Genomic DNA, 56,796 nt, shown 5'->3' with positions numbered 1-56,796 from the left:
TCGTCCTTCATCTTGGCCTCGATGCCGGCCCAGGCACGGACGATCGTCGCGCTACGCATCACCGGAAACAGCTCGAACACGGTGCGCGCGCTGATCGCAAGGCTCTTCCAGTCCAGCACCGTCTCGTTGCGGTCCTGATAGGGCGTTGCCAGATGCCCGCCGCCGATCAGCACGGTGCCGTTCTTGAATTGCTTGAAGGAGAGCTTTCGGCCACGCAGGATCACGACGGGATCGATGAAGTGCGGCACGCGCGAGGTGATCATCAGCATCGGCGCCACGGTTTCGACCGGCACCGGCTCGCCGAGCGCAGCCGCGATTGTCCCGGCCCAGGCGCCGGCAGCGTTGACCAGCACCGGCGCGACATAGGTGTCGGAGCCCACATCGACATACCAGAGGCCGTCGCTGTAGCGGATGTTGCTGGCCGCCACGCCCTCGCGCACGGTCGCGCCGAGCTGTTCGGCCTTGCGCCTGAACGCGGTCGTCGTTTGCGCCGGATTGGCCGCCCCGTCGCGGCGCGACACCACGCCGCCGGGACAGCTGTCGGCCACCGCGGGCACCAGCCGCCGCAGCTCGGTGGCGTCGATCAGCTCTTCATGGGTGAAGCCGAGCGCGTTGAGTTCGGCGACGCGCGCGCGGCAGACCGCAAGCTCGTCCTCGTTTTCCGCGACCAGCACCTGGCCGTGGCTCTCAAAGCTGCAATCGTCGTCGAGGAGGTCGGCGATCTTCTCCCAGATCCCCATCGAACGGATCGAGAGCGGGATTTCGGGGACGTGCCGCGCAAGCTGGCGCACGCCGCCGGCATTGACGCCCGAGGCATGCCGGCCGGCATAGTCCTTCTCGATCAGCACCGGCTTCAGGCCGGCGAGGCACAGATGCAGCGCAGTCGAGCATCCGTGGATGCCGCCGCCGACGACGATCGCATCCACGTTTTCAGTCATCCGCGCACCACCGCCTTGACGTCGTCCTCGGTCTTGGGAACTGCGGCAAGCTCAGCGAGCGTGATCGGCTTCACCGGCGCGCGCAGCCGGTAATAGCCGATCTCCTGCGGGGTCTTTCCGCGCGCCTGCGCCATCAGCTCGGTGACGGTGAGGCCGCAGAGCCGGCCCTGGCACGGGCCCATGCCGGTGCGGCGATAGGCCTTGAGCTGGTTCGGCCCGGTCGCGCCGATCGCGACGGAGTCGAGAACGTCCTTTGCCGTCACCTCTTCGCAGCGACAGACGATGGTGTCGCCTGAGGGAATGCGGAACTGCGGCGCCGGGCGGAACAGCGTGTCGAGGAAGACGCGGCCGCGCTCGGCCTTGGCAAGATCGGCGCGGAGCGTCGCCATTGCCGGGAGCTTCGCAGCAGCCGCGGGCGCCAACGCCTCCACCGCCGCACGCGCCGCAATGCGGCCACGGACCACGGCGGCATTGGCGCCACCGATGCCGGCGCCGTCGCCGGCGATCGCGATGCCCGCGACCGACGATGAACCGTTCGCATCGAGCACCGGCGACCAGCACAATTGCAGCTCGTCCCAGCGATGCTCGACGCCGGCCGCCATCGCCAGATTGACGTTGGGCACGACGCCCTGATGCAGCAGCAGGAGATCGGCGGGAAGCGTCTCGCGCTTGCCGCCGGCGACATAGCTCACATTCGCAAGCTGGCCATCACCCGACGCGGAGAGCTCGGTGACGCCGGAGACGACCTGCACCTTCGCCTTCACCTCACGCATCATCGACAGGCCCTTGGCGAAATAGGGCGAGGTCAGGAAGGCGAAGGCATGGGGGAGCGCGGCGAAATAATTGCCGCGCTCGGTGGTGTCGAGGATGCGGTCGATGCGGCCGCCAAGCCGCAAAATCTGCGCGGCAAGCAGCCAGAGCAGCGGCCCCTGCCCCGCGATCACCGTGCGACCATCGGGCACCAGCGCCGATGATTTCAGCATGGTCTGCGCAGCGCCGGCGGTCATCACGCCCGGCAGCGTCCAGCCCGGAATCGGAAACGGCCGCTCCAGCGCGCCGGTCGCCAGGATCACACGCTTTGCCTTGACGAAAGCCGAGGCGCCGCCGACGGAAACGGCGATATCGAGGTTGCGATCGAGGCTCCAGACCGTGGCACGCTGGATGACTTCGGCATTGCTCGCACGCAGCGACTGCACGAGGTCGGCGCCGACCCAGTAGTCGGCACCGAGCTGGCTGCGCTCAGTCACCGGCGTCGAAGCGATGGCGCGAAACACCTGGCCGCCAGGGCCGATATTCTCGTCGAGCAGCAGCGTGGACAGACCGGCCTCGGCCGATGTCGCAGCGGCGGCGAGGCCGGCAGGCCCGGCGCCAATCACCACCACATCGTAATCTTCGCGCTTGGGAGCCACAGTCATCTTCCGATCTCCCGCTTGCCCTTCTGGATCTCGACCTGCATGCCCTCGGCGACGGGCACGAGGCAGCCCTGCCGGTTGCCGACCCCGTCGATGGTAACGAGGCAGTCGAAGCACACGCCCATCATGCAGTAAGGAAGACGTGGCGCGCCGCTCACTGCGGTGGAACGCCGTGCATCCTGGTCGGAGGCCAGCAGCGCAGCGGAGACGGTGTCGCCCTGGCGCGCCGCGACGGCAACGCCATCGACGAAGATCTGCACTTGCGGGCGTTTGTCCTGTTCGGATCGTCTAAACATGGGATGCCTCTTGGCTCCTTGATATCTCTAGTAGCCGCTGTTGTTGGCAGCGCCAGCGCCGCCAAAACGGCTCGCGGAGAACGCGCCGACCAGCTCCGGCTCGAGCGCGCCCTGCGCGACCATCCGCGCGATCTCGAAGGCGTGGTTAGAGGCGAGCGTCACGCCGGAATGGCAGCAGGCGACGAAGGCGCCGGGATGGGTCTCCGACTGGTCGTAGATCGGAAAGCCGTCCTGCGGCATGACGCGGATGCCGGCCCAGCTTCTGATAACGTTGAGCCGCGACAGATGCGGGAACATGCGCTGCGCGCGGTCCGTCATCACCGCGCTGATCGAATGCTTCAGCGTGCGATCGTCCAGCTCCTCCTCCTTGCTGTCACCGATCATCACCGTCCCCTCGTCGGTCTGGCGGATCGTGGTCAGCGGATGCGGCAGGAACGGCATGGTGCGTTCGGTCACCACGATCTGGCCGCGGGTCGGGCCCATCGGCGCGTAGAGACCGACCATCGGCGCCAGCGTCTGGTTGGCATTGCCCGCGGCAAGCACGACCTTGGCAGCACGAAGCTCGCCCTTCGGCGTGGTCAGGCGGAATTCGCCGCCGCTCTTGCTGATCGCCGAAACCGGTTGCTCCGGAAGATAATCGATACCGAACGCCCTGAAGCCGGTGTGGAAGGCGCGGAACGTGCGCAGCGAATTGACGTGGCCGTCGAGCGGACAATAGCTGCCGCCGGAAACTTCCGGCCCGATCAGCGGCAGCGCCTTCTTCACCTCGGACGCCGGCAGCATCTCCATCTTGTAGTCGGCGGCGCCGACCTGGTTGTGCATGCGCTTGACCAGTTCGGCGCGCTGGCCGAACTCATCCTCGCCGAGCGTGAGGTGAAAGCCGCCGTTCTGCTGGAGCGAGACATCGAGGCTGGTCTGTTGCTTCAGCTCGGAGGCAAGCCGGCCCCATGCCTGCGACGCCTGCACGGTCCACACCGTATAGGCCGGCATGCCCAGGCCCTTGCTCTGCACCCAGACCAGCGCAAAATTGGCGCGCGAGGCGCGCTTGGTGATGTCGCCTTCGTCGAGCACGGCAACCTTCTTGCCGAGCCGGCCGAGGCCCCAGGCAATGGCGGAGCCGAGCAACCCGCCGCCGACGACGGCGACGTCGTATTCTCCTGACATGAGTTCTCCTATCGTCCCGTATCGCCCTTGCCGGCGAGCACACGGTCGAGCCCGTAGAAGCGGTCGAGCAGAATGAGGGCGGTCATGGTGATCGCGATCACGCAGGCCGAGACCGACGTCACCAGCGGATCGATGTTGTCCTGGATATAAAGGAACATGCGCACCGGCAACGTTTCGGTGCCGGGTGCCGCGAGGAAGACGGTCATGGTCAGATCGTCGAAGGACTGGATGAAGGCGAGCGCCCAGCCGCTGATGACGCCGGGCAGGATCAGCGGCAAGGTCACGCGCCGGAACAGCGTCCAGCCACCGGCGCCGAGCGAAACCGCTGCCATCTCGACCGAGAGGTCCATGCCGGTCGCGGCCGCCAGCGTCAGCCGCAGCGCGAACGGAAACACGATGATGACATGCGCGATGATCAGCGCCGCAAAGCTGCCGCCGAGGCCAGCGGAGGTAAAGAAGCGCAGGAAGGCGATACCGAGCACGACATGCGGGATCATCAGCGGCGACAGGAAGAGGGCTGCGAGCGCGTCACGGCCGCGGAAACGATAGCGCGCGATCGCGAGCGCCGCGGGCACCGCGAACAACAGCGCCACCAAGGACGACAGCGCGCCGAGCCCGAGGCTGACCCAGAAGGCGTGGATGAATTCGGGATAGTTCGCGATGGTCCTGAACCAGCGCAGCGAGAAGCCGTTGGTCGGCAGCGACAGGAAGCCTTCCGGCGTGAAGGCGACGAGGCAGACCACCAGGATCGGCGCCACCATGACGATGACGAAGACGGTGTGGAAGATCAGTGCCAGCGGGCCGTTCCGTCTCATCGGAACACCTCCGCATAGCGCCGCTCGATCAGGGCGTTGCTGCCGACCACGATCAAGACCAGCGCAACCAGCAGCAGCGTGGCGACCGCCGCACCGAGCGGCCAGTTCAGCGTGTTGAGGAACTCGTCATAGGCCAGCGTCGCCGCGACCTTGAGCCGGCGGCCGCCGATGATCGCGGGCGTCGCAAAGGCGCTGGCCGAGAGCGAGAACACGATGATCGCGCCCGACAGCACGCCCGGCATGATCTGCGGCATGATGATGCGGCGAATCGTGGTGATCGGGCCAGCGCCAAGCGACATCGCGGCGTTCTCGATCTGCGGATCGAGCCGCTGAAGCGCGGCCCACACCGACAGCACCATGAACGGCATCATCACATGCGCCAGTGCGATCACCATGCCGGTCTCGGTGAACATGAAGGGAATCGGTGCACGGATCAGCCCGGCCGACATCAGGAGCTTGTTGACGAGCCCGTTGTTGCCGCCGAACAGCAGCGCCCAGCCGAGCGTGCGCGCCACCACCGAGATCAGCAGCGGTCCGAGGATGACGAGCAGGAAGAAGCTCTTCCAGCGTCCGCTCATGCGGTTGAGGATGTAGGCCTCGGGCGCGCCCAACAATGCGGTGAGCAGCGTCGTCAGGATCGCGATGCGAAACGTCCGCCAGAACATTTCGGCGTAATAGGGATCGGTCGCGATCTCGTGCCAGTTCTTCAGGATGAAGACGGGCTCGATGCCTTTGTACTGGCCCCAATCGTGGAACGACAGCATCACCGTCATCGCCAGCGGAATCAGCAGCACGCCGACGAACAGCATCAATGCGGGCGCGGAGAGCACCCATGGCGCGCGTGCGATGCGCGCATCGGCGGCCCCCGGCGGAGCCGTGTCCGCGACCGCGCTCATGCGGCAGCTCCGCGCACGCTCATGTCCTCAGGCCGCCAGGCGAGACGAACGGCCTCGCCTTCGGCCGGCTGCGCCTTGCCGTCATTCTGGCGGATCACGATCGCCGGGCCGCATTCGCTGTCGCACTGGAACAGCCAGTGATTGCCCTGGAAGATGCGCGTGACGATCCTTGCGCCGAGGCCGGCGTCGCCAAAACCGATTCTTTCAGGGCGAATGCTGACGGTGACGGGGCCACTGAGGCCCGCCGGCGCCGGCGCGCTCCAGGAGCCCGCCACCACGCGCGCGGGCGTCGCGGTCCGGTCGATCGTCGCCGCAAAGTCGTTGGTCTTGCCGAGGAATTGCGAGACGAAGGCCGAGGCCGGCCGCTCATAGGTCTCCTGCGGCGTGCCGATCTGCTCGATCTTGCCCTGGCTCATCACCACGATGCGGTCGGACAGCGACATCGCCTCGTTCTGGTCGTGCGTGACCAGGATCGTGGTGGTGCCGATGGTGCGCTGGATCTGGCGCAGCTCGATCTGCATCTCTTCGCGCAGTTTTGCATCGAGGTTCGACAGCGGCTCGTCGAGCAGCAGCACGCTCGGCTTGATCACCAGCGCACGCGCCAGCGCCACGCGCTGCTGCTGGCCGCCGGACATGCGGCGCGGATGACGATCCTCGTAGCCGGCAAGGCCGACCATCGCGAGCGCGGCACGGACGCGCTCGGCCCTTTCAGCGCGCGGCACCTTGCGCATCTCGAGGCCGAAGGCGACGTTCTCCGCCGCGGTCATGTGCGGAAACAGCGCGTAGCTCTGGAACACGATGCCGAGGCCGCGCTTGGCCGGATGGATCGCGGTCAGGTCCTTGCCCTCGAGGCGGATCGCGCCGCGCGTGGGATCGAGGAAGCCCGCGATCATCTGCAGGGTCGTGGTCTTGCCGCAGCCGGACGGGCCGAGGAAGGAGATGAACTCCCCCTTCCCCACCGACAGGCTGAAGTCATCGACCACAGCCTGCACTCCGAACTGCTTGGCGACCCGATCGAGCTCGAGATAGGCCATGACGCTGTCTCCGCCGCGAACGATCAGCGTTCGACCTCGCGATTCCAGCGCTTGGTCCACTCCTCGCGCTTCTCGTTGATCACCGTCCAGTCCGGATTATAGAGCTTCGCCGCGCGCTCGCCGATCGGCGCCATCTTGCCGAGCTCCGGCGGGATCACCAGCGATTTCAGCACCGGGCCATAGCCGTAATCCTTGAGCATCACGAGCTGGATCTTGGGATCGAGCAGCATCTTGACGAAGCTGCCCGCGAGCGGCGAAGCGTTCGGCTTCGTGATCGGGCAGGCGGTCGTCAGCAGCGTCGCTGCGCCTTCCTTCGGATAGACGAAGTCGACGGGGAAGCCGGTGTTGGCGAAGCTCTGCACGCGGCCGGTGCCCCACACCGCGATCACGGCCTGACCGGACTGGAACAGCTCGGTCATCTTGCCCGGCGACGGCTCATAGGCGAGCACGTTCGGATTGATCTGCTCCTTGAAGATCTTGAAGCCGGAATCGACGTTGGACTCGCCGCCGCCGTTCATCTTCGACAGCATCACCAGCGCTTCGAGGCCGTAGGTGTTGTTGATCGGCGGGATGACCAGCTGTTTTGCGTATTTCGTGTCCTTCAGGTCGTTCCACGAGGTCGGCGGCGCCCAGCCTTTCTCCGCAAACACCTTGGTGTTGTACATCAGGCCGGTCGCGACGATGCCGATCGCCACCGCGCGATCGTCCTTGAAGCGGGCGGTGTCGTAGAGATCGGCCGGCAGGCCGTCGAGCCTGCCGCAGAAGCCGAGCTGGATCGCCTGGTACATCGGGCCGTCATCGACGATGGCGACGTCGATCTGCTGGTTGCCCTTCTGCGCCTGGAGCTTGGCCAGCGTGTCGGTGGAGTTGCCGGCGACGTATTCGACCTTGACGCCGTTCTCCTTCTCGAAGGCCGGGATCACCTCGTCGCGAATGGTCTTCTCGAACGAGCCGCCATAGCCGGCGACATAGAGCGTTTTCTGCTGGGCCGAGGCGGCCGAAATGCCGGCGGCGAGCGCCGCGATGCTGACCGCTGTCAGAAGGCGAAGAGTCTTCATGTGGTCCGATCTCCATACCGGAATGAGGTGACGTGCCGACAAATCTCCGGCCGAAGCGCCTTCCGCATTTCCTTCCGCGCAAATCCTCCCCGATCAGGGCTCCGGCCCCTGTTCGGCGGATTTTGGCGCGATCTGGAGGGTTGAACCCCTCCAATCTGCCGAAAAAGCGGGCTGTCTCCAGTCCTGATGAAAAAGATCGCAAACCCGAGCTTCCATCGTCCAATGAATAATGGCACCCTCTGCATGCCTAAATGTTATGAATGGAATCCCGGATGGTACGGATCAATTCGCGGCAGGTGGAGGCCTTCCGGGCGACGATGCTGACCGGCAGCGTCACCGAGGCGGCAGCGCTGATGACCGTGACGCAGCCGGCAGTGAGCCGGCTGCTGCGCGACCTCCAGGCGCTGTTGAAGATGGAGCTGTTCGAGCGGCGGGGCACCGGCCTCGTGCCGACCGCCGCGGCGATGGCGCTCTATACTGAAGTGGAGCGCTCCTTCGTCGGACTCGAACGCATCACCGCAGCGGCGGAAGAAATCCGCGGCCGCCGCACCGGCTCATTGCGAATTGCAGCACTGCCGGCGCTGTCGAACGGCTATCTGCCGCGGCTTACCGGTCACTTTCTGAAGGAGCGGCCGAACCTCAACCTTGCCTTCTTCGGCGTGATCTCGCCGATCGTGGTCGACTGGGTGCTGAACAATCAGTGCGACGTCGGCTTTGCCGAGGTGCCGATCGCGCATTCCGGCCTGCCGAGCCAAAGGCTGCCAGCGCCGGCGCGCGTCGCGGTGCTGCCGACCGGCCATCGCCTTGCCGAGAAGGAAGTCTTGGAGCCGCGCGATTTCGAGGGCGAGACGTTCATCTCGCTGTCGGCGGGATCGTCGAGCCGGCACCTGGTCGACCAGGTGTTCCATCGTCACGATGTCCGCCGCGTGCTCAGGGTCGAGACCACGCTGTCGGAGATCATGTGCGGCATGGTGTCGTCAGGCCTTGGCGTCGCCATCTGCGATCCCTTCACCGCGCAGGAATTTTCCACCCGCGGCGTCGTCGTGCGCCGCTTCCTGCCGCGCATCGACTTCGAATTCTCCGCGGTCTTCCCGGCGCAGCGCAGCCCCTCGCCGGTGGCGCTGGATCTGGTCGAGACCATGCGCAAGTCGCTCGCGGAGTTCGACGATTAGAGCGGCGCTCAGCCGTTGAACGCGGCCTGCGCCTCCGGCAGGTCCCAGATCTTGCCGATCGCGGCGGTGCCCGCCGCCGTAATCGCACCCTCGTCAGCGCCGAGATAGCGGCCGGCATCGACCAGCACGCGACCGTCGATCATGACCTGGTCGATATTGGCACGGTTGGCGAGCGCGATCAGCGCGCGGCGCGGGTCGAATAACGGCTGGAGATGCGGATGGGTCAGATCGACCACGGTGAGGTCGGCGGTCGCGCCCGGCTCGATCCGGCCGAGGTCCGGCCGCTTGATGACGTCGGCGGCCACGGCCGTGTTCGCCTCGATCAGCTCCGGCGAATTGGCGACATCGGCGCGCTGGGACGTGATCTTGGAGATCAGCGAGGCGGCATTGAGCTCGCCGAGCAGATCCATGTTGTAACCGTCGGTGCCGACCACGGTGCGCACGCCGTGCTCCGCAAACCGGCTGAACGCCGCGGTGACGCCGGCGCGCGCGAACACGCGCGGACAGTTCAGCACGGTCATGCCGCGCGCGGCCATCAGCTTGAGGTCGTCGTCGGTGCTGAACATGCAATGCGCCGCCATGAGATCGGGCGCGAGCAGGCCGAGCCAGTCCAGATATTGCGCCGGCGTGCGGCCGCCATAGCGCTTGCCGATGGTCTCGACCTCGGCACGGCTCTGCGCCATATGCGTCGTGACGGGAACGCCGAGCTCGCGCGCCCGCGCCGCGCAGGCCTTGAGCAGATCGGGGCCGCAGGTGTCGGTGGCGTGCGGGCTCATCGCGAGGCTGATGCGGCCATCGCCGCGATTATTCCAGCGTTGATAGAGCGCATCCCAGGTCGCCATGTCGGCGGTGCCGTCATCGCCGGAATATTGCACGACGCCGTCCGGCCCCGCCTTGGCGTCGGAGGTGGAGAAGAGGTATGGCGCGCCGTAGAAGCGGATGCCCATCTCTTCCGCCGCGTCGAACATCTCGGGGATCGAATTGCGGAACGGCTCCATCACCGTGGTGGCGCCGCCCTTCAGGAGCTGGAGGATGCCGAGCCGGGCGACTGCCATGCGCTCCTCCGCCGACAGGATATCGGCGCCGCGTTTGGTCAGCGGCAGCAGCACCGTGTAGACGATGCTTTGGTTGTTCTTGCGGCCGTTGCCGTCCTCGCTGTGGCTGCGCGCCACCGCTTCGGAGAAGCAGTGGTTGTGCAGGTTCAACAGGCCCGGCAGCACGAAGCGGCCGGGGCGATCGTAAGTTCGATCAGCGCTCGGCTTGTCGCGCGTGATTGCGGCGATCCTCTTGCCTTCGACCAGGACCCAATGGTCGCGCAGCACATCCTGCGCGCCGTTTTTCCGTGACAGCACATAGCTGCCGAAAATTGCGATCGTGCTCATGCGGGGCGTACGTTCCAGAAGACGGCCGTGCCGTCGAGAATGCCGGTGATGGCCTTGCGATAGGCGGTCGGCTGCTTGTACAGGCCGATCGGAATATAGGGAATTTCCTCGAACGCGACCGCCTGGATCTCGCGGCAGATGCGCTGCTGCTCGGCAAGCTGGGAGGCCGCCAGCCACTGGCTGCGCAACGCCCCCATCTTCTCGCTCGCATACCAGCCGGCGACCTTGCCCTCGCCGCGGATGTTGGTGTTGCCGGCCGGATTGAGCCAGTCGATGCCCTGCCAGTTGCCGACCGCAGCACTCCAGCCGCCCTGCCCGATCGGGTCCTTCTTGAGCTGGCGCTGCAAGACGACAGCGAAGTCGAGTCCGGCATATTCGACGTTCATGCCGGCCTTGCGCAAGCTGTCGACCGCGATCTCGCCGAGCGGCTTCTGCGCGAGCGAGTTGGTGGGGACGAGCAGCACGATCTTCTCGCCATTATACCCGGCCGCCTTCAGATCCGCCTTCACCTTGGCGTAGTCGCGCGGGCCGCGGAACACGTCGAGACCGACCTCGCTCGCCATGGGCGTCCCCGGCGCAAAGTAGCCAATCGGCGACACCTGGAAGGCCGGATCGGTGCCGGCGACCGCGGTCATGAAGGCGGACTGGTCGATCGCACCCAGCAGCGCGCGGCGGATCGCGGGATTGTCGAACGGCGGCTGGAGATGATTGAGGCGCAGCATGCAGGCATAGCCTCTGGGATCGAGGATGCGCGTGTCGATGTCGCCGGCCGCCTTGATCACCGGCAACAGGTCGTGCGGCGTGGTTTCCTGCCAGTCCTGCTCGCCGGTCTGGAGCGCAGCGACGCCGGTGCCGGCATCGGGCGTCGTGGTCCAGACCACGCGGTCGTAATGCACGATCTTCGGTCCCGCCGTCCAATCCGGCTTGCCGTCGGTGCGCGGCTGGTAGCGCTCGAACTTGGCGTAGGCATTGCGCGCGCCCTGCACGCGCTCGTCGGCGAGATAGCGGAACGGGCCGCTGCCGATGACTTCGGTCAGCGGCTTGAACGGATCCTGGCTCGCCAGCCGCTCCGGCATCATGAAGCACGCATTGATCGCGGCTTTGCCGAGCGCCTGCGGCAGCAGCGGGAACGGACGCTTGAGGCGAAAGCGGATAGTGCGGTCGTCGGCGGCCGAGAGCTCGGCGGTCGCCTCCATCAACTCGCCGCCAAAGCCGTCGCGCGCCGCCCAGCGGCGGATGCTCGCAACGCAGTCGCGGGCGAGCACGCGTTCGCCGTCATGCCAGAACAGGGCATCACGCAAGCTGAGATCCCACTGCAGCCCGTCACCGGAGATGACATGGCCCGACAGCATCTGCGGCGAGACCTGGAGCGAGGAGCTCATGCCGTAGAGCGTGTCGTAGACCATGAAGCCATGGTTTCGCGACACCTGCGCGGTCGAATAGATGGGATCGACGAAGGCAAGGTCGATCACGGGGATGAAGCGCAGCGTGCTCTGGGATTCAGCACGGACGATGCCCGGCAGCGAAAGCGCCGGCATGGCGGCGGCGGCCTTGAGGAGCGAGCGGCGGGAGATGGGCATTACAAGAGGCTCCTGACGGACCTTACGTATTCAACAAGACCGCGCCGATCGCGGCGGCTACCGCCTGCTGCGCCGGCTCGACCACGGGCACGCCGATCGCCTCCGCAATCGCCGCGCGATGCGAGGCCATGCCGGCGCAGCCCATCACCACGACATCGGCGCGGCACTGCGTGACCAGCGCGCGGCCGGCGTCGATCAACCGGCCGCGGATGTCGGCGCCTGCCGTCTCCGCCGCGCTCGCGCCGACCGACCAGCTTCCGGCATAGCGGCTGTCGACGCCCATCACCCGCACCATGCGCTGCTGGCGGCGGATGCTCGACGGCGACAGCGCGATGACGCCGAAACGCTCGCCGAGCATCAGCGCGCGAAAGATGCCGCATTCGGCGATGCCCAACACTGGACGGCCGCCGGCGGCCTCGCGCACCGCATGCAGGCCGGGATCGCTGAAGCAGGCGAGCACAAAGGCATCCGCATCGTCGTGCGCGACGCGATTGACCAGCGGCATGACCACGCTGTCGGCATCGCGCTGCGAGCTGATGCCCGGCGGCCCCTCGGCAAGGCCGACCACCTCGATATCAGGTCCGCCGGCGATCCGCAGCGGCGCAACGGCGGCGTCGATCGCCGCCGTCACCGACGCCGAGGAGTTGGGGTTGATGACGAGGATGCGGCGGCGGGTCATGGCTTGGCTCAACGGTTGCCGGCCTCGTGGCGCAGGAAGTTGGCCGCGATCTTCTCGCCGGTGGTGATCCAGACGTCCGGGCACGACTTTGCGTAGGTCAGGAACTCGCGCAGCAGGCGCAGCCGCATCGGACGGCCGCTGCATTGCGGATGCAGCACCGTCGTCACCATCGCGCCCCAGTCGCGCACTTCGTCCAGCTCGTCCTTCCAGAGCGAGAGCACATGCTCCTTGGGGAAGATCGAGCGCGGGCTGAAGCGCGCGGACAGGCCGTGCATCCAGTCGTCATAGCTCGCGGTCACCGGCAGCTCGATCGTGCCCGGCTTGCCGTCGGCGAGGCGATGGCGGTAGGGCCTGACGTCGTCGCGGAACGAGGACGAGTAGACGATGCCGTGCCGCACCAGCGCGACGCGCAGCTCCTCGGTGAACTCGCCGTAGGGCGCGCGATAGCCGGTCGGCTTGACGCCGAGCCGGCGTTTCAGCGCCTCGAAGCCGCGCTCCAGCTCCTCCTCGATCCAGGGATCGCCGGGATCGGGCAAGAGATGGTGATAGCCATGATGGCCGATCTCATGACCGGCCTTGAGAATGGACTCCGCCATCGCCGGATGCGCGTCGACCGACCAACCCGTGACGAAGAAGGTCGCCTTGAGATCGAGCTGGTCGAGCAGCTCCAGAAGTTTCGGCGTGCCGACGCGGGCCTCGTAGCCGCCATAGCTCATGGTGATGAGCCGCTGCGCGTGCACGGCGTCCTTGCTGGTCCACGCGCTCTCCGCGTCCACGTCGAACGACAGGAACATCGCCGACTTGTACGGCTTGGGCCAGGGGTATTCCGGCGCGAGATCCGCAGTGTTGGCCGGAACGAGCGGAATGCTCTTGAGTGCCTTACTGTCCAGCATTGATGGTCGCCTTCTCTAATCCGTTGTCGTTGAGTTTCCACTTGGCAAGCAGGGTACGATACGTTCCGTCGGCGATCAGCGCATCGACCGCCTCGAGAATGGCCTGCTGAAGTGCCTTTTCCTTGACCGGCAGGGCGATGCCCGTGAACTGCGTAGCGAACGGCTCGCCGACCGGCGCATAAGTGCCCGGCTCGAGGTCCATCAGGTAGGGCAGCGTCTCGTTGCCCTGCACGGCGGCGTCGATACGGCCCTGCCTGAGCTGCGTGCGCGCATCCGCCGAGCCGTCGGTGCCGACGAACTGGATCGGATTGCTGCCGCAGTTCTTCTGGCTCCACTTGTCGATCTCGGCCGGAAACATGGTCCGGCGGCTGGCGCCGACCTTCTTGCCGCACAGCGCAGCCATGTCCTTGAACTCGGACGCACGGGACTGCTGTACGAAGAATTTTGGACCGCTACGCAGATAATCGACGAAGGACGCGATCTCGTGCCGGCTCGCATAGTCGGTGAAGCCGGACAGGATGGCATCCACCCGCCCCGTCGAAATCGACGGCATGAACTCGGCAAAGCTGGTCTCGGTCCATTCGATCTTGACGCCGAGCTTGCGGCCGATCGCCTCGCCGAGATCGACGTCGAATCCGGACAGCGCATTGGTGGCGGGATCGCGGAACTCCATCGGCGGATAGTTCGGCACCAGCGCCACCTTGAGACTGCCGCGCTTGGCGATCTCCGCCGGCAGCTCGATCGCCATCACCGATGCGCTCATGGCACCCAAGAACGCCGCCGCAGCCAAAAGCCTCTTCATCACCACACCCCCTATGTCAGATCACTGCCGAAAGAAATGCCTTGGTGCGCTCCTCGCGCGGCGTACCCAACACGTCGGAGGCGCGGCCCTGCTCGACGATCGCGCCCTGGTCCATGTAGACGACGCGGTCGGCGACCTCGCGCGCGAAGCCGAGCTCATGCGTCACCACCATCATGGTCATGCCGCTCTTCGCCAGCTCCTTCATCACCGCAAGCACCTCGCCGACGAGCTCGGGATCGAGCGCGCTGGTCGGCTCGTCGAACAGCATCAGCATCGGCTTCATGGCGAGCGCCCGCGCAATCGCCACGCGCTGCTGCTGGCCGCCGGAGAGCTGCGCCGGATATGAATCGGCCTTGGCCGCAAGCCCGACGCGACGAAGCAGCTCGAGCGCCTCGGCGCGCACCTCGTCCGATTTGCGCCCCTGAACCTGTGTCGGGCCTTCGGTGATGTTCTCCAGCGCGGTCTTGTGCGGAAACAGATTGAAGCGCTGGAACACCATGCCGGTTTTCAGCCGCTGCCGCCCGATCTCGCGCTCGCTAAGCCTATGAAGCCGTCCGCCCTGCTCGCGCACACCCAGGAGCTCGCCGTCGAGCCAGATGCCGCCACTGTCGATCGCGGCGAGCTGGTTGATGCAGCGAAGCAGCGTTGTCTTGCCCGAGCCGGAAGCGCCGATCAGGCACATCACCTCGCCGGGCCAGACGTCGAGCGAGACGTTCTTGAGAGCCCGAAACTCTCCAAAATTCTTGCTGACGGAGCGGATCGCGACGAGAGGTTTTGTCATCGCGCAAGCCGCAATGTGCCGCGTGCAAAACGGCGTTCGAGCAACATCTGGAGCGGCGTCAGGATCGAGACCACGAGCAGATACCAGAGCCCGGCGACGATCAGCAGCTCGATGACGCGGGAATTGGCGTAGTAGATATTTTCGGCGTTGTGCAGCAATTCCGGATACTGGATGACGCTCGCGAGCGAGGTCGCCTTCACCATGCCGATGAACTCGTTGCCGAGCGGCGGGATCACCACGCGCATCGCCTGCGGCAGCACGATCCGCCGCAACGCGCGCAGCCGTCCCATGCCGATCGCCTGCGCGGCCTCATATTGCCCGATATCGACCGACAGCATGCCGGCGCGCATCACCTCGGAGGTGTAGGCGCCCTGGTTGATGCCGAGCCCGAGCAGCGCGGCGAGAAACGGCGTCATGACGTCGACGGCGCGCGCGCTCCACAGGCCCGGAATGCCGATGGTCGGAAACACCAGCGCGAGGTTGAACCACAGCAGCAGTTGCAGGATCAGCGGCGTGCCGCGGAACAGCCAGGTGTAGCCGGCGGCCACCGTCTTCAGCACCGGATTGGGCGACAGCCGCATGATCGCGACGACGATGCCGAGCACGATGCCGAGCGCCATCGCCAGCACCGCCATCACCATGGTGTTGACGATGCCTTCGAGGATGACCTTTACCGTCAGGAAGCGGCTGACATAGGACCATTCGATCTGACCGTTCGCAAAGGCGCGCGCAATCGCCGCCAGAACGAGGACGATCAGGGCCGCGCTGAACCAGCGAAACCAGTGCGGCTCGCGCGCGACCCGCATCCCCGACAGATCAGGGAAACCCTCCGCGAGTGCCGGCGCCGGCTTCATTGCGGCGCCGCGTTCAGCATGGGCTGGGCGACCGCATTCGCGCCAAGGCCCCATTTGTCGAGAATGGCCTTGTAGGCGCCATCGGCGATCATTGCGGTGAGCTTCTCGGTCACCACCTCGCGCAGGGCCGAATCGTCCTTGCGGATCATGATGCCTTGATAGCCCTTGGCGAAGGCCTCGCCGACAATGCGGTATTTGCCTGGCTCTTGTGTCTGCGCATAAGGCAGCGTCTCGCTGCCCTGCACGGCGGCGTCGATGCGGCCCTGCTTGAGCTGGTTGCGCACGTCGATCGAGTTCTCGCCCGGCACGTACTGGATCGCCGGCTTGCCGGCCGTCTCGCAATTCTGCTTGCTCCACTTCTCGATCTCGACCGGGAAGCTTGTGCTGCGCGTGGTGCCGACCTTCTTGCCGCAGAGATCGGTCGCCGCCTTCGCCTCGCTCTCCGCCGTCACGAAGAACTGTGGGCCGGTCGCGAGATAATCGACGAAATCGGCGGTCTCGCGCCGCGAGGCGCGGTCCGAGATGCCGGAGATGATGAAATCCGCGCGCTTGGTCTGCAAGGACGGGATCAACTCGGCGAACGGCGTCTCGCTCCAGACGATCTTGAGGCCGCCGAGCCGCTTGGCGAGCTCGTTCGCGAGATCGATATCGAGCCCGACCAGCTCGTTGGTCGCGGGATCGCGATATTCCATCGGCGCGTAGGTCGAGTTGACCGTGAGCTTCAACGCGCCCGCCTGCTTGATCTCCGCCGGCAGTTCGGCGGCTTGCGCGGAGGCGACTGCGGCCAGTGCGGCAAGGCCGAGAGAAAGCGAGAGGCGTGTCATGTCAGCTCCAATCTTTTCCTTTGCCGATCTTTCCCTTTTGACGACGCTTGCCAGCGCCGTGCCACCTGTTCAGTCCGCGTCGAGAACGGCCGGCTCGATGACGCCGGCGCGTTCGGTGATCACCCTGTATTGCTCGGGCCGCCGGTGGGCGGCGAAATTGAACATCTTGTCCTTGCCCTGGCGGCAGAGGTCGAGATCGATGTCGGCAACGATCACCTCGTCCGCCAGCGTCTGCGCCTGCGCGACGATGCAGCCGTTGGGATCGACGATGCAGGAGCCGCCGATCAGCCCGGAGCCGTCCTCCTCGCCCGCCTTCGCCACCGAGATCGCCCAGGTCGCGTTCATGTAGGCATTGGCCTGCGTCACCAGTGTCGAGTGGAAGGTGCGCAAGGCGCCGTCTTCGGTGGTGCCTCCATTCGGATCGTAGGCCGCCGAATTGTAGCCGATGCAGACGAGCTCGACGCCCTGCAGGCCGAGCACGCGCCAGGATTCCGGCCAGCGGCGATCGTTGCAGATCATCATGCCCATGATGGCGTGGGCCCAGGCCGATCCGGCGCGGAAGGCGGGAAAGCCGAGATCGCCATATTCGAAATAGCGCTTCTCCAGCTGCTGGTAGCGCGCGCCCGGACGCGGCTCGACCGAGCCCGGCAGATGCACCTTGCGATAGCGGCCGAGAATCTCGCCGTCACGATCGACCAGGATGGCGCAATTGTAGCGGCGGCCGTCGGGCGTCAGCTCGGCATAGCCGACATAGAAGCCGACGCGGAGCGCACGCGCACGGGCGAACAGCTTCGCCACGGCCGGGTTCGGCATGCCGCGCTCGAAATAATGGTCGAGCGCTTCGCCTTCGAGCAGCCAGCGCGGAAAGAAAGTGGTGAAGGCAAGCTCCGGAAACACCACGAGGCTGGCACCGCGGCCGGCGGCCTCCTCCAGCAGTGCAAGCATGCGCGAGAGCGTATGCTCACGCGAGTCTGCTTTCTGCGTCGGGCCCATCTGGGCGGCGGCGGCGCGAAGGACACGAACCAAGATTGCCTCCAATCTGTGCGCAGTGCTGCCTCAATGGGCGAATGAACCCTTTGATGCGACGTGCAAATCCGCGTCCATTACGCGGAAGCGGGGCTGCAAAATCAATTCGTTCTGTTATGATCTTTTGGCCCAGAGTATAACCGGCAGTGATATGAACCTGCGTCAGCTCGAGATCCTGCGCGCCGTCATCCGCCACCGCACCACGGTCGCGGCGGCGGACGAGCTGGCACTGTCGCAGCCCGCGGTCAGCAATGCGCTCAAGACGATGGAGGCACAGGCGGGGTTTGCGCTGTTCGAGCGCGTCAACAACCGGCTGTTTCCGACTGCCGAAGCGATGGCGCTCTACAAGGAGAGCGAGGCGATCTTCGCGCTGCACGCAAAACTCGAGAACCGCGTACGCGACCTGCGCGAGAACCGGTCCGGACATCTTGCGATCGTGGCAACCCCGCCGCTTGCCTACAGCATCATCCCGTCCGCGCTATCCAGCTTCCTGCGCCGCCGCCCAGAGACGCGCGTCTTCTTCGACGTGCGGCGCTACGAGGGCATCATCGAGGGCGTGCTCAGCCGTGTCGCCGAGCTCGGCTTCGCGCTCGGGCTGACGCATCATCCCGGCATCGCGCATGAGGTGGTGCACACCGGCGAGATGGTGTGCGTGCTGCCGCCGCAGCATCCGCTCGCCGACAGGCCCGCGATCTCGGCGGCGGATCTGTCCGGCCTGCCCTTCATCGGGCTCGAGCGCGGCACGCGGCTCGGCGAGGCCGTGCGCGACAGCTTTGCCCGTGCCGGTGCGCCGTTCCAGCCGACGGTCGAGGTGCGCTACTGCAACACCGCCTGCGTGCTCTCCGCCGCCGGCGTCGGTGCCGCGGTGGTCGATCCGTTCTCGCCGCGGCAGAACGGCGGCAATGGCCTCGTCGTCCGGCCTTTCACGCCGACGACCCACGCGGTCGCCTACATGCTGTGGTCGGAAGCCGAGCCGCTGTCACGCCTCGCCAAGGCCTTTCTCAACGAGGTGCGAAAGGAGAGCGCGCTGCTGGAAAGCACAGCGCCACACCAGCAACATGGGGCAGATAGCGACTGAGCTTCGCAACCTTTTACCTTGGGGGGCAGATGGCACGCATCACCATCATCGAGACGGGAAAAGTTCCGCAAAAATATCGCGAACGCCACGGCTCGTTTCCCGACATGTTCGAGCGCATGGTCCGCGCCGAGGATCCGACAGCCACGGTCGACGTGGTCAGCATCCCGAACGGTGACACGCTTCCCGATCCTGGCAAGCTCGAAGCCGTGCTGATCACCGGCGCGGCCGCCGGCGTCTATGACGGGCTCGACTGGATCGCGCCGCTCGAGGACTTTGTCCGTAAAGCCTACGCCAGCAAGACGCCGATGGTCGGCGTCTGCTTCGGCCATCAACTGATTGCGCAGGCGCTCGGCGGCACCGTGCGCAAGTCCGAGAAGGGCTGGGGCATCGGCCGGCATGTCTATCAGGTGCTGCCGGAGAACGGCGTCGTCGAAGGCGAAGCGGTCGCCATCGCCGCCTCACACCAGGACCAGGTGATCGAGCCACCGAACGAAGCGCTGACGATCCTCTCATCCGAGTTCACCCCGCATGCCGGCCTGCTCTACGCCAACGGCGCGACCTTGACCGTGCAGCCGCATCCCGAGTTCGACGTGGAGTTCGCCGAAGTGTGCTGCGCACTGCGCGACGGCAAGGCGCCGGAGGATGTGGTTGCCACTGCGAGGGCATCGCTGGCAGAGCCGCTGGACAACGCAAAGCTCGGCGGGGCGATTGCGCGGTTTCTGGCGCGCAAATCTCTCCCCTCATCCTGAGGAGCGCGCTCTCGCGCGCGTCTCGAAGGATGAAGGCCCGGATGCGGCAGCAGGGCCTGCATGGTTCGAGACGCCGCTTCGCGGCTCCTCACCATGAGGATTGAGAGTTGCTTGCGCGGCTCAGAACGGGTCAGTCCCCAGCCCCGCCACATCCGCCGGCCGCGGCCCCGGCGCGGGCCAATGAAACCGGCGGTCCTTCTCGGCAATCATGATGTCGTTGATCGACGCCTCGCGCCGCTTCATCAGGCCGTGCTCGTCGAACTCCCACTGCTCGTTGCCGTAGGAGCGATACCACTGGCCGCTCGCATCGTGCCACTCGTACTGGAAGCGCACGGCGATGCGGTTGCCGTCGAAGGCCCAGAGGTCCTTGATCAGGCGGTAGTCGTGCTCCTTCTCCCATTTGCGAGTGAGGAAGGCGACGATGGCCTCGCGGCCCTGGAAGACTTCCGAGCGATTGCGCCAGCGGCTGTCCTCGGTATAGGCGAGCGAAACGCGCACCGGGTCGCGTGAATTCCAGGCGTCCTCCGCCATGCGGGCCTTTTGCGCGGCGGTCTCTTTCGTGAAGGGCGGAAGCGGCGGGCGCGACATGATGGCCTCATCGGTTGGTCGGGGCCGCAAATCTATCGCCGCAGCCGGCGGAGTCGAGTGGCCATCACCAATCGGGCGATCACGAAATCAGATCGGCCTTCATCAACGTGCGGATCGATTTCGGGATCGGCTGGGCACGGCCGCCGCTGATGAAGGCGACGCGCACCTCGGCCTTGACCAGCACATCCTCGCCGCGCCGGACCTCCTGTGCGAGCATGATGGAGGCCCCCTTCACCGCGACCGGCCAGGTCACGACGTCGAGCACGTCGTCCATCCGCGCGGGCTTGAGGAAATCGAGGTGCATCGAGCGCACCACGAAGGCGAAGCCGGCATCCTCCGTCGCGGGCTGCTCGAACAGCGCCTGCTGCTCGGCACCCATCAGCCGCAGGTGATTGGTGCGCCCGCGCTCCATGAAGCGCAGATAATTGGCGTGATAGACGATGCCGGAGAAATCCGTGTCCTCGTAGTAGACGCGGACCTGCATGTGATGGCGGCCGTCGCGGATCTCGCCGTCGAGATGGGCAGTCACGTCGCGTGCCTCTTCGCTATTTGCTACCGGCCCGTTTTGCGCAAAAACGGCCGGCCGTGCAAGCGCAGGCTACGCCACTGCCGGCCCCGTCCTCCCCAGCGTCACCTCGACGATCTCCGGCGGCACGCCGACACGGAGCGGCATGATGCTGCAACCGAGGCCGCCGGAGATGATGACGTCGCATTTCAGCCTGACATGACCATAGGCGAGCCGGAGGCCGTGCTGCCGGGGAACTGCCGGCGACCAGCCGAGCAGCCGGACCTGGCCGCCATGGGTGTGGCCGGACAGTTGCAGCGCGACGCGCGCGGGCACGCGCGGGGCGATGTTGGGCTCGTGCGCGAGCAGGATGATCGGCGCGTCGTCCGTGACCTTGGCGAGCGTCGCGGCGAGATCGTCGGCGCCGACGCGCCCGGTGCGCCGGAAGCGCCGCGCCGGCAGAAAGGCGAGCTGATCGCCGAGGCCGGCGAGCCAGAACGGGCGGCCGTCCTTGGTGAGACGCACGGCGTCGTTCTCGTAGACGGGGATGCCGGCCGCCTCCAGCGCACGATGCGCCACCGTCGGGCCATACCCGGCCTGCTGCACGGCCCTGTCCACCCAATAATCGTGATTGCCCATGACGGCATGGACGCCGAGCGGCGCTTTCAGGCCCGCGAGCACCCTGGCCCATTCGTTCGCGGGAATGATGCGCGTGACCTGGTGAAGTCCGGCGACATAGTCGCCGAGCAGCACGATGAGGTCGGCGTTCAACCCATTGGTGCGGTCGACGATGGCCTCGATCCGCTCCAGCGACATCCAGGGATCGCAGGCATGGACGTCGGCGATCACGGCGATCTTGAGCGGCAGATCCGCCGGCCATTGCCGCGGGGTCGGACGATAGCGGGTGACGCCGAGCCGCAGCACCGGCTCGATACCGACGCCGTAGGCGGCGGTCGAGACACCGAGGGCGGACAGGCCGCCGAAGGAACGGATGAGATGACGGCGCGTGATCATGGAAGTCCGCTTCTGCTACGGCATCTTGATGCGGGCCGATTGAAGCGGAATTGGGGTTGGCTCGTGCAGACCGCCTGCATCTCGGTGCAGACGGTCTGCACAGGCTACCATCGGCTCTCGCCGACCAGCGCATCCAGCCGCGCCTTCAATTCGTCGGGCGCACGGTAGTACCAGACGCCGCCGAGCAGATCGCGAAAACGTGCGTCGGCGCGCGCCTCGCGCTCGATGCGGTCGATCGTCCCGACGCTGATCACGTCTTCGAGGGGACCGGCGGCCAGCAGCGACAGCAGCACCGGGTTGGACTCGATCTTGAGGATCTCCAGGATCAGGTCGATCATCCTGTCGGGATCGTCCTCGCGCAGGTCGCGCTCGAAATCCATGATCGCGAACAGATTGTCGTCCTGGTCGCGCTCGGATCTGGAATATTGCTCGACCCAGGCGCGCGCGAGCTCGGCGACCGACATGTTGGCGCAATCGAGCGGTTCGCGCGGCGTGCGCTGCGCCAGATGGTCGGCATGCCACGCCTCGCGATCGGCGAGGCCTGCAATACGCGACATCGAGGGATCGTCGGGACCGACATGCACGCCGCCCAGCAGCCAGCGCAGCCGGTCATTGTGCGCGGCTTCCTGCTCGACACGCGCCATCACCTCCGTGCCATGCGCATAGAATAGCGCCAGCAGGAACTTGTCGTTGAGCTGCATCACCGTCGGCTTGTCGGTCTCGGTCTTGAGAACATCGAGCACGAGATCGAGCGCGGCTTGCGGCCTGCGATGCGGCAGATGATCGAAATAGACCTTGATGGCCCAGATGCTGCCGACCTGGTCGCGACGGCTGACGCGCTGAAGCGCGCACCACATCGACGCCAGCTCGCCGAGCGGCATCGAATCCAGCAGCGCCTCGGTCTCGTCGGGCGTGCGCAGCTGCGGCGCGATGGTCTTGAGCAGCCTCGTGTCGTCCGTCGGCGCCATTCCTTCCCACTCCAGTCCGTGTGCGGCGATCATGTTCGCCGCGCGTTCGGATTAGTGCCGGGATGGAACCGGTGGGTTCATCGACTGCGGCGATCAGTCGTCGCTTTCGTCGGTGCCGAACAGGCCGAACTGTGCCGCATCGCGATTGGGTTCGGCGAGGCCAAGATGGCGGAAGGCGTGCGAGGTGAGCAGCCGGCCGCGCGGGGTGCGCTGGAGATAGCCGCACTGGATCAGATAGGGCTCGATGATGTCCTCGATCGCATCGCGCGGCTCGGAGAGCGCTGCGGCCATCGTCTCGACACCGACGGGACCGCCGCCATAGTTCATCGCGATGGTCGTGAGATAGCGGCGGTCCATGGCATCCAGGCCCGCGGCGTCGACCTCGAGCGCACTGAGTGCGTGATCGGCGATCTTGCGATCGATCGTGTCGGCATTCGCCGCCGAAGCAAAATCGCGCACGCGCCGGAGCAGGCGCCCGGCGATACGCGGCGTGCCGCGGGCGCGGCGCGCGATCTCGTTGGCGCCATCCGCGCTCATGCCGACGTTCAGCACGCGCGCGCCGCGGCTGACAATGCTCTCCAATTCCTCGATGGTGTAGAAATTGAGCCGGACCGGAATGCCGAAGCGATCGCGCAAGGGATTGGTGAGCAGGCCCGCACGCGTCGTGGCGCCGACGAGGGTGAATTTCGACAGCTCGATCTTCACCGAGCGCGCCGCCGGGCCCTCGCCGATGATGAGGTCGAGCTGAAAATCCTCCATCGCGGGATAGAGCACTTCCTCCACCGCCGGGCTCAGGCGATGGATCTCGTCGATGAAGAGCACGTCGCGCTCTTCGAGATTGGTCAGGAGCGCTGCGAGATCGCCGGCCTTGGCAATCACGGGACCCGATGTGGCGCGAAAGCCGACGCCGAGCTCCTTGGCCACGATCTGCGCCAGCGTGGTCTTGCCGAGGCCCGGGGGACCTACGAACAGCACGTGATCCAGCGCCTCGCCGCGCTTGCGCGCGGCCTCGATGAAGATCGAGAGATTCTTGCGGGCCTGCTGCTGGCCCACGAAGTCGGACAACGATTGCGGGCGCAGCGCGGTGTCGCCGACGTCATCGCTGCGGCGCTCGGGCGAAACCATGCGGTTGGCCTTGGGATCGCTCACTTCGCGAGTTCCTTCAGGCCGAGGCGAATGAGCTGCGCCGTCTCGGCGCCCTCACCCGCGCTGCGCGAGGCCGACGCAATGGCGGCCGCCGCCTGCGGCTGGCCGTAACCGAGATTGACCAGCGCGGAGATCGCATCCGCGACTGGCCGCGGCGCGCGCTGGTCGTCGACGGCGCCGGCAAGGTGCACCACGGCGGGATCGACATTGGCGAAGGCCGGCGCCTTGTCCTTCAATTCGGTGACGATGCGCTCGGCAACCTTGGGGCCGACGCCGGGCGTGCGTGCCACCGCGGCCTTGTCGCGCAGGGCAATCGCATTGGCGAGGTCGGACGGCGCCAGCGTGCCGAGTACCGCGAGCGCGACCTTGGCGCCGACGCCCTGCACGGTCTGGAGCAGGCGAAACCATTCGCGCTCCTGGTCGGTGCGGAAGCCGAACAGTTTGATCTGGTCCTCGCGGACATAGGTCTCGATCGACAGCACGGCGGCTTCGCCCGGCGAGGGCAGATGCTGCAGCGTGCGCGTCGAGCAATGCACCTGGTAGCCGACGCCGCCGACGTCGAGGATGACATAGTCCTCGCCGTAGGAATCGATCAGGCCCTTGAGCTTGCCAATCATATCCCCACCACCTTCAGCCTGAGCGCGGTGCTCTGGCGGTGGTGGGCGTGGGTGATGGCGATAGCGAGCGCGTCGGCGGCGTCCGCTGACGGCGGCTCGGCTTTCGGCAGCAATATCTTCAGCATCATCGCGATCTGTTGCTTGTCGGCATGGCCGGCACCGACCACGGTCTTCTTCACCTGGTTCGGCGCGTATTCGGCGACGCTGATGCCGAACATTGCGGGCGCCAGCATGGCGACGCCGCGGGCCTGGCCGAGCTTCAGGGTGGCAACGCCGTCCTTGTTGACAAAGGTCTGCTCGACCGCGGCTTCCATCGGCTTGTGATCGGACAGAACGGCCGCGAGCCCTTCATGGATCGCGAGCAGGCGGCTGGACAGCGGCAGGTCGTCCGGCGGTTCCACCGAGCCGCAGGCGACATAGATCAGGCGGTTGCCCTCGGCCTCGATCACGCCCCAGCCGGTACGGCGCAGGCCGGGGTCGATGCCGATGATGCGAACGGGGCCACGAATCGGGAGCGCAGTCATGGGCCAGTGATAGCGGCTGGCTGCCTGGAGCGAAACAGAAACAGAACGAAAGTAACAGGGGAAGTGGGTTCGCGGTGATGGTCGGACGGCGCCCGCCCTACACTCCGGCGTCATACCCCGCGAAAGCGGGGTATCCAGTACGCTCCGGCTTCTCCGTATCCATCCGGCGTCTCTGGAATACTGGGTCGCCCGGTCAAGCCGGGCGACGACAGCGGAGTTTGGAATTAACGGCCCTACCCGCCCATCTTCGCCATCAGCGCGTCCGACACCTCGAAATTGGCGTAGACGTGCTGGACGTCGTCGTGCTCGTTGAGCAGGTCCATCAGCTTGAGCAGCTTCTCGCCGGTCTCGTCGTCCACGGCGACCGTGTTCTGCGGCTTCCAGATCAGCGCGGCCTTGCGCGGCTCGCCGAACTTGGCTTCCAGCGCCTTGGCGACGTCGCGATAGCCTTCGGTCGAGGCGTAGATCTCGTGGCCGCCTTCGCCCGAGATCACGTCGTCGGCGCCGGCCTCGATCGCAGCATCCAGCACCGCGTCGTCGGAGGCGACGCTGCGGTCGTATTCGATGATGCCGGTGCGGTCGAACATGAAGGAGACCGAGCCGGTTTCGCCGAGGTTGCCGCCGGACTTGGTGAAGAAGGAGCGGATGTCGGAAGCGGCGCGGTTGCGGTTGTCGGTCAGCGCCTCGACGATGACGGCGACGCCGCCGGGGCCATAGCCCTCGTAGCGGATCTCGTCATAGTTCTCGCCGTCGCTGCCGAGCGCCTTCTTGATCGCGCGCTCGATATTGTCCTTCGGCATGTTCTCCTGGCGCGCGGCGATCACGGCGGCGCGCAGGCGCGGGTTCATGGCGGGGTCGGGCGTCCCCAGCTTGGCGGCGACGGTGATTTCCCGCGCCAGCTTGCCGAACAGCTTCGACTTCTGGGCATCCTGCCGCCCCTTGCGGTGCATGATGTTCTTGAATTGGGAATGTCCGGCCATGCGTGGTCTCGTAAAGGAATCGTCAGCCAAGGTGAGTGGGAAGCGCGGCCTTATAGGCCGCCAACCCACCGAAATGAAGAGGCTCTACGACTTTAAGGTAACACAGTAATGCCTCGGGCCTAGATGTCAGGCATCGTTAACCCTGACTTCATTCCGGACTGCGAAAATAACGTCCGACCGTCCCCCGACAAGAGAGACCTGATGGCGTTCGGACTATTTCGGAAGCGTCTGCCGGACATGGCTGCGCCTGCGGCCGCCCCGCAGGCTGCGCAGCCGCCGGCCCATTCCGAGCCCGGCCCGGCCACTGAGGGCGATTCGGCCAGGGAAATCCTGGAACTGCTGGAACTCGAGCTGGGCGCGATGATTCGCCAGCTCGAGCGCGCCGCCAATTCGGTGGCCGGCGGCGCCGAAGCGACCGCCGTGACCCTTGCGGCCATTCGCGACCGCACCGACGCCCTGACCGGCCGCACCAACGCCGCGCAGTCGACCGCATCCACCTTCGCCCATGCCGCCGACAAGTTCACCCAGTCCGCCCAAGGCATCGGGGCGCAGGTTCGCGAGGCCGGCAAGCTCGCCGACGAGGCCAGTGCCGCAGCGCAGGAAGCCCGCGCCAATGTCGACCGCTTGCGGGAATCCTCCGCCGCCATCGGCAACGTCGTCAATCTGATCGCGCAGATCGCGCGGCAGACGACCCTGCTCGCGCTCAACTCGACCATCGAGGCCGCGCGCGCCGGCGCTGCGGGCAAGGGTTTCGCGGTCGTCGCCACCGAGGTCAAGGCACTCGCGGTGCAGACCCAGGGAGCGACGGAAGAGATCACCAAGAAGATCGACGCGCTCCAGCGCGACGCCGCCGGCTCCGCCGATGCCGTGCACCGCATTTCGCAGGCGATCGAGGCGATCCGCCCCGTCTTCGAAACCGTCAATGGCGCGGTCGCCGAGCAGAACGCCACCACGAGCGAAGTCTCAGGCAATGCCGCGAGCGCGTCGGAGTTCATCGTCTCGGTCGGCCAGAGCGCCGCCGAGATCGATGCCGCAACCAAGGCGGCCGAGACCCATGGCGAGAACGTCGCCAGCGCCGGCAAGGCAGTCACCACCTTCGCACAGAAGCTGAAATCGCGCTGCGCGGTGCTGCTGCGCCAGAGCGAGCACGACGACCGCCGCAAGACCGAGCGCCTGCCCTGCCATCTCAAGTTCGAGAGCGCGCGCGGAGTGATGCCGGTCTACGAGATCGCGATGGACGGCGTGCTGATCGGCGGTGCGGACGCAGGCCGTCTTGCACCGCAAGCGATGATCGAAGGCAGCCTCGAACAGGTCGGCGCCTGCCGCCTGCGCGTCGTCGAGCAATCCAAGGCCGGAGCCCGCGCGCACTTCGTCAATCCCAATGCCGAGCTCCGCGAGAAGATCGAAGACCGGCTGTGGGCGATCCACGAGGAGAACACGGAGTTCGTCACCCGCGCCATGGAAGCCGGCAGCGCGCTGACCGCGATCTTCGAGCAGGCGGTTGCACGCGGCGAGGTCAGGAACGAAGACCTGTTCGACACCGACTATGTGGAGATTGCGGGCACCAGTCCGCAGCAATACCGCACCAGATATCTGGACTGGGCCGACCGCGCGCTGCCGCCGTTCCAGGAAGCGTTTCTCGCCAAGGAACCGCGCATGGCGTTCTGCGCCATGGTCGACCGCAACGGCTTCCTGCCGGTGCACAACAAGATCTATTCGCATCCGCAGCGGCCGGGCGACGTCGCCTGGAACACGGCCAACAGCCGCAACCGGCGCATTTTCAACGATCCGGCGGGGTTGGCGGCCGCGCGCAACCTGCGCTCGTACCTGGTCCAGAGCTATGCGCGCGACATGGGCAACGGGACCACGGTGATGATGCGCGAGATCGACGTCCCGATCCGCGTGCAGGGCCGGCACTGGGGCGGATTCCGCACCGCTTACAAGCTGTAGTGCACGCTCTCGTGCACTCCTAGGCAAGACGCCGGGCGCGAATCATCCTCTAAGGTCGAAGCTGGACTGGGAATGCCGCGGGAGCCGGCGCACGGCTCTGACTGGAGGACTCTCAAGACATGTCCGTCGCACAACTTGCCGTACTGGACACCGGATCCAACCGGACGCTCGCCGAACGACTGATCGACCAGCTCGCCGACCGCATCGGCGGTCTCGGCGTGGAGCTCGCCGACATTGCCGGCAACGTCCAGGAAGTCGCAAACCGCGTCGCGAACCAGTCGGAACGGTTCCATCACCTCCAGGAGACGGCCCAGACGATGGTCTCGGCCAACCACGACATCGCCAATGCGTCGCAGGCGGTGCAAACGACGACGTCCGCTGCGGTCGGCGAGATCGCGCAGTCGCGCAACGCCGTCGATACCGCCGTCAGCCACATCTCCGAGCTTGTCGCCGCCGTGGGGCGGATCGAGGCGCGCTTGAGCGCGGTCGGCTCGGCGCTGGCGCAGGTGGCAAAGGTATCCGGCTCGATCGAAGCAATCGCGAAACAGACCAATCTGCTCGCTCTCAACGCCACCATCGAGGCAGCGCGGGCCGGCAATGCCGGCCGCGGCTTCGCGGTGGTCGCAAGCGAGGTGAAGAACCTCGCCGAAGCCACCCGCCAGGCCACGCACCAGATCTCCGACACCGTGCGCGATCTCGACGGCCAGATCGAAGGCCTGATCGGCGAGAGCAGCGACGCCTCGCAGCGCGCGAAGACCGCCGGCGAAGGCGCCCAGCAGATCTCCAGTATCATCTCGCGCGTCCAGCAGGGTTTCGCCTCCGTGGAGGCGGAGATCGACAGCGTCGCGCGTGCGGCGACCTCCAATCTCGGCCATTGCGACACCGTCATCAGCGAGCTCAACGAGCTCGCCAAGGGCGTCGACCTCTCCTCGCGCGATCTCAAGAGCGCCGATCAGCGGGTGACGAAGCTGCTCGACACCTCCGAAGGCCTGATCGCGATGATCGCCGACAGCGGCGTGGAGACGTCGGACGCGCCGCTGATCCGCGCGGTCGTCGAGACCGCCAAGCGGATCTCGGCCGAGTTCGAGGCCGCGATCGATCGCGGCGAGATCACGCTCGACCAGCTCATGGACGAGAAGTACCGGGAAATTCCCGGCACCGATCCAAAGCAGTATCTCACCAGCTACGTCGACTTCACCGACCGCGTGCTGCCCGCCATCCAGGACCCGATCCAGAAATCCGACCCCCGCATCGTGTTCTGCGTCGCCTGGGCCAGGGGCGGCTACCTGCCGACCCACAATCCAAACTACCGCCTGCCGCAGGGCAAGGACCCGGTCTGGAATAACGCCAATTGCCGCAACCGCCGCCTGTTCAACGACCGCGCGGTGAAGAAGGTCGCGGCGAACACCAAGCCGTTCCTGCTCCAGACCTATCGCCGCGACATGGGCGGCGGGCAGTTCGTGCTGATGAAGGACCTGTCCTCGCCGATCATGATCCGCGGCAAGCACTGGGGCGCGTTCCGGATGGGCTTCCGTCACGGCTGACGGGTGTCGCGACGGCCCTTGAATCAAAAACCTGAAAAACAACCCCATGCACAGTAGCCGGGGCGCGTGGAATCAATGGCTTACGCGCCTGGCGAAGAGACTCATCCAGCGCCCCGCGCAGGCGCGTTCCCTCCCCCCTGCGGTGGAGGGGACCGAGAGAGCTGTGCCATCGGCCGAACGCGATCCGACTTCAGCTATCGCACTTTAGGCGCCGATGAACCATTGCTCCGTCGGGCAAGACAGGAGCATGATGTCATCGTCGCGCACGTCGGCGATCCGGCCGTTGGCCGTTGCAACTGATCCCGTGCGCCGTGCTCGCCGTCGCCCGACTTTCCCAATCGCACGAATTTCGTCATCGCATGAATTTGCACATCCGCACGATCGTCTGCGGCGACCATCGAGGCGCGCGGCGAAAATGCGTCAAAACATGACGATTATCATATCAATTAGCCCAAAACCGTAGCAGCGATCGTCGCACAAATTCGTGAACGTCATGGCCTGACGCTTCGGTCGCGCAAATATGCATTGCCAGGAATTTCGACTCTTCATCGTTTCGCGTCGTTATGATTATGGTCGCGCGGAAATTTCGTCGGCTTGATCGCCGCAAGCGATCGTCGAGCAAGGGGATGCACATGGCAACTGTTCTCACCATCAACGGCGAAACGAAATCCTTCGACGCGCCACCGGACATGCCGCTGCTGTGGGTGCTGCGCGACATCCTCGGGATGACCGGCACCAAGTTCGGCTGCGGCATCGCGCAATGCGGCGCCTGCACGGTGCATGTCGACGGCAAGGCGGTGCGCTCCTGCGTGCTGCCGGTCAGCGCGGTCGAGAACCGCACCATCACCACCATCGAGCACGTCGGCAGCACACCTGCGGGTGCGAAGGTGCAAAAGGCCTGGTTAGAGGCCGAAGTGGTCCAGTGCGGTTACTGCCAGTCCGGCCAGATCATGTCGGCTGCGGCATTGCTGGCGGCAACGCCAAACCCCGACGATTCCGACATCGACGCCGCCATGGCCGGCAACATCTGCCGCTGCGGCACCTATGTGCGCATCCGCGAGGCCATCAAGCAGGCCGCCACTGGCCGTCAGTCGTGAGGTCCGCCATGAATGCACACAACAGCGTCTCCCGCCGCACGCTCCTGACCGGGGGTCTCGCCACCGGTTTCCTGCTCGCCTTCCACCTGCCGCTGCGCGCCGCCGTCAACGAGCCGGTGCAGCCGAAGGATACGACCGACGGCAAGTTCGCGCCCAACGCCTTCATCCGGATCGACCCTGAAGGTGCGACCACGCTGGTGATGCCGCAGGTCGAGATGGGACAGGGAATCTACACTGCGATCGCGATGATCCTGGCGGAAGAGCTCGACGCGGATTGGTCGAAAGTCCAACTGCTGCACGCACCGGCCAACGAAAAGCTTTACGGCAATCCGATTTTCATCATTCAGGCGACCGGTGGCTCCACATCGGTCCGAGCATTCTGGAAGCCGCTGCGTGAAGCCGGCGCCAGCGCGCGTGCCATGCTGGTGCAGGCTGCCGCTGCGCAATGGAACGTCGATCCCGCCAGTTGCACGACGTCGAAGGGTGAGGTGACCCACAAGGCGAGCGGCCGGACGCTCTCCTATGGCGCGCTTGCGGCTGCCGCGAGCGGCCAGACGCCGCCCAAGGACGTCCCGCTCAAGGACCCCAAGGATTTCGTCTATATCGGCCAGCCGTTCAAGCGGCTCGATACGCCCGAGAAGGTCAACGGCAAGGCGGTCTACGGCATCGACGCCATCGTGCCGAACATGAAGTTCGCAACGCTGGCGCAGTGCCCGGTTTTCGGTGGCAAGGTCGGCAAGGTCGATGATCGTGCCGCGAAGAAGATTCTGGGCGTGCGAAAGATCGTCGTGCTCGACGATCTCGTCGCCGTCGTCGGCGATCACATGTGGGCGGCGAAAAAAGGCCTGGACGCGCTCGACATCGCGTGGAACGAGGGACCGAACGCAAAGATCAATTCGAAAGCGATTTGGGACGATTTGCGCGCCGCCAGCGCAAAGGACGGCGTGGTCGCCAAATCCACCGGCGACATCGCCAAGGGCCTCGCGAGCGGCGAAAAACTCGAAGCTTCGTTCGAGCTGCCGTTTCTCGCCCACGCAACGATGGAGCCGTTGAACGCCACGGTGCATTGCACGCCCGATTCCTGCGAAATCTGGACCGGAACGCAGATCATGGCGCGCGTGCAGTCGGAGGCGGCAAAGGCGGCCGGGCTCCCGGTCGAGAAGGTGACCGTCAACAATCACCTGCTGGGCGGCGGCTTCGGCCGCAAGCTCGAGCCTGACATGGTGGTCGCGGCCGTTCGCATCGCCAAAGAGGTCGACGGGCCGGTCAAGGTCGTGTGGACCCGCGAGGAAGACATTCAGCACGACATCTATCGACCGGTCTATCGCGATACGATCGCAGCGACCTTGTCGGCCGGCAAGATCGTCGGCTGGAAATACAAGATTGCCGGCGCTGCGATCATCGCGCGCTGGCTGCCGCCGGCCTTCCAGAAGGGCATCGATATCGACGCGATCGACAGCGCCACCGACGTGCCCTACGACATCCCGAATGTCCACGTCGAGTATGTGCGGGCCGAACCGCCGGCGATACCAACGGGGTTCTGGCGCGGGGTCGGGCCCAACAACAACGTGTTTGCGGTCGAATGCTTCATCGACGAACTGGCGCGCAAGGCGGGCAAAGACCCGGTCGAGTTTCGCCGTGGAATGCTGGCCAATCAACCACGCTTCCTGTCCGTCCTCAATCTTGCGGCAGAGAAAGCCAATTGGGGTCAACCCTTGCCGGCGCGCGTCGGGCGCGGCGTGTGCTTGCAGCCGTCTTTCGGGAGTTTCATCGCAACCGTTGTGGAAGCTGAGGTCGACGAGCAAGGCGAGATCAATCTACGCCGCGCGACCTCGGTGGTGGATACCGGCATCGCCGTCAATCCCGATACGATCGTGGCTCAGGTCGAGGGCGGGCTGATCTTCGGCCTTACCGCCGCGCTCTACGGCGAGATCACCATCGACAAGGGGCGAGTCCAGCAATCCAACTTCAATGACTATCGGATGTTGCGGATCAATCAGACGCCCAAGATCGAGGTTCACGTCGTTAGGAGCGGCGAGGCCCCCGGCGGAATTGGCGAGACCGGCACGACGGCGGGACCGCCGGCGCTGCGCAACGCGATTTACGCCGCAACCGGCGTGGCACTGCGGCGCCTGCCGATCGACCGGAAACTGCTGGCTGCGGGGAAAAAGGCATGAGCGGCAAGATGCGTATCCTCGCGAGCCTCATTGTGATCGCCATCGTCGCGGTGGCGCTCGGCGTCTTCATCATCCGCGGGCCCGGCCCGCTCGACTTCGCCGGCGGCAAGAAAGTGGCGCTGGCGGATTACCGCGCCGGCAAGCCGACCGGCGTGCCGGCCAAGCTGGAGAAAGCGAGCCCGGTCGAGCGCGGCGAGTATCTGGCGAAGGCGGCCGACTGCATGGTCTGCCACACCAAGCCGGGCGAGAAGGACTATTCCGGCGGGCTCGCCTTCAAGCTGCCGTTCGGCACGCTCTATTCCACCAACATCACGCCGGACAAGGACACCGGCATCGGCAATTACAGCGACCAGGATTTTCTGAACGCGGTCCAGCACGGCAAGCGCAATGACGGCGCGCGGCTCTATCCGGCGATGCCGTACACCTCCTACACCTTCATGACCGACGAGGACGTGCTGGCGGTGAAGGCGTATCTGTTCAGCCTGCCGGCGGTGCGCGCGAAGGCGCCTGACAATACGCTGTCCTTCCCGTTCAACCAGCGCTGGGCGATGATCTTCTGGTCGGCCGTGTTCAATCCGGACACGCGCTTTGCACCCGATACGTCGAAGAGCCCGGAATGGAATCGCGGTGCGTATCTTGCGGAGGCGCTGGCGCATTGCGGCGAGTGCCACACGCCGCGCAATCTCGGCTTCGCACTGGATAACCGCAAGAAGTTCGGCGGCGCCATCACCGCCGGCTGGCGTGCCTTCAACATCTCCTCCGACAAGGCCACGGGCCTTGGCAATTGGCGCGACGAGGATCTGATCTCGTATCTGTCGCTCGGCCATGCACCGGGCCACGGCTCGGCCTCGGGTCCGATGGGCGAAGCCGTCGACCACAGCTTTAGCCAGTTCGCCCCCGAAGACATCAGCAGCATCGTTGCTTACTTGCGCAGCGTGCCGCCGGTGCCCTCGCCCGACCTCCCCGCCACCACCGCCCCAGTCGCGCCCGCCTCGCACCGCGACGGCGTCACGGCCGACGCCCGCGGCAAGAAGGTGTTCGCCAGCGCCTGCGCCAGCTGCCACGGCTGGAGCGGCGAGAGCCCGGTCTCGCCGATGGCAACGCTCACCGGCACCTGGGCCGTCAACGACCCCGCCGCCACCAACGTCGCGCAGATCGTGATCTCAGGCACCAAGCGGCATACGCCTGACGGTGCGCTGTCGATGCCGGCATTCGGCAACGCATATACGGACGACGAGATCGCGGCAGTGGCCAACTACGTCACGGCGCGGTTCGGCACCAAGGGCTCGAAGCTGACGGCGAAGGATGTCGCGGAGCTGAGGCAGCAGACGGCGGAGTAGCGCGCAGCCATCTGCGGCGAGATTGATGCGCAATCGCGCGCATCAATCTCCGCCGTCGTCCCGGACAAGCGAAGCGCAGATCCGGGACCCATAACCACAGGGAGGAGTTTGGCGAAGACTCGTGGTTGCCAGCGTCGCGCCAAACCACTCCCTGTGGTTATGGGTCCCGGCCCCCGTGCGTAATTGCGCACTAGGCCGGGACGACACTGAGTTTGCGGAGCTAGCTCAACCAGAACCTCGGCGTCGTCGGCTCAAGCCGGCCGCCGACACGCACCGGCGCGATGCGCAGTGCGAGGCCCGTTGCATCGTCGGTCTCGATCGCAATGCCGCTGAGCGTCGCCACCCCCGCAGCCGGCTCGAACCGGCCGGAGGGAATCCCCGACGTGAACCGGCGCAGCGGTTCTTCCTTCTGCATGCCGATGATGGAATCGTAGTCGCCGGTCATGCCGGCATCCGTCATGTAGGCGGTGCCGCCCGTGAGGATCTGGTGATCGGCGGTCGGCACGTGCGTATGCGTGCCGACGACGAGGCTGGCACGGCCGTCGCAGAAGAAGCCGATGCCCTGCTTCTCGCTGGTCGCCTCGCAATGGAAATCGACGACGATGGCATCGGCGGCAACACCGAGCGGACAGGCGCCGAGCTCGCGCTCCAGCGCCGCAAAGGGATCGTCGAACGGGGTCATGAAGACGCGGCCCAAGGCGTTGACGACCAGCGCATGCTTGCCGTTCTTGGTCTCGACCAGCGCGGCGCCGCGGCCGGGCGTGCCGCGCGGATAGTTCGCGGGCCGCACCAGGCGGTCGGCGCGCTCGATGAACACCAGCGCCTCGCGCTGGTCCCAGGAGTGATTGCCGAGCGTCACCGCGTCGGCGCCGGCATCGAGAAACTCCTGATAGATCGCTTCTGTGATGCCAAAGCCGCCGGCGGAATTTTCGCCGTTGACGACGACGAAATCGAGCGACCAGTCCTTGACCATGCCGGGCAGATATTCGGCGATGGCGTTGCGGCCGCTACGGCCGACGACATCACCCACGAAGAGAATGCGCAACTTCAGAACTCCGGAAATCGAACACGTCCGATTCCGTTAGCACATAATCCAGCGCGACGTCGTGGGATAGTGCCGGAACCGCCTCGATCTCCTGTGCTGCAAAGGCAAGCCCGATGCCGACGATTTGCTTGGTCTTGCGCAAGTGCGCGAAGGTGAAATCGTAATGTCCCGCACCATAACCGATGCGGTGGCCGAGGCGGTCGAAGGCCGCGAGCGGCGTCAGCATGATGTCGGGAATGACTTCGGCGGCCGCCGGCGACGGCTCGGGAATGCCGAGCGGACCGAGCATCAGACGGTCGTTCGGATGAAAGATGCGGAAGACCAACGACTGGCCGCGCGCGGTGACACAAGGCAGCGCGAGCCTTGCGCCCTCCTCGGCGAGCTTCCTCAAGAGCGGCATCGGATCGATCTCGCTGCGGATCGGCGAATAGCCGGAGACGATGCTGCCCGGCAGCAGCTTGAACGGCAGCCCGCGCTTGGCGAGCTTGGTGGCCGCGGCGGTGCGCTTCTTCTCGCTCAGCGCGTCGCGTATGGCGAGGGCTTTGGCACGGAGTTCGGCTTTGGAGTTGGACATGCGCGCTTTTCCCCGAAGGCAGAGCCTTGCTCCGCTGTCATCGTCCGCGAATGCGGACGATCCAGTATTCCAGAGACGCCAGTTGCAAGAACCGAGACGCCGCGGCGTACTGGATGCCCCGGTCCCGGCTCCGCTACGCTATGCCGGGCCTACGCAGATGCGCGGCCGGCGAAGCTTTAGCGAAGACGGCAAGCCGGGGCATGACACCGAGACTTTGATTGAACCGCAAGCGTGTCGGGGACGCAATTTCGACAAGCACAAACCAAGCAAACAAAAGTGCGAAGCCGCGGACGCCGTTGAAGCACTCGATCCCGGAGTTCCCTACGAAAGTAGGTGGGCACCATATGTCCGGGCCCACGGGCCCGGCCAGGGACAGTTCCCTAAAGGATCGATAAGGCCCCGGGGATATATGGCTCCGGACGCGCGTCGCAGCCTCGCCTGCGCAATGTAACAACGATACTGACGAATCACCAGAGCGATCCCACGTGGCCGCCGGGATACGGCGATAATGCTCGGCCTGCATGGTTCGAGACGCCCGCTTGGGGCGGGCTCCTCACCATAAGGGTCCAAGATATCCCGCAAACAAGACCTCATCCTGAGGAGCCCGCAAAAAGCGGGCGTCTCGAACCATGGCCACAAAGGAAGACGCCAACGGTCAGCCGATCGCGATCCCGTTGCCGACGGTCCGGTTCAGGACCTGGGTCGATTTCTCGATGCGTTCGGCGGCGGCGTTCAACGCGTTCACCACCGCGTTCTGCGTCATCCTGGCGCGCTCGACGGCGGCATTGCGGAAATCCCGCAGCTCGGTCAATTCCTGCTCCATGGCGCGGACGCGGTTGCCGGCGTCGACGAGTTCGTCGCAGACGGTCAGCGCCGCCATCACCGTGAGCCTGGCATCACCGATCTCGCCGAATTTTCCACGCAGTGACTGAATCCGCGTCTCCAGGCTTTCGGCGAGCTTGAGCAGCCGCACCTCCTGGCCCTCCTCGCAGGCCATGCGGTATTGCCGGCCGTTGATGGTGACGTTGATGTGGCTCATCCATCCTCTCCGGTATCGAGCACCGAGCGTATCGTGACGATTGCGGAATCCAGCCGGTCGGAGATCTCGCGATTGGTGCGCTCGAGCTTGCGCGCCTTCACCAGCGCACCATCGAGCTCATCCGCAAGCCGCGAGCGGTCCGCGCCGAGTGCCTGGATTCGCGCAGCGAGTTCGTTCTCGTCGCGATCGGCATCGCGCCGCCGCTCGACCGCGCTTTCGAGCGCGTCGAGCGCCGCCATGAGCCTGCGGGTCGCGATCTCGATCTCGACGGCGGAGGACTCGGTCATGGCGGAACTGTTGGAAACGCGATCGTTCATGCGGTCAGCGGCGGACCTTGGTGGCCTTTGCATCGGGGCTTGCCGCCCGGCAAAAGACTCGGTTCGGCAAGCGGTTAGAAGCAGAAATTTACGTGGCAAGCTAGCAAATCGCAACGTCGCCGCGAAACTATGCACCGATAGATCGGCCCTCGGCATGCCGGCCGGCTGGTTCCGGATCTGCATGATCCGCGGCTGCGGCTTTTCCGGATCATGCCGTAAGCAACTTTTGCGGCCAAACCGGCGTTTGATTGCCTTGGACTCCCGGAACCGAGATGCTATCCAGCCCCCAACCTCCCGTGACCGCCAGGCTCGATCCAGCGCGGCGCACAGGGCCATCAAGCACCTCATTCCAGACGGATTTTCATCATGATGCAGCTCGATGCCACCCGTATGGCCCAGACGCAGGTCGACCACACCCGCATGGCCAACGCGATCCGCGGCCTTTCGATGGACGCTGTCGAGAAGGCGAAATCGGGTCATCCGGGCCTGCCGATGGGCGCCGCCGACATTGCCACGGTGCTGTTCACGCAATTCCTGAAATTCGACGCCGCCGCGCCCGCCTGGCCGGACCGCGACCGCTTCGTGCTCTCGGCCGGCCACGGCTCGATGCTGCTCTATTCGCTGCTGTATCTCACCGGCAATGCCGAGATGACGCTGGACCAGCTCAAGCAGTTCCGCCAGCTCGGCGGGCTGACGCCTGGCCACCCTGAGAACTTCCACACCAAGGGCATCGAGACCACCACCGGCCCGCTCGGCCAGGGCATCTCGACCGCGGTCGGCATGGCGCTCGCCGAGAAGATGCTCGCCGCCGAGTTCGGCAAGAAGATCGTCGACCACCACACCTTCGTGCTCGCCTCCGACGGCGACCTGATGGAAGGCGTGTCGCAGGAAGCGATCGCGATGGCCGGACACTGGAAGCTCAACAAGCTGATCGTGCTCTACGACGACAACGGCATCTCGATCGACGGCCCGACCTCGCTCGCCGATTCCGTCGACCAGGTGAAGCGCTTCAAGTCCGCCGGCTGGGCCGCCGAGAAGATCGACGGCCAAGATCAGGCAGCGATCGCCGACGCCATCACCCGCGCGAAGAAGTCGAACAAGCCGACGCTGATCGCCTGCCGCACCACCATCGGCTTCGGCGCGCCGCACAAGGCCGGCACGTCGAAGGTGCATGGCGAGGCGCTCGGCGCCGAGGAGCTCAAGGCCGCCAAGGAAAATCTCGGCATCTCGCTCGAGCCGTTCTCGGTGCCCGACGACGTGCTGAAGGCCTGGCGCGCGGCCGGCAGCCGCGGCGCCGTGGCTCGCCAGGAATGGGAAGGACGGCTCGGTGAGCTCGGCAGCCGCAAGCGCGCCGAGTTCGAGCGCCGCCTGCGCCATGAGCGTCCCGCCTCGCTCGCAAAGGCGGTTCGCGCGTACAAGAAGGAGCTGCTGGAAAAGCCGCTGGTTGCGGCCACCCGCAAATCCTCGGAAGCCGTGATCGAAGTCATCGCCGGCGCGATGCCGATGGAGTTCCTCGCAGGCTCGGCCGACCTCACCGGCTCCAACAACAACAAGGCGAAGTCGGCGATCGCCTTCTCCGCCAAGACGCCGAAGGGCCGCTTCATCCATTACGGCATCCGCGAGCACGGCATGGCCGCCGCGATGAACGGCATCTTCCTGCATGGCGGCTTCGCGCCGAACGGCGCAACCTTCCTGGTGTTCACCGACTATGCGCGCCCGGCGATGCGCCTTGCCGCGCTGATGGGCGCCGGTGTCGTCTATGTGATGACGCACGACTCCATCGGCCTTGGCGAGGACGGCCCGACCCATCAGCCGGTCGAGCATCTCGCCGCGCTTCGCGCCATTCCCAACATGCGCGTGTTCCGTCCCTGCGACTCCATCGAGGTCGCCGAGTGCTGGGAGCTCGCGCTCAACCGCATCGACGGCCCCACCGTGCTGGCGCTGACGCGGCAGAACCTGCCGCAGCTCCGCACCACCGTGCCGAACGACAATCCTTGCGCGGCCGGCGCCTACGAGCTGGTTCCGGCGCAGGGCGAAGCCAAGGCGACGCTGTTCGCTTCCGGCTCCGAGGTCGAGATCGCGGTCGCCGCCCAGAAGCAGCTCGCCGAGCGCGGCATCCCGTCACGGGTGGTGTCGGTGCCTTCGCTCGAGCTTTTGTTAGCGCAACCAGAAGCCAAGCGCGCCGAGATCATCGGCAACGCGCCGGTGAAGGTCGCGATCGAGGCCGCCGTGCGCTGGGGCTGGGATGCCGTGATCGGCCAGGATGGCGAATTTGTCGGCATGCATTCCTTCGGCGCGAGCGCGCCGGCGAAGGACCTTTACAAGCATTTCGGCATTACCGCCGAGGCTGCGGTTAACGCCGTGCTGAAGCGCGTTTCCTGAGAGTTGAGCTTGCCAAAAAAAAGGACTACGTAACGTCCCATATGATCAAGCACCGCCCGGCCGAACCGGGCGTCCGCCCTAAAAAACCCTCGCTGACGCGTTAGCCGCGCGTCCGGCGGGATGACAACGGTCATTGAAGGAGACGAAAGATGGCAGTCCGCGTTGGAATCAACGGTTTTGGTCGTATCGGCCGCAACGTCCTGCGGGCGATCGCAGAGTCCGGCCGCAAGGATATCGAGGTGGTCGGCATCAACGACCTCGGCCCGGTCGAGACCAATGCCCATCTGCTCCGCTTCGACAGCGTTCACGGCCGCTTCCCCGGCACCGTCACCGTCGACGGCGATTCGATCAACCTCGGAGGCGGCAAGATCAAGGTGACCGCCGAGCGCGATCCCTCGAAGCTGCCCTGGAAGGATCTCGGCGTCGACATCGCGCTGGAATGCACCGGCATCTTCACCTCGAAGGACAAGGCCTCCGCGCATCTGACCGCCGGCGCCAAGCGCGTGCTGGTCTCCGCGCCCGCCGACGGCGCCGACGCCACCATCGTCTACGGCGTCAACCACGACACGCTGACCAAGGATCACCTGGTCGTCTCCAACGGTTCCTGCACGACGAACTGCCTCGCGCCCGTCGCCAAGGTCCTGAACGATCTCGTCGGCATCGAGACCGGCTTCATGACCACGATCCACGCCTATACCGGCGACCAGCCGACGCTCGACACCATGCACAAGGATCTTTATCGCGGCCGCGCGGCGGCGATGTCGATGATCCCGACCTCGACCGGTGCCGCCAAGGCGATCGGTCTGGTGCTGCCGGAACTGAAGGGCAAGCTCGACGGCGTTGCGATCCGCGTGCCGACCCCGAACGTCTCGGTCGTCGACCTCAAGATCATCGCCAAGCGCGCCACCGACGTGAAGGAAATCAACGCGGCGATGAAGCGCGCCTCCGAGCAGCAGCTCAAGGGCATCCTCGGCTATACCAATGCGCCGAACGTCTCGATCGACTTCAACCACGATCCGCACTCCTCGACCTTCCACGAGGACCAGACCAAGGTGCAGAACGGCACGCTGGTGCGCGTGATGTCCTGGTACGACAACGAGTGGGGCTTCTCGAACCGCATGGCCGACACCGCGGTCGCGATCGCGAAGGTGATCTAAGGGGAGCGTTATGCTTCCTGCCTGGATCGGAATTCCTGGCGTCATTCTGCTGTTCGCATTGATCGCGTATGGCATGCGCCAGGGAAGCAAAGTGACGACCAGGCAGGAAGGCAATCCACCCGAGCGCGATGCGCAGTAGCGTCGCCAGCGAACGAGTGATCAGGACATGGCCAAATTCCGCACCCTCGACGACGTCGACGTGAAGGGCAAACGCGTGCTGCTGCGCGTCGACCTCAACGTGCCCATGGAGAACGGGCGCGTCACCGACGCAACCCGGCTCGAGCGCGTCGCGCCGACCATCACCGAGCTCGCCGACAAGGGCGGCAAGGTGATCCTGCTCGCGCATTTCGGCCGGCCGAAGGGACGCGATGCCAAGGAGTCGCTCAAGCCCGTCACTGAGGCGCTGTCGAAGGTCCTGAACAAGCCCGTCGCGTTTGCCGACGACTGCATCGGCGAGCCGGCGGCAACGGCCGTGGCGGCACTCGAGGATGGCGACATCCTGTGCCTGGAAAACACCCGCTTCCACAAGGAAGAGGAAAAGAACGATCCCGCCTTCGTCGCGGAATTGGCCAAGCTCGGCGACATCTGGGTCAATGACGCCTTCTCGGCCGCGCACCGCGCCCACGCCTCGACCGAAGGCCTCGGCCACAAGCTTCCCGCCTATGCCGGCCGCACCATGCAGGCCGAGCTCGATGCGCTGGAGAAGGCGCTGGGCTCGCCGACCAAGCCCGTCATCGCGATCATCGGCGGCGCCAAGGTCTCGACCAAGATCGACCTGCTCGAAAACCTCGTCAGCAAGGTCGACGCGCTCGTGATCGGCGGCGGCATGGCCAACACCTTCCTGCACGCCCAGGGCGTCGGAATCGGCAAGTCGCTGGCCGAGAAGGATCTCGCGCCGACCGCGCTGCGGATCATTGAGAAGGCGGAAGCCGCCAACTGCGCCATCATCCTGCCGGTCGACGCCACGGTGGCCTATCATTTCGCGGCCAACGCGCCGTCCCACGCCTACGGCCTCGATGCGATCCCGGCCGACGGCATGATCCTCGACGTCGGCCCGCAATCGGTCGCCCGCGTCCACGCCGCGATCGACGACGCGGCGACGCTGGTCTGGAACGGGCCGCTCGGCGCCTTCGAGATGCAGCCGTTCGACCGCGGCACGGTCGCGGCCGCCAAGCACGCCGCCGAGCGTACCAGGGCGAAAAAGCTGATCTCGATCGCGGGCGGCGGCGACACCGTCGCGGCCCTCAACCAGGCCCATGTGGCCGGTGACTTCACCTATGTCTCGACCGCCGGTGGCGCATTTCTTGAATGGATGGAAGGCAAGCCACTGCCCGGCGTCGAGGTCCTGCGCATCAAGTAGTCAGTCGACAAGTAGCTAGCGGGGCCCGAAGGCCCAAACCGGAGAAAAAGACACATGGCTCGGATCACGTTACGTCAATTGCTCGACCATGCGGCTGAGAACGATTACGGCGTACCGGCCTTCAACATCAACAACATGGAGCAGGCGCTGGCGATCATGGACGCCGCCAACCAGGTCGATGCGCCCGTCATCATCCAGGCCTCGCGCGGTGCGCGCTCCTACGCCAACGACGTCATGCTCAAGCACATGATGGACGCGGTGACCGAGATCTATCCGCACATCCCGGTCTGCGTGCATCTCGACCATGGCAACGAGCCCGCGACCTGCATGACCGCGATCCAGGCCGGCTTCACCTCGGTGATGATGGACGGCTCGCTCAAGGCCGACGGCAAGACCCCCGGCGACTGGGGCTACAATGTCGGCGTCACCAAGACCGTGACCGACATGGCCCATCTCGGCGGCATCTCCGTCGAGGGCGAGCTCGGCGTGCTCGGCTCGCTCGAGACCGGCATGGGCGACAAGGAAGACGGCCACGGCGCCGAAGGCAAGCTGAGCCACGACCAGCTCCTGACCAATCCGGACGAGGCCGTGAAGTTCGTCCAGGAGACCAGGGTCGACGCGCTCGCGATCGCGATGGGGACTTCTCACGGTGCTTACAAATTTACCCGCAAGCCGGACGGCGACATCCTCGCCATGAACGTGATCGAGGAGATCCACCGCAAGCTGCCGAACACGCATCTCGTCATGCACGGTTCGTCCTCGGTGCCGCAGGACCTCCAGGACATCATCAACACCTATGGCGGCAAGATGAAGCCGACCTGGGGCGTGCCGGTCGCCGAGATCCAGCGTGGCATCAAGAACGGCGTGCGCAAGATCAACATCGACACCGACAACCGCATGGCGATGACCGGCCAGATCCGGAAGGTGCTCAAGGACAATCCGGAAGAGTTCGACCCGCGCAAGTACCTGAAGCCCGCGATGGAAGCGATGACCAAGCTGTGCAAGCAGCGGCTCCAGGAGTTCAACACCGCAGGGCAGGCCTCCAAGATCAAGAAGGTCCTGACCACCGCCGAGATGGCCAAGCGCTACGCCAAGGGCGAGCTCAATCCCCGCGTTGCGTAACGATCGCGCGGTGGCGTAAGGCTAGCTGCGCCCTATCCTCTCCCTCGCCCCGCTTGCGGGGAGAGGGTTGGGGTGAGGGGGAGTCTCCCCGGGGGCGCTGGCAGTTGGACTCGCGGAGAGTCCCCCTCACCCGGAATACGCGCTTTCAGCGCGCATTCCGGCCTCTCCCCGCAAGCGGGGAGAGGCGAAGAACCCTGACCTCCCGCCCCTTTACCCTGCGACGAACGTTAACTCGGCATTTGCCCGAGAACGGTCTATTTTCATGGGCAAGGGCAGAATCGTTTTGGGAGGACCTCTCGATGAATCTGACTGAGCTCAACAGGATCGCGACCGCGATGGTTGCGCCCGGCAAGGGCATTCTTGCCGCCGACGAATCCTCCGGCACCATCAAGAAGCGCTTCGACGCGATCGGCGTGGAATCGACGGAATCAAACCGCCGCGACTACCGCGAGATGCTGTTCCGATCCAGGGAAGCCATGAGCCAGTACATCTCCGGCGTGATCCTCTATGACGAGACGATCTGGCAGGATGCGAAGGACGGCACGCCGCTGGTGAAGCTGATCGAACAGAGCGGCGCCATCCCCGGCATCAAGGTCGACGAAGGCACGCAAGCCCTGCCGATGTGCCCGGGCGAGCTCGTCACCGTCGGGCTCGACAAGCTCGCCGAACGCCTGAAGAAATATTACGAGCGCGGCGCGCGCTTTGCCAAATGGCGCGCGGTGATCGACATCGGCAGCGGCACTGACGGCCGGGGCATCCCCTCGATGACCGCGATCGGCGTCAACGCCCACGCGCTGGCGCGCTATGCCGCGCTGTGCCAGGCCGCGCAGATCGTGCCGATCGTCGAGCCGGAGGTGCTGATGGACGGCGACCACGACATCGACCGCTGCTATGAAGTAACCCAGCGCGTGCTCAACAAGACCTTCCAGGAATTGCGCGTGCAGCGCGTCGCGCTCGAAGGCATGGTGCTGAAACCGAACATGGCGATCTCAGGCAAGAAGTGCGCGAAGCAGGCCTCCGTCGAGGACGTCGCGGAGAAGACGATACGGCTGCTCAAGGCCTGCGTGCCGGCCGCGGTGCCCGGCATCGCCTTCCTCTCCGGCGGCCAGTCGGACGAAGAGGCAACCGCGCATCTCAACGCCATGCACAAGCTCGGTCCGCTGCCCTGGGGCCTGACCTTCTCCTACGGCCGCGCGCTGCAGGCCGCGCCGCAGAAGGCCTGGTCGGGCAAGGCCGAGAACGTCGCGGCCGGACAGCGCGCCTTCAGCCATCGCGCGCAGATGAACGGCCTCGCCTCCAAAGGCGAATGGCAAAGTAGCCTGGAAAAGAAGGCAGCCTAGATCTTGTCGAACAAATCGCCTCCGCCGCGCCCGGCGCCGCGCCTTTATCTCGCGACGCCCGTTGTCGATGACCCGGCTTCGCTCATTGCCGAACTGCCGGGCCTGCTCGCCTCGTCCGACGTCGCGGCCGTGCTGGTGCGGTTGAAGGAGACCGACCAGCGCACCATGATCTCGCACATCAAGGCGCTCGCGCCGCCGGTCCAGAAGGCCGGCGCCGCGCTACTGATCGACGGCCATGCCGAACTGGTCGCGCGCGGTGGCGCCGACGGCGCGCACCTGCCCGGCATCGCCGCGCTGAAAGAGGCCCTGCCATCGCTCAAGCCCGATCGCATCGCCGGCGTCGGCGGGCTGACGACGCGGCACCATTCCATGGATGCGGGCGAGGTGGGCGCGGACTATTTGCTGTTCGGCGAGCCCGACGCGAAGGGCCAGCGGCCGTCGTCCCAGGCGATTGCCGAGCGGCTGGACTGGTGGGCCGAGCTGTTCGAGCCGCCCTGCGTCGGCTTTGCGACCTCGCTGGAAGAGGCCTACGACTTCGCCGCCAGCGGCGCCGATTTCGTGCTGGTCGGCGAGTTCATCTGGGCCGATCCGCGCGGGGCCAAGGCCGCGCTGATCGAGGCCGACGCTGCGATCAAGAAGGCCCATGCGACCGCGCCCGCAAGCCAAAATCCTGCGGGCGAGCACGGCTAGCGCCCGACATGAAGCTCCCGCGCATCACCATCCTGGCCACGCTGCTGCTCACAGTGCCCGCGGCCGCGCAGCTCCAGATCACGCCGCCGGCCGCAACGCCGAGCCCGCCCGCCGAGAAGCAGAAAGCCAAGCCGCCCGCGCCCGCCAAGAAGAAGGAGGCCGCCCCGGCGCCGAAGCCGTCTGCCTCGCCCAAGCCGGCGCTGCCCGCGACCGTGATCCCGGCGCCTCCGACCGACAATTCCAATGTCGACCTGGTGTACGGCGCCTATCAGCGCGGCCAGTACAAGACGGCCTTCGAGCTCGCCACCGCCCGCGCGCAGGCAGGCGATCCCAAGGCGATGACCATGCTCGGCGAGCTCTACTCCAACGCCATGGGCATCCGCCGCGATTACACCAAGGCGCTGGAATGGTACAAGCGTGCGTCCGACGCTGGCGACCGCGAGGCGATGTTTGCGCTCGCCATGCTGCGCATTTCCGGCCGCGGCGGCCCGGTCGACAAGGGCGAGGCGGTGAAGCTGATGGCCTCCGCCGCCAAGCTCGGCGAGCCCAAGGCGGCCTATAACCTCGCCTTGCTCTATCTCGACGGCCAGACCCTGCCGCAGGACGTCAAGCGTTCCGCCGAGCTGCTGCGCCAGGCGGCCGATGCCGGCCTGCCCGAGGCGCAATACGCGCTGGCGACCTTCTACAAGGAAGGCACCGGCGTGCCGAAGGACCCCGAAAGGGCGGTGCGGCTGCTCCAGGCGGCCTCGCTGACCGACAATGTCGATGCCGAGGTCGAATATGCCATCGCGCTGTTCAACGGCACCGGCACGCCGAAGAACCAACCGGCGGCTGTCGCGTTGCTCCGCAAGGCGTCCCGCCAGGGCAGCGCGATCGCGCAGAACCGCCTGGCCTGGGTGCTGATCAACGGCATGGGCACGTCCGTGGACAAGGTCGAGGGGTTCAAATGGCACCTGGTGGCGAAGACCGCCGGCAAGGGCGATCCGGAGCTCGACAAGCAATTGTCCGATCTGCCGGCCGAGAATCGGGCCAAGGCGGAGGCCGCCGCCAGGAAATGGCTCGGGACCAAATGACTTGACGCAATGACTTGACGTTAGCCCCCTCACAGGGCACCCAATCCCCAAACAGGCGCGTTTTAGCGCCATTTCCCCCGATCAAGACCGGAAGCTCATGCTGTATTCCGCAACTATCAACGTCATGGTCAAGGCCGCGCGCCGCGCCGGCCGCAGCCTCAAGCGCGATCTCGGCGAGATCGAGCATCTCCAGGTCTCGCTGAAGGGGCCGGCCAATTTCGTCTCGCTTGCCGACAAGCGCGCCGAGGAGATCCTCTACCAGGACCTCGCCAAGGCCCGGCCCGGCTACGGCTTCATCGGCGAAGAGGGCGGCACCCGCGAGGGCACCGACAAGAGCCACACATGGATCGTCGATCCCCTCGACGGCACCACCAACTTCCTGCACGGCATCCCGCAATTCGCCATTTCGATCGGCCTCGTACGCGAGGGCACGGTGATCGCCGGCGTGATCTACAATCCTGCGAATGACGAGCTCTACATCGCCGAGCGCGGCAAGGGCGCCTTCCTCAACGACCAGCGCCTGCGCGTGGCCGGCCGCCGCCAGCTCAACGAATGCGTGGTGGCCTGCGGCCTGCCCCATATCGGCCGCGGCGACCACGAGGAATTCCGCCGCGAGATGACCGCGATCCAGGACCGCGTCGCGGGCCTGCGCCGCTTCGGCGCCGCCTCCCTCGACCTCGCCTTCGTCGCCGCCGGCCGCCTCGACGGCTACTGGGAGCGCGATCTCCAGTCCTGGGACATCGCCGCCGGCATGATCATGGTGCGCGAGGCAGGCGGAACGGTGACCGACATCCCGACGCCGGGCGATCCGCTGGTGACCGGGCACGTCGTGTGCGGCAATGAGTTCGTGCACGGCGAATTGGTGAAGGTGTTGCGGAAGTAGGCGTAGCGCGAAGGCCCCTCCACGTCGTCATTCCGGGGCGCGCCTCTTGGCGCGAGCCCGGAATCCATTCATCCGCAGCGATTGTCTCGCGATGGATTCCGGGTTCGCGCTGACGCGCGCCCCGGAATGACGACGGAGGCTACGTCGGTCGCACCGGCGCCGGCGGCCCGTAGCCCTCGCCTTCCTCCGCCACCGTCTCCCGATCTCCCGCCAGCACGCGCTGCACCGAGACGAAGAACACCGGCACCATCAGCAGCGCCAGGATCACCACCGCGATCATGCCGCCCATCACGATGCTGCCGAGCGCCTGCTGGCTGGCGCCGCCGGCGCCGTGGGCGATGGCCATCGGCAGCACGCCGCAGATGAAGGCAAGGCCGGTCATCAGGATCGGGCGGAAGCGCAGGCGGCAGGCTTCGATCGTGGCGTCCACCAGCGGCTTGCCTTCCTTGCGCAGGTCCTTGGCGAACTCGATGATCAGGATCGCGTCCTTCGCGGCGAGGCCGATGATGGTGATCAGGCCGACGGTGAAATAGACGTCGTTGGGCAGCCCCCGCAGCATCGCCGCGATCACGGCGCCGACGATCCCGAGCGGCACGGTGAGCAGCACCGCGAGCGGAATCGTCCAGCTCTCGTAGAGCGCGGCGAGGCACAGGAACACCACGAACACCGAGAGCGCGAGCAGGAACGGCGCCTGCGAGCCCGACAGCTTTTCCTGGAGCGACTGGCCGGTCCATTCATAGCCGAAGCCGCGCGGCAATTTGCCGGCGAGGCGCTCCATCTCGGCGATGGCGTCGCCCGAGGTGAAGCCGGGCTTGGCTTCGCCGGAGATACGCACCGCCGGATAATAGTTGAAGCCGGCGATCTGCGTCGGGCCGCGCGCCCACTCCACCGTGGTGAAGGACGAGAACGGCACGAGCTGGCCGCGGCTGTTCTTGACGTTGTAGTTGAGGATGTCCTCGGTGCGCATGCGGTCGCGGGCGTCGGCCTGCACCACGACGCGCTGCATGCGGCCGCGGTTGGGGAAGTCGTTGATGTAGTTCGAGCCGAGATTGGTCGAGATCGTGTTGTTGATGTCCTCGAAGGTGACGCCGAAGGCGCCGGCCTTCTCGCGGTCGATCACGAGATTGACTACGCCGGCCTCGGGCAGGCCTTCGACATAGACCTTCTGCAGCACCGCGCTCGCGTTGGCCTCCGCGATCAGCTGGTCGGCGGCGCGCATCAGGGCCGGATAGCCCTTCTGGCCGCGGTCCTGGAGACGGAACGAGAAGCCCGAGGAGTTGCCGAGATTGTCGATCGGCGGCGGCTGCAGCGCCGAGATCTTCGCGTCGCGGATCGACGACGACAGATCCCGGTTGATGTCGGCGACGATCGCGGCGGCCGAATCCTTCGGCCCGCGCTCGGACCAGTCCTTCAAGGTGATGAAGGCCTGCGCGGTGTTCATGCCTTGACCGGAGAAGCTGAAGCCGGTGAGGAAGGTGACGTTGTCGACGCCCGGCCGCTGCGCCAGATATTTCTCGACCTTCTCGATCACGGCTTCGGTGCGAGGGTAGGACGAGTCCGACGGCGTCTGCACGTCGGTGGTGACGAAGCCCTGGTCGTCGACGGGCAGGAAGCCGCCGGGCAGGTTGACGAAGGCCCAGGACAGGCCGACGAGCAGTGCGACATAGACCAGCATGAGGCGGCCGGTGCGCTTCAGCGAGAAGCCGACGGTGCGGGAATAGCCTTCCCTGCCACCTTCGAGCATGCGGTTGAACCAGCCGAACACGCCCTTCTTCGCATGGCCGTGGCCGGCCGCGACGGGCTTGAGCAGGGTCGCGCACAGCGCCGGCGTCAGCGACAGCGCGAGGAAGGCGGAGAAGCCGATCGCGGCTACCATGGTCACCGAGAACTGGCGGTAGATGATGCCGACCGAGCCCGGGAAGAACGCCATCGGCACGAACACCGCCATCAGCACCAGCGTGATGCCGATGATGGCGCCTGATATCTGCGACATCGCCTTGCGCGTCGCCTCCTTCGGCGGCAGCCCCTCCTCGCTCATGATGCGCTCGACGTTCTCGACCACGACGATGGCGTCGTCGACGAGGATGCCGACCGCGAGCACCATGCCGAACATCGAGAGCATGTTGATGGAATAGCCGGCGAGCAGCAGCGTGGTGCAGGCGCCCAGAAGCGCCACCGGCACCACGATGGTCGGAATGATGGTGTAGCGGATGTTCTGGAGGAACAGGAACATCACCACGAACACCAGCACCACCGCTTCGACCAGCGTCGACAGCACCTTCTTGATCGAGGCCTCGACCACGGGCGTGATGTTGTAGGGGATCTCGTAGGAGATGTTGGCCGGGAAGAAGCGCGACAGCTCCTTCATCTTCGCTTCGACCGCGCTCGCGGTCGCCAGCGCATTGCCGGTCGGCGACATCAGCACGGACAGGCCCGCGGTCGGCTTGCCGTCGAGGCGGGTGTTGAACTGGTAGCTGAGGCCGCCGACCTCGATGCGCGCGACGTCGCGCAGGCGCACGGTCGAACCGTCGGCATTGGCGCGCAGGATGATGGCGCCGAATTCGTCAGGCGAGGAGAGCTGGCCCTTGACCAGCACCAGCGAGGAGGTGCGCTGGGTCGACGTCGACGGCTCGGCCCCGATGCTGCCCGAGGCGACCTGCGCATTCTGCGCTGATATCGCCTTGTTGACGTCGTCGGCGGTCAGTCCATAGCCGACGAGCTTGGCCGGATCGACCCAGACGCGCAAGCTGCGCTCGGTCGAATAGAGCGTGGCGCGGCCGACGCCGGGGATGCGGCGAATCTCGCCGAGCACGTTGCGGATCATGAAGTCGCCGAGGCCGACCTCGTCGAGGCTGCCGTCGGTCGAGTTCAGCGTGATGATCTGGAGCACCGCGCTCGAGGCTTCCTCGATCAGAATGCCCTGCTGGATCACCGCGCGCGGCAGGCGCGCCTCGACGCGCTTGATGCGGTTCTGCACCTCGACGGACGCCGCGCTGGTGTCGGTGCCCGGCACGAAATTGGCGATGATCTCGACCTGGCCGAGCGAGTCGCTGGTCGATTCGAAATTGAGGATGCCGGAGGCGCCGTTGAGCTCCTCCTCGATCAGGCGCGTGACGCTGTTGTAGAGGTTTTCCGGCGAGGCGCCGGGATAGCTGGTCGAGATCGAGATCGAGGGCGGCGCGATGATCGGATATTGCGCGATCGGCAGCAGCGGCACCGAGATCGCGCCGATCAGGCAGATGAAAAGCGCGACCACCCAGGCGAAGATCGGCCTGTCGATGAAGAAACTCGCCATTTGGCGCTTACCCTCGTTGTTTCATTAATCCTCATGGTGAGGAGCGCGGAACGCGCGTCTCGAACCATGAAGGCCCGGCTCTCGCCCGCGGCCATCCTTCGAGACGCCCGCTTCGGCGGGCTCCTCAGGATGAGGACGACACTTGCGGCGCGAGCGTTACCGCGTGAGCTTCTGGGCGTGCCGATTGTCCGCGGTCGCGTCCGCCTCCGACCAGGATTGCGGCTTGACCTTGTCGCCGGCCGCGAACTTCTGGAAGCCTTCGACCACGACCTTGTCGCCGGCCTTGAGGCCGTCGGTGACGAACCAGATGCCGTCCTGCACCGAGCCGGTGCGCACCGGCTGCACCGCAACGTGATTGTCGTCCTTGACGACGAACACCTCGCTGCCGCCGCCGCCGTTACGCTGGATCGCCTGCTGCGGCACCGCGATCGCGTCGGAATCGAGGCCCTGGTCGATGCGGACGCGGACATACATGCCCGGGAGAAGCTCGCGCTTGGGATTGCGGAACTCGCCGCGCAAGGTCACCTGGCCGGTATGGGCATCGACCTTGGCATCGGAGAACAGCAGCTTGCCGTCGAGCGAATAGAGCGTGTTGTCGTCCAGCACGAGCCGCACCTTGGCGGCATCGGCCGCGATGCGCTCGAGGTCGCCGCTCTCGAAGGCGCGGCGGAGCTGGTTGAGCTCGTTCACCGACTGGGTGAAATCGGCATAGATGTGATCGAGCTGCTGGATGGTGGCGAGATTGGTCTCGTTCTGCACCGCGAGCGCGCCTTCGCTGACGAGCGCAGCACCGACCACGCCGTCGATCGGCGCGCGCACGGTGGCATAGTCGAGATTGAGCTTGGCGCGCGCGAGGTCGGCCTTGCGGCCTTCGACCTCGGCATGGGCCTGGCGTTCGGTCGCGATCGCCTTCTCGTTCTCGGCTTCCGGCGCAGCGCGATCCTTGGTGAGGGTGGCGACGCGGTGCGCCTGCTGTCTCGCCTGCATCAACGCAGCCTCGGCCTTGGCCAGCGCCGCCTCGTTGGCCATCACCTCGACCTCGAACGGACGCGCGTCGATGCGATAGAGCGCATCGCCGGCCTTCACCTCGCTGCCCTGGCGGAACAGGCGTTCGACCACGATGCCGGAGACACGCGGCCGCACGTCGGAAACGCGCGTCGGCGCGATGCGGCCAGGCAGTTCGCGCACCACGGCACGCGGCTGCGGTTTGACGACGACGATGCTGACGTCAGGGTCGGCCGGCGGCGCGGCGGACACCGCGGAGCTGGATTCGTCGCAGGCCCCCAGCAGCGGCGCAAAGGCCGCGAGCATCATTGCAACGCATGCCGATCGCGCACGAAGTCCTGACATGAAGTGGGGTGCCCCGATGTTGTTGAAACTGATCACGCTCCGCGCGGGCCCATTCTGGGCCATTCCACGCGGCTGACGCCCTCAAAATAGAGTGGGCGTGCTGCGATGCAACGCATAGTGCAGGCGGCCCAATGTCACACGACCTATCGTGCTGAGTTCAGGGCGCTTTCCGGGTCTCACCGGATTGTGAGTCGAGTTCCATCACGGCGTGCTGCGACAGAAGAGCACAATCAGGGTGCGCGCTCTCTACGCCGGACTCATTCAGGCATTCTCTCTTGCAATCACGCCGAGGCAAAAGTCGATGAAGCTGCGCACTTTCGCGGGCTGATGCTGGCGTGATGGAAACAGCGCATAGAGCGGGAACATCTCGCCGGACCATTCGGGAAACAGGTCGATCAACGCTCCGCTTTCCACGAGGTGACTGCTGCCCAGCTGGAGAATCTGGGCGATGCCCGCGCCGGCTTCGCAAGCCGAAAGCATGGCGCCGACATCCGAGACCAGAACGCGGGCGGATACCTTCACTGGAAGTATCTCTTTTCCCTTGTGGAACTCCCAATCGAAAGGTCGCTGGTTTGCCGCGTCATAGAACCCGATACAATCGTGGTCCGGCACCTCGGACGGATGTCGTGGCCGGCCGTGCTGGGCGAGGTAAGCGGGCGCCGCAACCGTGAGAACACGGGTTTCGACGAGCTTGCGCGCGACCAATGAACCTTTCGGGGGTCTCCGAACCTCAGCGCCAAATCGAAGCCGCCAGCCCCAAGATCTCCGACCGCGTCACGCATCAGAAGCTCCAGTGACACTTCGGGATGCTGCTCCAGAAATTCCCTGATGTGGGATGACAAGACGATGCGCGAGAAGAACGGATCGACGTTGACCCGAAGCCGCCCGCGCACGATGCCGGCAGAGCCCGATGCCTCGATCGCCGCTTCTTCGATGCCGGCAAGGTGCGGTCCGACGCGCTCGTAAAAGCGCCGCCCCTCGTCTGTCAACGAGAGTGAGCGCGTCGTGCGTTCAAGCAGCCTGACCCCGACGCGCGCTTCCAGGCGCGATATTGCGCGGCTTACCGCAGAGGCGGTGAGGCCCAGCGCATCGGCCGCGCGCGCGATGGTGCCGGCCTCGATCACAGCCGAGAGGACAGTAACACCCGACAGCAGCCGTCCATCGAAGGGCATCGCAATTCCTGATTTGTATGAACGTCTATTCTGACATAACGGAAATTGGATCAGCAATCACGATCTGTCATCAGTGTCGCCATCGAAGACGCGGAGGCGAACATGACGAAACGGCTTTACTTTCCGAGCACTGAATCTTGCGCACGCTGGATGCTGCTAGGCGCGTCCATGGCGTCTCTGCTTTCGATCGCAACTTCTGCCGGAGCGCAAACGAACGCACTTCACACCGGCACAAAAAAGGAAGCGATCATGACGATGAAGCAAGACCTTGCGATGCGCGCGAAGGAGATTCATTGGCCGGAGGGCTTCAATCCCGCGACTGCCGATCTGTTTTCGCACAACGAGCTTCTCATCAATGCGTCATGCGAGAAGATCTGGGGTCACATCGTGGACGCCAGGAAGTGGCCGCAATGGTATCCGAACTCTGGCGGCGTCGAACTTCCCGAGGGCACGAAAGTACTGGGCGACGGTACGACGTGGCGCTGGAGCACGTTTGGCCTGTCGATCGAGAGCAAGGTACAAGAATACGTGCCGCATACGCGCCTCGGCTGGTACGGTTACGCGCCGGGGACGCGGCCGAGCTTCTATCATACCTGGTATCTGGCCCCTCAAGGCACGAGCTGCCTGGTCATAACGGATGAAGTTGGCGTGGGCAAAGATGCCGCCCACCTGCGAGAGACCGATGAGAGCCTGCTGCATCGTGGCCACGATCTATGGCTGGCGACATTGAAATGGGTCTCTGAGAGCAATTGACCGGTCACCGGGGACCGTACGCGGCATTCATGCGTGCGCGCCCTACCCCGCCGCCTTCATCCGGTAGTGGCTGACGCCCCATTCCGTTCCGTCGGCGTAGCCGAACAAGCCCGATGTCGCGAGGAAGAACCAGCGCCAGCGCCGCATCCACAAGGAGGTCTCGTCGCCATGGACCTTGCGCAGGGCCGCCTCGATCGCATCGCGATGGGCATCGAAATTGACGAGCCAGTCATTGGCGGTGCGCTGATAGTGCGTGCCGCTCCAGCACCATTCCTTCTCGACCGTGAAGATGTCGTCGAACTGCCTGACGAGGTGATGGCTCGCCATCAGCCCGCCGGTGAAGACGTGCTGCGCGATCCAGTCCTCGCGATTGGCCCGGTCGAACAGGTGGGAGCCGGAGCGATGGGTGACGATGTGCATGAACAGCCGCCCCTCGGGCGCGAGCCATGACCGCACGCGCGTCATCAGCTTGCGCCAGTTCATCACGTGCTCGAACATCTCGACCGAGACGATGCGGTCGAACTGGCCCTCGGGCGCGAACACGTTCATGTCGGCGGTGACCACGCGCAGGTTCAAGAGCCCGCGCAGCCGCGCCTCCCCCTCGACATAGGCCCGCTGCGCCTGCGAGTGCGACACCGCCGTTACCTTGGCATGCGGAAACTGCCGCGCCATCCAGAGCGACAGCGAGCCCCAGCCGCAGCCGAGCTCGAGGATGGTCTGCCCGTCGGCGAGACCAGCATGCGCAACGGTCTGGCGCAGCGCCTCCTCCTCCGCCTCCTGCAAGGTAGTCGCGTCGGTCGTGTAGAAGCAGGACGAGTATTTGCGGTTGGGGCCGAGCGCCTGCGCGAGGAAGCACGCGGGCGCCTCGTCATTCCCGGCATTGGCGGCATCGATGTCCTCGGCGATCGGCCGCAGCATCATGCGCCCGGCGAAGGCGGCCTCGTCGTCCGCGCCCAGGGCGGAGATGCGGTTCGCCGTCCGCGAGCACAGGCGCTGGATCGCGGCGCGAATCACGACATCAGGCAGCGGCACGCGTTCGGCCGTCCCGATGATCGCGGAAACGACGCTCATGCGGCCACTCCCCTGGTCATGTCTGGTTCGGGACGCGAAAGAAGGAGCGGGCAGGTTCGGGCGTCGCCGCCTGGCCGGATGCAGGCGAACGCCATCAGGACCGCGAGCAAGGGCGCGATGACGTCCAGTCCCCCGAGATCCGTCACCATGCAAAAAATCCGACCTAAACCTGCGGAATGCCGAAGTTTTGCAAAATAAGTCCTTATCAAAGCGCGGCTTCGGCTTTGGGTTCCGGAAGCTCTCCCCGAAATCGGCGCATCCGGCGCTTTTTTTGGGCCGGCGCTGTGCCATAGTGCGCACCGCAATCACGTTCGTAACGGATGACACCGGCCATGCCGTCTGGCGCCTCGCCCCGCTCCCCCATGGACATCGAATATACCAAGCTATCCTCGCCCAGCGTGTTCCTGGTGCGGATGCTGGTCTTCCTGGTGCTGTGCACGCTGGTCGGCGTGGTGCTCTACAAGCAGATCATCCAGGCTTTCTTCGCCAATCCGGGCCTCAACGCCCTGATCGGGGCGGTGCTGTTCATCGGCATCGTGCTGGCCTTCCGCCAGGTCATCCGGCTCTATCCCGAGGTCTCCTGGGTCAACAATTTCCGCATCGCCGATCCCGGCCTCGCCCCTGCCCGGCACCCAAAGCTGCTGGCACCGATGGCGATGATCCTGGGCGGCGAGCGCACCGGGCGGATGTCGATCACCCAGACCACGATGCGGCACCTGCTCGATTCGATCGCGACCCGCCTGGACGAGGCCCGGGACATCTCCCGCTACATGACCGGCCTGCTCGTCTTCCTCGGCCTGCTCGGCACCTTCTGGGGCCTGATCGAGACGGTCGGCTCGGTCGGCAAGGTGATCGACGGGCTCAAGGTCGGCGGCGATTCCGGCGCCCTGTTCGACACGCTGAAGGAGGGCCTCGCCGCCCCGCTCGGCGGCATGGGCATCTCGTTCTCCAGCTCGCTGTTCGGCCTCGCGGGCTCGCTGATCCTCGGCTTCCTCGACCTGCAATCGAGCCAGGCCCAGAACCGCTTCTACACCGACCTCGAAGACTGGCTCGCGACCACCGTGCGCGAATACGGCCGGGGCGATGTGACCGTGGCCGCCGGCGGCGGCGTCGCCAGCGGCGAGCTTCAGGCCGCCGTCGAGCGGCTGCGCTCCGTGCTCGAGGAGGGCAGCTCCAGCCGCGGCACCACGGCGGCGATGGCGAGCCTTGCCGAGGCCATCCAGGCGCTGGTCTCGCACATGCGCACCGAGCAGCAGATGATCCGCGAATGGGCCGACGGCCAGGGCGAGCAGAACCGCGAGATCCGGCGCCTCCTTGAGCGGCTCGCGCGCCAGCCCGAGAAGGGTTAGCGACATGGCTCTAGCGCGCGGCCGCCGCAGCGACGGCGCCTTCAACTACTGGCCCGGCTTCGTCGACGCGCTGTCGACGCTGGTGCTGTCGATCGTGTTCCTGCTGTCGGTGTTCCTGGTCGTGCAGTTCTTCCTGTCGCAGGAAGTGACCGGCAAGGACAAGGCGCTGGAGCAGCTCAACGCCAAGATCGCGCAGCTCAACGAGCTCTTGTCGCTGGAGAAGCTCGGCAAGCTCACGCTCGACGACCAGGTCTCGCAATTGAAGGCCGGCCTCGCCTCGGCGGAGTCCGAGCGCGACCGCATCAAGGGCCTCTATGACGGCTTAGCTGCCGCCGGCAACGACGCGCAGGGCAAGTCCACCGAGCTTGGCAAGGCGCTGGATTCGGAGAAGGCGGTGTCGGCGCGGGCGCTGGCGCAGATCGAGGTGCTGAACCAGCAGATCAGCGCGCTGCGGCGGCAGCTCGCGGCACTGGAAGAAGCGCTCGACGCCAGCGAGAAGCGCGACAAGGAATCGCAGAACCGGATCGCCGATCTGGGGTCTCGCTTGAATGTCGCGCTGGCGCAGCGCGTGCAGGAATTGTCGCGCTACCGCTCGGAATTCTTCGGGCGCTTGCGCGCCATCCTCGGCAACCGCCCCGACATCCGCGTCGTCGGCGACCGCTTCGTGTTCCAATCCGAAGTCTTCTTTGACACCGGCCAAGCAACCTTGCTGCCAGAGGGGCGCGCCGAGCTCGACACCGTGGCGAACGCGCTGATCGAGCTCGACAAGAAGATCCCGACCGAGATCGCCTGGGTGCTGCGCGTCGACGGCCATACCGACGTGCGCCCGGTGAGCGGCGCGAACTTCAAGTCGAACTGGGACCTGTCCGCGGCGCGCGCGATCTCGGTGGTGCAGTACCTGATCTCGCTCGGCGTGCCGGCCCAGCGCCTCGTTGCCGCCG

Annotated in this window: 52 protein-coding genes, 1 other RNA gene and 1 pseudogene (2 of these 54 cut by a window edge); 20 read left to right on the top strand and 34 right to left on the bottom strand. The window is 65.8% G+C overall.

Annotated elements, in window-relative coordinates:
- The 8 genes in view from XI08_RS42940 to XI08_RS42905 are tightly spaced (at most 27 nt apart) and all read right to left on the bottom strand, a layout consistent with a single transcriptional unit that may run on beyond the window.
- Positions 1-938 carry the 5' portion of an NAD(P)/FAD-dependent oxidoreductase gene (locus XI08_RS42940; protein ID WP_271579047.1) on the bottom strand. The gene continues 184 nt to the left of window position 1, outside the view, so only the first 938 of its 1,122 coding nucleotides appear in the window; it begins with the start codon at positions 936-938; the stop codon falls past the left edge of the window.
- Complete coding sequence (locus XI08_RS42935; RefSeq protein WP_271579046.1) at positions 935-2,353, bottom strand: FAD/NAD(P)-dependent oxidoreductase; 1,419 nt, start codon at positions 2,351-2,353, stop codon at positions 935-937. Before XI08_RS42935 ends, XI08_RS42940 begins: the two co-directional genes overlap by 4 nt.
- Positions 2,350-2,646 carry a (2Fe-2S)-binding protein gene (locus XI08_RS42930; RefSeq protein WP_271579045.1) on the bottom strand — a complete coding sequence of 99 codons (297 nt, stop codon included), beginning with the start codon at positions 2,644-2,646 and terminating at the stop codon, positions 2,350-2,352. The genes XI08_RS42935 and XI08_RS42930 overlap by 4 nt, the downstream gene beginning before the upstream one ends.
- A 27-nt stretch (positions 2,647-2,673) precedes the next feature.
- Positions 2,674-3,810 carry an NAD(P)/FAD-dependent oxidoreductase gene (locus XI08_RS42925; protein WP_271579044.1) on the bottom strand — a complete coding sequence of 379 codons (1,137 nt, stop codon included), beginning with the start codon at positions 3,808-3,810 and terminating at the stop codon, positions 2,674-2,676.
- 8 nt (positions 3,811-3,818) lie between these two features.
- The gene (locus XI08_RS42920) at positions 3,819-4,625 is read right to left on the bottom strand and encodes an ABC transporter permease (protein ID WP_011089929.1); all 807 of its coding nucleotides are present in this window, start codon (positions 4,623-4,625) and stop codon (positions 3,819-3,821) included.
- Positions 4,622-5,521 carry an ABC transporter permease gene (locus XI08_RS42915; protein WP_011089930.1) on the bottom strand — a complete coding sequence of 300 codons (900 nt, stop codon included), beginning with the start codon at positions 5,519-5,521 and terminating at the stop codon, positions 4,622-4,624. Before XI08_RS42915 ends, XI08_RS42920 begins: the two co-directional genes overlap by 4 nt.
- On the bottom strand, positions 5,518-6,555 hold the full coding sequence (locus XI08_RS42910; RefSeq protein WP_271579043.1) for an ABC transporter ATP-binding protein: 1,038 nt from the start codon (positions 6,553-6,555) through the stop codon (positions 5,518-5,520). The genes XI08_RS42915 and XI08_RS42910 overlap by 4 nt, the downstream gene beginning before the upstream one ends.
- Positions 6,556-6,578: 23 nt before the next feature.
- A complete protein-coding gene (locus tag XI08_RS42905; RefSeq protein WP_271579042.1) occupies positions 6,579-7,613 on the bottom strand; it encodes an ABC transporter substrate-binding protein in 1,035 nt (344 codons plus the stop codon).
- A 272-nt stretch (positions 7,614-7,885) separates the two neighbouring features.
- Between XI08_RS42905 and XI08_RS42900 the strand changes: the two genes are divergently transcribed.
- Positions 7,886-8,785, top strand: coding sequence for a LysR substrate-binding domain-containing protein (locus XI08_RS42900; RefSeq protein WP_271579041.1), 900 nt, complete (start codon positions 7,886-7,888; stop codon positions 8,783-8,785).
- An 8-nt stretch (positions 8,786-8,793) separates the two neighbouring features.
- Here the strand turns inward: XI08_RS42900 and XI08_RS42895 are convergent, their stop codons facing one another.
- The 9 genes from XI08_RS42895 to XI08_RS42855 form a co-directional block, all read right to left on the bottom strand.
- Positions 8,794-10,167 carry an amidohydrolase family protein gene (locus XI08_RS42895; RefSeq protein WP_271579040.1) on the bottom strand — a complete coding sequence of 458 codons (1,374 nt, stop codon included), beginning with the start codon at positions 10,165-10,167 and terminating at the stop codon, positions 8,794-8,796.
- Positions 10,164-11,747 carry an ABC transporter substrate-binding protein gene (locus tag XI08_RS42890; RefSeq protein ID WP_271579039.1) on the bottom strand — a complete coding sequence of 528 codons (1,584 nt, stop codon included), beginning with the start codon at positions 11,745-11,747 and terminating at the stop codon, positions 10,164-10,166. Before XI08_RS42890 ends, XI08_RS42895 begins: the two co-directional genes overlap by 4 nt.
- A 22-nt stretch (positions 11,748-11,769) precedes the next feature.
- On the bottom strand, positions 11,770-12,426 hold the full coding sequence (locus tag XI08_RS42885; RefSeq protein WP_271579038.1) for an aspartate/glutamate racemase family protein: 657 nt from the start codon (positions 12,424-12,426) through the stop codon (positions 11,770-11,772).
- A gap of 8 nt (positions 12,427-12,434) precedes the next feature.
- Positions 12,435-13,319 carry a polysaccharide deacetylase family protein gene (locus tag XI08_RS42880; RefSeq protein ID WP_271579037.1) on the bottom strand — a complete coding sequence of 295 codons (885 nt, stop codon included), beginning with the start codon at positions 13,317-13,319 and terminating at the stop codon, positions 12,435-12,437.
- On the bottom strand, positions 13,306-14,121 hold the full coding sequence (locus tag XI08_RS42875; RefSeq protein WP_271579036.1) for an ABC transporter substrate-binding protein: 816 nt from the start codon (positions 14,119-14,121) through the stop codon (positions 13,306-13,308). The genes XI08_RS42880 and XI08_RS42875 overlap by 14 nt, the downstream gene beginning before the upstream one ends.
- Before the next feature lie 16 nt (positions 14,122-14,137).
- A complete protein-coding gene (locus tag XI08_RS42870; RefSeq protein ID WP_271579035.1) occupies positions 14,138-14,902 on the bottom strand; it encodes an amino acid ABC transporter ATP-binding protein in 765 nt (254 codons plus the stop codon).
- Complete coding sequence (locus XI08_RS42865; RefSeq protein ID WP_271579034.1) at positions 14,899-15,756, bottom strand: amino acid ABC transporter permease; 858 nt, start codon at positions 15,754-15,756, stop codon at positions 14,899-14,901. The genes XI08_RS42870 and XI08_RS42865 overlap by 4 nt, the downstream gene beginning before the upstream one ends.
- A complete protein-coding gene (locus tag XI08_RS42860; protein ID WP_271579033.1) occupies positions 15,753-16,580 on the bottom strand; it encodes an ABC transporter substrate-binding protein in 828 nt (275 codons plus the stop codon). Before XI08_RS42860 ends, XI08_RS42865 begins: the two co-directional genes overlap by 4 nt.
- Positions 16,581-16,649: 69 nt before the next feature.
- Entirely contained in the window at positions 16,650-17,606 is a 957-nt protein-coding gene (locus XI08_RS42855; RefSeq protein WP_271579032.1) for an N-carbamoyl-D-amino-acid hydrolase, read from the bottom strand.
- Positions 17,607-17,757: 151 nt separating this feature from the next.
- On the opposite strand from XI08_RS42855, the gene XI08_RS42850 reads away from it, so the two are divergent.
- Together XI08_RS42850 and XI08_RS42845 are read left to right on the top strand one after the other, a co-directional pair.
- Complete coding sequence (locus XI08_RS42850) at positions 17,758-18,684, top strand: LysR family transcriptional regulator (RefSeq protein ID WP_271579031.1); 927 nt, start codon at positions 17,758-17,760, stop codon at positions 18,682-18,684.
- 29 nt (positions 18,685-18,713) lie between these two features.
- Positions 18,714-19,433 (top strand): type 1 glutamine amidotransferase, encoded by a 720-nt coding sequence (locus tag XI08_RS42845; RefSeq protein WP_271579030.1) that lies wholly within the window; start codon positions 18,714-18,716, stop codon positions 19,431-19,433.
- Between the two features lie 120 nt (positions 19,434-19,553).
- Here XI08_RS42845 and XI08_RS42840 read toward each other — a convergent pair whose 3' ends face one another.
- The 8 genes from XI08_RS42840 to XI08_RS42805 all read right to left on the bottom strand — a co-directional run bounded on the left by XI08_RS42840 (position 19,554) and on the right by XI08_RS42805 (position 25,775).
- The gene (locus XI08_RS42840) at positions 19,554-20,021 is read right to left on the bottom strand and encodes a nuclear transport factor 2 family protein (RefSeq protein ID WP_271568761.1); all 468 of its coding nucleotides are present in this window, start codon (positions 20,019-20,021) and stop codon (positions 19,554-19,556) included.
- Between the two features lie 79 nt (positions 20,022-20,100).
- A complete protein-coding gene (gene ybgC / locus XI08_RS42835; RefSeq protein WP_244550181.1) occupies positions 20,101-20,505 on the bottom strand; it encodes a tol-pal system-associated acyl-CoA thioesterase in 405 nt (134 codons plus the stop codon).
- A gap of 114 nt (positions 20,506-20,619) precedes the next feature.
- Entirely contained in the window at positions 20,620-21,540 is a 921-nt protein-coding gene (locus XI08_RS42830) for a metallophosphoesterase (RefSeq protein ID WP_271579029.1), read from the bottom strand.
- Between the two features lie 104 nt (positions 21,541-21,644).
- The gene (locus XI08_RS42825; RefSeq protein ID WP_271579028.1) at positions 21,645-22,508 is read right to left on the bottom strand and encodes a DUF6869 domain-containing protein; all 864 of its coding nucleotides are present in this window, start codon (positions 22,506-22,508) and stop codon (positions 21,645-21,647) included.
- A gap of 93 nt (positions 22,509-22,601) precedes the next feature.
- Complete coding sequence (gene ruvB, locus XI08_RS42820) at positions 22,602-23,633, bottom strand: Holliday junction branch migration DNA helicase RuvB (RefSeq protein ID WP_209312087.1); 1,032 nt, start codon at positions 23,631-23,633, stop codon at positions 22,602-22,604.
- Positions 23,634-23,653: 20 nt separating this feature from the next.
- Positions 23,654-24,271: a Holliday junction branch migration protein RuvA gene (ruvA, locus tag XI08_RS42815; protein ID WP_271579027.1), complete on the bottom strand. Its 618-nt coding sequence runs from the start codon at positions 24,269-24,271 to the stop codon at positions 23,654-23,656.
- Entirely contained in the window at positions 24,268-24,795 is a 528-nt protein-coding gene (ruvC, locus tag XI08_RS42810; protein ID WP_027548336.1) for a crossover junction endodeoxyribonuclease RuvC, read from the bottom strand. The genes ruvA and ruvC overlap by 4 nt, the downstream gene beginning before the upstream one ends.
- A 233-nt stretch (positions 24,796-25,028) precedes the next feature.
- Complete coding sequence (locus XI08_RS42805; RefSeq protein WP_092186776.1) at positions 25,029-25,775, bottom strand: YebC/PmpR family DNA-binding transcriptional regulator; 747 nt, start codon at positions 25,773-25,775, stop codon at positions 25,029-25,031.
- A gap of 201 nt (positions 25,776-25,976) precedes the next feature.
- Between XI08_RS42805 and XI08_RS42800 the strand changes: the two genes are divergently transcribed.
- The 5 genes from XI08_RS42800 to XI08_RS42780 all read left to right on the top strand — a co-directional run bounded on the left by XI08_RS42800 (position 25,977) and on the right by XI08_RS42780 (position 33,883).
- Positions 25,977-27,725: a methyl-accepting chemotaxis protein gene (locus XI08_RS42800; protein ID WP_271579026.1), complete on the top strand. Its 1,749-nt coding sequence runs from the start codon at positions 25,977-25,979 to the stop codon at positions 27,723-27,725.
- Between the two features lie 119 nt (positions 27,726-27,844).
- On the top strand, positions 27,845-29,269 hold the full coding sequence (locus XI08_RS42795; RefSeq protein WP_271579025.1) for a methyl-accepting chemotaxis protein: 1,425 nt from the start codon (positions 27,845-27,847) through the stop codon (positions 29,267-29,269).
- Between the two features lie 632 nt (positions 29,270-29,901).
- The gene (locus XI08_RS42790) at positions 29,902-30,366 is read left to right on the top strand and encodes a (2Fe-2S)-binding protein (RefSeq protein WP_209312083.1); all 465 of its coding nucleotides are present in this window, start codon (positions 29,902-29,904) and stop codon (positions 30,364-30,366) included.
- Between the two features lie 8 nt (positions 30,367-30,374).
- Positions 30,375-32,543, top strand: coding sequence for a xanthine dehydrogenase family protein molybdopterin-binding subunit (locus XI08_RS42785; protein ID WP_271579024.1), 2,169 nt, complete (start codon positions 30,375-30,377; stop codon positions 32,541-32,543).
- On the top strand, positions 32,540-33,883 hold the full coding sequence (locus XI08_RS42780) for a c-type cytochrome (RefSeq protein ID WP_271579023.1): 1,344 nt from the start codon (positions 32,540-32,542) through the stop codon (positions 33,881-33,883). The genes XI08_RS42785 and XI08_RS42780 overlap by 4 nt, the downstream gene beginning before the upstream one ends.
- A 220-nt stretch (positions 33,884-34,103) precedes the next feature.
- Here the strand turns inward: XI08_RS42780 and XI08_RS42775 are convergent, their stop codons facing one another.
- From XI08_RS42775 to XI08_RS42755, 5 genes are all read right to left on the bottom strand, one after another.
- Positions 34,104-34,928 carry a TIGR00282 family metallophosphoesterase gene (locus XI08_RS42775; RefSeq protein ID WP_271579022.1) on the bottom strand — a complete coding sequence of 275 codons (825 nt, stop codon included), beginning with the start codon at positions 34,926-34,928 and terminating at the stop codon, positions 34,104-34,106.
- Entirely contained in the window at positions 34,906-35,502 is a 597-nt protein-coding gene (locus tag XI08_RS42770; protein WP_271579021.1) for a 5-formyltetrahydrofolate cyclo-ligase, read from the bottom strand. Before XI08_RS42770 ends, XI08_RS42775 begins: the two co-directional genes overlap by 23 nt.
- A gap of 277 nt (positions 35,503-35,779) precedes the next feature.
- Positions 35,780-35,940, bottom strand: a non-coding RNA gene (gene ssrS, locus XI08_RS42765) — 6S RNA.
- Between the two features lie 217 nt (positions 35,941-36,157).
- Positions 36,158-36,541, bottom strand: a complete 384-nt coding sequence (locus tag XI08_RS42760) for a cell division protein ZapA (RefSeq protein ID WP_027544175.1) — start codon at positions 36,539-36,541, stop codon at positions 36,158-36,160.
- Positions 36,538-36,858, bottom strand: a complete 321-nt coding sequence (locus tag XI08_RS42755; RefSeq protein WP_020608063.1) for a DUF4164 domain-containing protein — start codon at positions 36,856-36,858, stop codon at positions 36,538-36,540. The genes XI08_RS42760 and XI08_RS42755 overlap by 4 nt, the downstream gene beginning before the upstream one ends.
- Before the next feature lie 366 nt (positions 36,859-37,224).
- On the opposite strand from XI08_RS42755, the gene tkt reads away from it, so the two are divergent.
- The 9 genes from tkt (at position 37,225) to XI08_RS42710 (ending at position 46,865) form a co-directional block, all read left to right on the top strand.
- Positions 37,225-39,240: a transketolase gene (gene tkt, locus XI08_RS42750; RefSeq protein ID WP_271579020.1), complete on the top strand. Its 2,016-nt coding sequence runs from the start codon at positions 37,225-37,227 to the stop codon at positions 39,238-39,240.
- Between the two features lie 149 nt (positions 39,241-39,389).
- Positions 39,390-40,397 carry a type I glyceraldehyde-3-phosphate dehydrogenase gene (gap, locus tag XI08_RS42745; RefSeq protein WP_271579019.1) on the top strand — a complete coding sequence of 336 codons (1,008 nt, stop codon included), beginning with the start codon at positions 39,390-39,392 and terminating at the stop codon, positions 40,395-40,397.
- Positions 40,398-40,407: 10 nt separating this feature from the next.
- Positions 40,408-40,536, top strand: a complete 129-nt coding sequence (locus XI08_RS42740) for a hypothetical protein (protein WP_256374866.1) — start codon at positions 40,408-40,410, stop codon at positions 40,534-40,536.
- Positions 40,537-40,563: 27 nt separating this feature from the next.
- The gene (locus tag XI08_RS42735) at positions 40,564-41,757 is read left to right on the top strand and encodes a phosphoglycerate kinase (protein ID WP_271579018.1); all 1,194 of its coding nucleotides are present in this window, start codon (positions 40,564-40,566) and stop codon (positions 41,755-41,757) included.
- 54 nt (positions 41,758-41,811) lie between these two features.
- Positions 41,812-42,879: a class II fructose-bisphosphate aldolase gene (fba, locus tag XI08_RS42730; protein ID WP_092186765.1), complete on the top strand. Its 1,068-nt coding sequence runs from the start codon at positions 41,812-41,814 to the stop codon at positions 42,877-42,879.
- A 299-nt stretch (positions 42,880-43,178) separates the two neighbouring features.
- Complete coding sequence (locus XI08_RS42725) at positions 43,179-44,219, top strand: class I fructose-bisphosphate aldolase (RefSeq protein WP_271579017.1); 1,041 nt, start codon at positions 43,179-43,181, stop codon at positions 44,217-44,219.
- 3 nt (positions 44,220-44,222) lie between these two features.
- Positions 44,223-44,909 (top strand): thiamine phosphate synthase, encoded by a 687-nt coding sequence (locus XI08_RS42720; RefSeq protein WP_271579016.1) that lies wholly within the window; start codon positions 44,223-44,225, stop codon positions 44,907-44,909.
- A gap of 8 nt (positions 44,910-44,917) precedes the next feature.
- Entirely contained in the window at positions 44,918-45,982 is a 1,065-nt protein-coding gene (locus XI08_RS42715) for a tetratricopeptide repeat protein (protein ID WP_271579015.1), read from the top strand.
- A gap of 97 nt (positions 45,983-46,079) precedes the next feature.
- Complete coding sequence (locus tag XI08_RS42710; protein ID WP_027544183.1) at positions 46,080-46,865, top strand: inositol monophosphatase family protein; 786 nt, start codon at positions 46,080-46,082, stop codon at positions 46,863-46,865.
- Between the two features lie 139 nt (positions 46,866-47,004).
- Here the strand turns inward: XI08_RS42710 and XI08_RS42705 are convergent, their stop codons facing one another.
- From XI08_RS42705 to XI08_RS42695, 3 genes and pseudogenes are all read right to left on the bottom strand, one after another.
- Positions 47,005-50,160, bottom strand: coding sequence for a multidrug efflux RND transporter permease subunit (locus XI08_RS42705; protein WP_271579014.1), 3,156 nt, complete (start codon positions 50,158-50,160; stop codon positions 47,005-47,007).
- Positions 50,161-50,316: 156 nt separating this feature from the next.
- Entirely contained in the window at positions 50,317-51,510 is a 1,194-nt protein-coding gene (locus XI08_RS42700) for an efflux RND transporter periplasmic adaptor subunit (protein ID WP_271579013.1), read from the bottom strand.
- A gap of 261 nt (positions 51,511-51,771) precedes the next feature.
- A pseudogene (locus XI08_RS42695) lies at positions 51,772-52,682 on the bottom strand (LysR family transcriptional regulator).
- Positions 52,683-52,784: 102 nt separating this feature from the next.
- Between XI08_RS42695 and XI08_RS42690 the strand changes: the two are divergent.
- Positions 52,785-53,435 (top strand): SRPBCC family protein, encoded by a 651-nt coding sequence (locus tag XI08_RS42690; protein ID WP_271579012.1) that lies wholly within the window; start codon positions 52,785-52,787, stop codon positions 53,433-53,435.
- 42 nt (positions 53,436-53,477) lie between these two features.
- On the opposite strand, the gene XI08_RS42685 is transcribed toward XI08_RS42690, so the two are convergent.
- Complete coding sequence (locus XI08_RS42685) at positions 53,478-54,506, bottom strand: SAM-dependent methyltransferase (RefSeq protein ID WP_271579011.1); 1,029 nt, start codon at positions 54,504-54,506, stop codon at positions 53,478-53,480.
- A 332-nt stretch (positions 54,507-54,838) separates the two neighbouring features.
- Here XI08_RS42685 and XI08_RS42680 point away from each other — a divergent pair, with 332 nt between their 5' ends.
- Complete coding sequence (locus tag XI08_RS42680) at positions 54,839-55,855, top strand: hypothetical protein (RefSeq protein ID WP_027544189.1); 1,017 nt, start codon at positions 54,839-54,841, stop codon at positions 55,853-55,855.
- Between the two features lie 4 nt (positions 55,856-55,859).
- Positions 55,860-56,796, top strand: the 5' portion of a protein-coding gene (locus XI08_RS42675) for a peptidoglycan -binding protein (protein ID WP_271579010.1). 92 nt of this gene lie beyond the right edge of the window; 937 of the gene's 1,029 nt are visible here — the first part of the coding sequence; it begins with the start codon at positions 55,860-55,862; the stop codon falls past the right edge of the window.

The sequence above is a fragment of the Bradyrhizobium sp. CCBAU 11361 genome, assembly GCF_028128935.1.
GTDB lineage: Bacteria > Pseudomonadota > Alphaproteobacteria > Rhizobiales > Xanthobacteraceae > Bradyrhizobium > Bradyrhizobium niftali.
Note: the sequence above shows the minus strand (reverse complement) of the source record. Positions and strands in the feature narration are given on the sequence as shown.

Bases quoted from the DNA above. Each gene is read 5' to 3' on its own strand.
- XI08_RS42910 (WP_271579043.1), bottom strand. From the start codon at position 6,555: ATGGCCTATCTCGAGCTCGATCGGGTCGCCAAGCAGTTCGGAGTGCAG.
- XI08_RS42690 (WP_271579012.1), top strand. From the start codon at position 52,785: ATGACGAAACGGCTTTACTTTCCGAGCACTGAATCTTGCGCACGCTGG.
- XI08_RS42905 (WP_271579042.1), bottom strand. From the start codon at position 7,613: ATGAAGACTCTTCGCCTTCTGACAGCGGTCAGCATCGCGGCGCTCGCC.
- ruvB (WP_209312087.1), bottom strand. From the start codon at position 23,633: ATGGTTTCGCCCGAGCGCCGCAGCGATGACGTCGGCGACACCGCGCTG.
- XI08_RS42830 (WP_271579029.1), bottom strand. From the start codon at position 21,540: ATGATCACGCGCCGTCATCTCATCCGTTCCTTCGGCGGCCTGTCCGCC.
- XI08_RS42700 (WP_271579013.1), bottom strand. From the start codon at position 51,510: ATGTCAGGACTTCGTGCGCGATCGGCATGCGTTGCAATGATGCTCGCG.
- XI08_RS42850 (WP_271579031.1), top strand. From the start codon at position 17,758: ATGAACCTGCGTCAGCTCGAGATCCTGCGCGCCGTCATCCGCCACCGC.
- XI08_RS42770 (WP_271579021.1), bottom strand. From the start codon at position 35,502: ATGTCCAACTCCAAAGCCGAACTCCGTGCCAAAGCCCTCGCCATACGC.
- XI08_RS42930 (WP_271579045.1), bottom strand. From the start codon at position 2,646: ATGTTTAGACGATCCGAACAGGACAAACGCCCGCAAGTGCAGATCTTC.
- XI08_RS42800 (WP_271579026.1), top strand. From the start codon at position 25,977: ATGGCGTTCGGACTATTTCGGAAGCGTCTGCCGGACATGGCTGCGCCT.
- XI08_RS42780 (WP_271579023.1), top strand. From the start codon at position 32,540: ATGAGCGGCAAGATGCGTATCCTCGCGAGCCTCATTGTGATCGCCATC.
- fba (WP_092186765.1), top strand. From the start codon at position 41,812: ATGGCTCGGATCACGTTACGTCAATTGCTCGACCATGCGGCTGAGAAC.
- XI08_RS42840 (WP_271568761.1), bottom strand. From the start codon at position 20,021: ATGTCGCGCCCGCCGCTTCCGCCCTTCACGAAAGAGACCGCCGCGCAA.
- XI08_RS42885 (WP_271579038.1), bottom strand. From the start codon at position 12,426: ATGACCCGCCGCCGCATCCTCGTCATCAACCCCAACTCCTCGGCGTCG.
- XI08_RS42790 (WP_209312083.1), top strand. From the start codon at position 29,902: ATGGCAACTGTTCTCACCATCAACGGCGAAACGAAATCCTTCGACGCG.
- XI08_RS42825 (WP_271579028.1), bottom strand. From the start codon at position 22,508: ATGGCGCCGACGGACGACACGAGGCTGCTCAAGACCATCGCGCCGCAG.
- XI08_RS42805 (WP_092186776.1), bottom strand. From the start codon at position 25,775: ATGGCCGGACATTCCCAATTCAAGAACATCATGCACCGCAAGGGGCGG.
- XI08_RS42925 (WP_271579044.1), bottom strand. From the start codon at position 3,810: ATGTCAGGAGAATACGACGTCGCCGTCGTCGGCGGCGGGTTGCTCGGC.
- XI08_RS42865 (WP_271579034.1), bottom strand. From the start codon at position 15,756: ATGAAGCCGGCGCCGGCACTCGCGGAGGGTTTCCCTGATCTGTCGGGG.
- XI08_RS42860 (WP_271579033.1), bottom strand. From the start codon at position 16,580: ATGACACGCCTCTCGCTTTCTCTCGGCCTTGCCGCACTGGCCGCAGTC.
- XI08_RS42935 (WP_271579046.1), bottom strand. From the start codon at position 2,353: ATGACTGTGGCTCCCAAGCGCGAAGATTACGATGTGGTGGTGATTGGC.
- XI08_RS42880 (WP_271579037.1), bottom strand. From the start codon at position 13,319: ATGCTGGACAGTAAGGCACTCAAGAGCATTCCGCTCGTTCCGGCCAAC.
- XI08_RS42715 (WP_271579015.1), top strand. From the start codon at position 44,918: ATGAAGCTCCCGCGCATCACCATCCTGGCCACGCTGCTGCTCACAGTG.
- ybgC (WP_244550181.1), bottom strand. From the start codon at position 20,505: ATGCAGGTCCGCGTCTACTACGAGGACACGGATTTCTCCGGCATCGTC.
- ruvC (WP_027548336.1), bottom strand. From the start codon at position 24,795: ATGACTGCGCTCCCGATTCGTGGCCCCGTTCGCATCATCGGCATCGAC.
- XI08_RS42760 (WP_027544175.1), bottom strand. From the start codon at position 36,541: ATGAGCCACATCAACGTCACCATCAACGGCCGGCAATACCGCATGGCC.
- XI08_RS42725 (WP_271579017.1), top strand. From the start codon at position 43,179: ATGAATCTGACTGAGCTCAACAGGATCGCGACCGCGATGGTTGCGCCC.
- XI08_RS42915 (WP_011089930.1), bottom strand. From the start codon at position 5,521: ATGAGCGCGGTCGCGGACACGGCTCCGCCGGGGGCCGCCGATGCGCGC.
- XI08_RS42870 (WP_271579035.1), bottom strand. From the start codon at position 14,902: ATGACAAAACCTCTCGTCGCGATCCGCTCCGTCAGCAAGAATTTTGGA.
- XI08_RS42795 (WP_271579025.1), top strand. From the start codon at position 27,845: ATGTCCGTCGCACAACTTGCCGTACTGGACACCGGATCCAACCGGACG.
- XI08_RS42920 (WP_011089929.1), bottom strand. From the start codon at position 4,625: ATGAGACGGAACGGCCCGCTGGCACTGATCTTCCACACCGTCTTCGTC.
- XI08_RS42710 (WP_027544183.1), top strand. From the start codon at position 46,080: ATGCTGTATTCCGCAACTATCAACGTCATGGTCAAGGCCGCGCGCCGC.
- XI08_RS42705 (WP_271579014.1), bottom strand. From the start codon at position 50,160: ATGGCGAGTTTCTTCATCGACAGGCCGATCTTCGCCTGGGTGGTCGCG.
- XI08_RS42785 (WP_271579024.1), top strand. From the start codon at position 30,375: ATGAATGCACACAACAGCGTCTCCCGCCGCACGCTCCTGACCGGGGGT.
- XI08_RS42735 (WP_271579018.1), top strand. From the start codon at position 40,564: ATGGCCAAATTCCGCACCCTCGACGACGTCGACGTGAAGGGCAAACGC.
- XI08_RS42685 (WP_271579011.1), bottom strand. From the start codon at position 54,506: ATGAGCGTCGTTTCCGCGATCATCGGGACGGCCGAACGCGTGCCGCTG.
- XI08_RS42755 (WP_020608063.1), bottom strand. From the start codon at position 36,858: ATGAACGATCGCGTTTCCAACAGTTCCGCCATGACCGAGTCCTCCGCC.
- tkt (WP_271579020.1), top strand. From the start codon at position 37,225: ATGATGCAGCTCGATGCCACCCGTATGGCCCAGACGCAGGTCGACCAC.
- XI08_RS42740 (WP_256374866.1), top strand. From the start codon at position 40,408: ATGCTTCCTGCCTGGATCGGAATTCCTGGCGTCATTCTGCTGTTCGCA.
- XI08_RS42680 (WP_027544189.1), top strand. From the start codon at position 54,839: ATGCCGTCTGGCGCCTCGCCCCGCTCCCCCATGGACATCGAATATACC.
- XI08_RS42875 (WP_271579036.1), bottom strand. From the start codon at position 14,121: ATGAAGAGGCTTTTGGCTGCGGCGGCGTTCTTGGGTGCCATGAGCGCA.
- XI08_RS42845 (WP_271579030.1), top strand. From the start codon at position 18,714: ATGGCACGCATCACCATCATCGAGACGGGAAAAGTTCCGCAAAAATAT.
- ruvA (WP_271579027.1), bottom strand. From the start codon at position 24,271: ATGATTGGCAAGCTCAAGGGCCTGATCGATTCCTACGGCGAGGACTAT.
- XI08_RS42900 (WP_271579041.1), top strand. From the start codon at position 7,886: ATGGTACGGATCAATTCGCGGCAGGTGGAGGCCTTCCGGGCGACGATG.
- gap (WP_271579019.1), top strand. From the start codon at position 39,390: ATGGCAGTCCGCGTTGGAATCAACGGTTTTGGTCGTATCGGCCGCAAC.
- XI08_RS42895 (WP_271579040.1), bottom strand. From the start codon at position 10,167: ATGAGCACGATCGCAATTTTCGGCAGCTATGTGCTGTCACGGAAAAAC.
- XI08_RS42890 (WP_271579039.1), bottom strand. From the start codon at position 11,747: ATGCCCATCTCCCGCCGCTCGCTCCTCAAGGCCGCCGCCGCCATGCCG.